Origin of the sequence: Streptantibioticus cattleyicolor NRRL 8057 = DSM 46488 (assembly GCF_000240165.1) — a bacterium.
GTDB classification, from domain to species: domain Bacteria; phylum Actinomycetota; class Actinomycetes; order Streptomycetales; family Streptomycetaceae; genus Streptantibioticus; species Streptantibioticus cattleyicolor.
In genome coordinates, this window is record NC_017586.1 from 6,048,874 (window position 1) to 6,106,544 (window position 57,671).

General features: G+C 73.2%; 45 protein-coding genes (2 of these 45 only partly in view). 22 read left to right on the forward strand and 23 right to left on the reverse strand.

Features of this window, described 5'->3' with window-relative positions; all coding sequences use genetic code 11:
* A protein-coding gene (locus SCATT_RS26660; protein ID WP_014146332.1) for a cytochrome P450 crosses the window boundary here: on the reverse strand, positions 1–805 show its 5' portion. The gene continues 410 nt to the left of window position 1, outside the view; the window shows 805 of its 1,215 coding nt (coding positions 1–805); its start codon is at positions 803–805; its stop codon lies beyond the left edge, outside the window.
* 116 nt (positions 806–921) lie between these two features.
* Here SCATT_RS26660 and SCATT_RS26665 point away from each other — a divergent pair, with 116 nt between their 5' ends.
* Positions 922–1,524 carry a TetR/AcrR family transcriptional regulator gene (locus SCATT_RS26665; protein ID WP_014146333.1) on the forward strand — a complete coding sequence of 201 codons (603 nt, stop codon included), beginning with the start codon at positions 922–924 and terminating at the stop codon, positions 1,522–1,524.
* A 12-nt stretch (positions 1,525–1,536) separates the two neighbouring features.
* Here SCATT_RS26665 and SCATT_RS26670 read toward each other — a convergent pair whose 3' ends face one another.
* Positions 1,537–2,256: a DUF2267 domain-containing protein gene (locus SCATT_RS26670; RefSeq protein WP_014146334.1), complete on the reverse strand. Its 720-nt coding sequence runs from the start codon at positions 2,254–2,256 to the stop codon at positions 1,537–1,539.
* Between the two features lie 500 nt (positions 2,257–2,756).
* On the opposite strand from SCATT_RS26670, the gene SCATT_RS26675 reads away from it, so the two are divergent.
* From SCATT_RS26675 to SCATT_RS26685, 3 genes are all read left to right on the forward strand, one after another.
* Positions 2,757–3,209 carry a YbhB/YbcL family Raf kinase inhibitor-like protein gene (locus SCATT_RS26675; protein ID WP_014146335.1) on the forward strand — a complete coding sequence of 151 codons (453 nt, stop codon included), beginning with the start codon at positions 2,757–2,759 and terminating at the stop codon, positions 3,207–3,209.
* Positions 3,210–3,306: 97 nt separating this feature from the next.
* Positions 3,307–3,966: a dienelactone hydrolase family protein gene (locus tag SCATT_RS26680; RefSeq protein ID WP_014146336.1), complete on the forward strand. Its 660-nt coding sequence runs from the start codon at positions 3,307–3,309 to the stop codon at positions 3,964–3,966.
* A gap of 59 nt (positions 3,967–4,025) precedes the next feature.
* Positions 4,026–4,676 (forward strand): phosphoribosyltransferase, encoded by a 651-nt coding sequence (locus SCATT_RS26685; RefSeq protein WP_014146337.1) that lies wholly within the window; start codon positions 4,026–4,028, stop codon positions 4,674–4,676.
* Between the two features lie 25 nt (positions 4,677–4,701).
* Here SCATT_RS26685 and SCATT_RS26690 read toward each other — a convergent pair whose 3' ends face one another.
* The 7 genes from SCATT_RS26690 to SCATT_RS26720 form a co-directional block, all read right to left on the reverse strand.
* Positions 4,702–6,348, reverse strand: coding sequence for a glycoside hydrolase family 27 protein (locus SCATT_RS26690; RefSeq protein WP_231905172.1), 1,647 nt, complete (start codon positions 6,346–6,348; stop codon positions 4,702–4,704).
* A gap of 124 nt (positions 6,349–6,472) precedes the next feature.
* Entirely contained in the window at positions 6,473–7,696 is a 1,224-nt protein-coding gene (locus SCATT_RS26695) for a serine hydrolase domain-containing protein (protein WP_014146339.1), read from the reverse strand.
* 175 nt (positions 7,697–7,871) lie between these two features.
* Entirely contained in the window at positions 7,872–9,980 is a 2,109-nt protein-coding gene (locus tag SCATT_RS26700) for a glycosyl hydrolase family 18 protein (RefSeq protein WP_014146341.1), read from the reverse strand.
* Positions 9,981–10,411: 431 nt separating this feature from the next.
* Positions 10,412–11,260, reverse strand: coding sequence for a class I SAM-dependent methyltransferase (locus tag SCATT_RS26705; protein ID WP_014146343.1), 849 nt, complete (start codon positions 11,258–11,260; stop codon positions 10,412–10,414).
* Positions 11,261–11,331: 71 nt separating this feature from the next.
* Entirely contained in the window at positions 11,332–12,810 is a 1,479-nt protein-coding gene (locus SCATT_RS26710; RefSeq protein ID WP_014146344.1) for an FAD-dependent monooxygenase, read from the reverse strand.
* A 95-nt stretch (positions 12,811–12,905) separates the two neighbouring features.
* On the reverse strand, positions 12,906–13,862 hold the full coding sequence (gene pip, locus SCATT_RS26715; RefSeq protein ID WP_014146345.1) for a prolyl aminopeptidase: 957 nt from the start codon (positions 13,860–13,862) through the stop codon (positions 12,906–12,908).
* Positions 13,863–13,958: 96 nt separating this feature from the next.
* Complete coding sequence (locus SCATT_RS26720) at positions 13,959–14,723, reverse strand: SDR family NAD(P)-dependent oxidoreductase (RefSeq protein ID WP_014146346.1); 765 nt, start codon at positions 14,721–14,723, stop codon at positions 13,959–13,961.
* Positions 14,724–14,871: 148 nt separating this feature from the next.
* Between SCATT_RS26720 and SCATT_RS26725 the strand changes: the two genes are divergently transcribed.
* The 4 genes from SCATT_RS26725 (at position 14,872) to SCATT_RS26740 (ending at position 19,228) form a co-directional block, all read left to right on the forward strand.
* Positions 14,872–15,510: a TetR family transcriptional regulator gene (locus SCATT_RS26725; protein WP_014146347.1), complete on the forward strand. Its 639-nt coding sequence runs from the start codon at positions 14,872–14,874 to the stop codon at positions 15,508–15,510.
* A gap of 213 nt (positions 15,511–15,723) precedes the next feature.
* Positions 15,724–16,257, forward strand: coding sequence for a DUF6542 domain-containing protein (locus tag SCATT_RS26730; protein WP_014628750.1), 534 nt, complete (start codon positions 15,724–15,726; stop codon positions 16,255–16,257).
* A gap of 57 nt (positions 16,258–16,314) precedes the next feature.
* Positions 16,315–17,889, forward strand: a complete 1,575-nt coding sequence (locus SCATT_RS26735; RefSeq protein ID WP_014146349.1) for an LCP family protein — start codon at positions 16,315–16,317, stop codon at positions 17,887–17,889.
* A gap of 400 nt (positions 17,890–18,289) precedes the next feature.
* Positions 18,290–19,228, forward strand: a complete 939-nt coding sequence (locus tag SCATT_RS26740) for a putative RNA methyltransferase (RefSeq protein ID WP_014146351.1) — start codon at positions 18,290–18,292, stop codon at positions 19,226–19,228.
* Positions 19,229–19,244: 16 nt separating this feature from the next.
* Here SCATT_RS26740 and SCATT_RS26745 read toward each other — a convergent pair whose 3' ends face one another.
* Positions 19,245–20,093, reverse strand: coding sequence for an alpha/beta fold hydrolase (locus tag SCATT_RS26745; RefSeq protein ID WP_014146352.1), 849 nt, complete (start codon positions 20,091–20,093; stop codon positions 19,245–19,247).
* A gap of 146 nt (positions 20,094–20,239) precedes the next feature.
* Between SCATT_RS26745 and SCATT_RS26750 the strand changes: the two genes are divergently transcribed.
* From SCATT_RS26750 to SCATT_RS26760, 3 genes are all read left to right on the forward strand, one after another.
* On the forward strand, positions 20,240–20,809 hold the full coding sequence (locus SCATT_RS26750; protein ID WP_014146353.1) for a TetR/AcrR family transcriptional regulator: 570 nt from the start codon (positions 20,240–20,242) through the stop codon (positions 20,807–20,809).
* 123 nt (positions 20,810–20,932) lie between these two features.
* On the forward strand, positions 20,933–21,904 hold the full coding sequence (locus tag SCATT_RS26755; RefSeq protein ID WP_014146354.1) for a GlxA family transcriptional regulator: 972 nt from the start codon (positions 20,933–20,935) through the stop codon (positions 21,902–21,904).
* On the forward strand, positions 21,901–22,542 hold the full coding sequence (locus SCATT_RS26760) for a DJ-1/PfpI family protein (protein WP_014146355.1): 642 nt from the start codon (positions 21,901–21,903) through the stop codon (positions 22,540–22,542). The genes SCATT_RS26755 and SCATT_RS26760 overlap by 4 nt, the downstream gene beginning before the upstream one ends.
* Positions 22,543–22,617: 75 nt before the next feature.
* On the opposite strand, the gene SCATT_RS26765 is transcribed toward SCATT_RS26760, so the two are convergent.
* Positions 22,618–24,588 carry an APC family permease gene (locus SCATT_RS26765; protein WP_014628752.1) on the reverse strand — a complete coding sequence of 657 codons (1,971 nt, stop codon included), beginning with the start codon at positions 24,586–24,588 and terminating at the stop codon, positions 22,618–22,620.
* Between the two features lie 1,055 nt (positions 24,589–25,643).
* Positions 25,644–26,633 (reverse strand): GlxA family transcriptional regulator, encoded by a 990-nt coding sequence (locus SCATT_RS26770; RefSeq protein ID WP_014628754.1) that lies wholly within the window; start codon positions 26,631–26,633, stop codon positions 25,644–25,646.
* A gap of 130 nt (positions 26,634–26,763) precedes the next feature.
* Here SCATT_RS26770 and SCATT_RS26775 point away from each other — a divergent pair, with 130 nt between their 5' ends.
* Positions 26,764–27,702 (forward strand): alpha/beta hydrolase, encoded by a 939-nt coding sequence (locus tag SCATT_RS26775; protein WP_014146359.1) that lies wholly within the window; start codon positions 26,764–26,766, stop codon positions 27,700–27,702.
* Positions 27,703–28,246: 544 nt separating this feature from the next.
* Here the strand turns inward: SCATT_RS26775 and SCATT_RS26780 are convergent.
* A complete protein-coding gene (locus SCATT_RS26780) occupies positions 28,247–28,900 on the reverse strand; it encodes a response regulator transcription factor (protein ID WP_014628756.1) in 654 nt (217 codons plus the stop codon).
* Positions 28,888–30,153: a sensor histidine kinase gene (locus tag SCATT_RS26785; RefSeq protein ID WP_014146361.1), complete on the reverse strand. Its 1,266-nt coding sequence runs from the start codon at positions 30,151–30,153 to the stop codon at positions 28,888–28,890. The genes SCATT_RS26780 and SCATT_RS26785 overlap by 13 nt, the downstream gene beginning before the upstream one ends.
* Positions 30,154–30,288: 135 nt before the next feature.
* On the opposite strand from SCATT_RS26785, the gene SCATT_RS39760 reads away from it, so the two are divergent.
* The 3 genes from SCATT_RS39760 (at position 30,289) to SCATT_RS26805 (ending at position 33,585) form a co-directional block, all read left to right on the forward strand.
* Complete coding sequence (locus tag SCATT_RS39760; RefSeq protein ID WP_014628757.1) at positions 30,289–31,104, forward strand: hypothetical protein; 816 nt, start codon at positions 30,289–30,291, stop codon at positions 31,102–31,104.
* Positions 31,105–31,529: 425 nt separating this feature from the next.
* Positions 31,530–32,201: a class I SAM-dependent methyltransferase gene (locus SCATT_RS26795; RefSeq protein ID WP_014146363.1), complete on the forward strand. Its 672-nt coding sequence runs from the start codon at positions 31,530–31,532 to the stop codon at positions 32,199–32,201.
* Positions 32,202–32,601: 400 nt separating this feature from the next.
* Positions 32,602–33,585, forward strand: coding sequence for a phospholipase D-like domain-containing protein (locus tag SCATT_RS26805; RefSeq protein WP_014146365.1), 984 nt, complete (start codon positions 32,602–32,604; stop codon positions 33,583–33,585).
* A 295-nt stretch (positions 33,586–33,880) separates the two neighbouring features.
* On the opposite strand, the gene SCATT_RS26810 is transcribed toward SCATT_RS26805, so the two are convergent.
* The 4 genes from SCATT_RS26810 to SCATT_RS26825 all read right to left on the reverse strand — a co-directional run bounded on the left by SCATT_RS26810 (position 33,881) and on the right by SCATT_RS26825 (position 37,239).
* Positions 33,881–34,744 carry a bifunctional 5,10-methylenetetrahydrofolate dehydrogenase/5,10-methenyltetrahydrofolate cyclohydrolase gene (locus SCATT_RS26810; protein ID WP_014146366.1) on the reverse strand — a complete coding sequence of 288 codons (864 nt, stop codon included), beginning with the start codon at positions 34,742–34,744 and terminating at the stop codon, positions 33,881–33,883.
* The gene (locus SCATT_RS26815; RefSeq protein WP_014146367.1) at positions 34,741–35,361 is read right to left on the reverse strand and encodes a cyclodeaminase/cyclohydrolase family protein; all 621 of its coding nucleotides are present in this window, start codon (positions 35,359–35,361) and stop codon (positions 34,741–34,743) included. The genes SCATT_RS26810 and SCATT_RS26815 overlap by 4 nt, the downstream gene beginning before the upstream one ends.
* Positions 35,362–35,432: 71 nt before the next feature.
* Positions 35,433–35,831 (reverse strand): ACT domain-containing protein, encoded by a 399-nt coding sequence (locus SCATT_RS26820; RefSeq protein WP_014146368.1) that lies wholly within the window; start codon positions 35,829–35,831, stop codon positions 35,433–35,435.
* Between the two features lie 10 nt (positions 35,832–35,841).
* Positions 35,842–37,239, reverse strand: coding sequence for an aminotransferase-like domain-containing protein (locus SCATT_RS26825; RefSeq protein ID WP_014146369.1), 1,398 nt, complete (start codon positions 37,237–37,239; stop codon positions 35,842–35,844).
* Between the two features lie 143 nt (positions 37,240–37,382).
* On the opposite strand from SCATT_RS26825, the gene SCATT_RS26830 reads away from it, so the two are divergent.
* On the forward strand, positions 37,383–38,777 hold the full coding sequence (locus tag SCATT_RS26830) for a pyridoxal phosphate-dependent decarboxylase family protein (RefSeq protein WP_014146370.1): 1,395 nt from the start codon (positions 37,383–37,385) through the stop codon (positions 38,775–38,777).
* Positions 38,778–38,940: 163 nt separating this feature from the next.
* Complete coding sequence (locus tag SCATT_RS26835) at positions 38,941–39,570, forward strand: VC0807 family protein (RefSeq protein WP_157894853.1); 630 nt, start codon at positions 38,941–38,943, stop codon at positions 39,568–39,570.
* 267 nt (positions 39,571–39,837) lie between these two features.
* On the opposite strand, the gene SCATT_RS26840 is transcribed toward SCATT_RS26835, so the two are convergent.
* Positions 39,838–42,339 (reverse strand): RICIN domain-containing protein, encoded by a 2,502-nt coding sequence (locus SCATT_RS26840; protein ID WP_014146372.1) that lies wholly within the window; start codon positions 42,337–42,339, stop codon positions 39,838–39,840.
* Positions 42,340–42,588: 249 nt separating this feature from the next.
* Between SCATT_RS26840 and SCATT_RS26845 the strand changes: the two genes are divergently transcribed.
* The gene (locus tag SCATT_RS26845; protein WP_014146373.1) at positions 42,589–43,368 is read left to right on the forward strand and encodes a 3-hydroxybutyrate dehydrogenase; all 780 of its coding nucleotides are present in this window, start codon (positions 42,589–42,591) and stop codon (positions 43,366–43,368) included.
* Positions 43,369–43,500: 132 nt separating this feature from the next.
* Here SCATT_RS26845 and SCATT_RS26850 read toward each other — a convergent pair whose 3' ends face one another.
* The 3 genes from SCATT_RS26850 to SCATT_RS26860 are packed head-to-tail and all read right to left on the reverse strand — an operon-like array spanning position 43,501 to position 51,285.
* Positions 43,501–45,081, reverse strand: a complete 1,581-nt coding sequence (locus SCATT_RS26850) for a PfaD family polyunsaturated fatty acid/polyketide biosynthesis protein (RefSeq protein WP_014146374.1) — start codon at positions 45,079–45,081, stop codon at positions 43,501–43,503.
* Complete coding sequence (locus SCATT_RS26855) at positions 45,078–45,344, reverse strand: hypothetical protein (protein WP_014146375.1); 267 nt, start codon at positions 45,342–45,344, stop codon at positions 45,078–45,080. Before SCATT_RS26855 ends, SCATT_RS26850 begins: the two co-directional genes overlap by 4 nt.
* Complete coding sequence (locus SCATT_RS26860; RefSeq protein WP_014146376.1) at positions 45,337–51,285, reverse strand: type I polyketide synthase; 5,949 nt, start codon at positions 51,283–51,285, stop codon at positions 45,337–45,339. The genes SCATT_RS26855 and SCATT_RS26860 overlap by 8 nt, the downstream gene beginning before the upstream one ends.
* 289 nt (positions 51,286–51,574) lie before the next feature.
* Here SCATT_RS26860 and SCATT_RS26865 point away from each other — a divergent pair, with 289 nt between their 5' ends.
* A complete protein-coding gene (locus tag SCATT_RS26865) occupies positions 51,575–52,630 on the forward strand; it encodes a polyprenyl synthetase family protein (protein ID WP_173405759.1) in 1,056 nt (351 codons plus the stop codon).
* A 10-nt stretch (positions 52,631–52,640) separates the two neighbouring features.
* Here SCATT_RS26865 and mrdA read toward each other — a convergent pair whose 3' ends face one another.
* Positions 52,641–54,728 carry a penicillin-binding protein 2 gene (gene mrdA, locus SCATT_RS26870; protein ID WP_014146378.1) on the reverse strand — a complete coding sequence of 696 codons (2,088 nt, stop codon included), beginning with the start codon at positions 54,726–54,728 and terminating at the stop codon, positions 52,641–52,643.
* A gap of 670 nt (positions 54,729–55,398) precedes the next feature.
* Here mrdA and SCATT_RS26875 point away from each other — a divergent pair.
* The 3 genes from SCATT_RS26875 to SCATT_RS26885 form a co-directional block, all read left to right on the forward strand.
* A complete protein-coding gene (locus SCATT_RS26875) occupies positions 55,399–56,187 on the forward strand; it encodes an AfsR/SARP family transcriptional regulator (protein ID WP_014146379.1) in 789 nt (262 codons plus the stop codon).
* A 310-nt stretch (positions 56,188–56,497) separates the two neighbouring features.
* Complete coding sequence (locus SCATT_RS26880; RefSeq protein WP_014146380.1) at positions 56,498–57,208, forward strand: CmcI family methyltransferase; 711 nt, start codon at positions 56,498–56,500, stop codon at positions 57,206–57,208.
* A gap of 25 nt (positions 57,209–57,233) precedes the next feature.
* Positions 57,234–57,671, forward strand: partial view of a CmcJ/NvfI family oxidoreductase gene (locus SCATT_RS26885; protein ID WP_014146381.1) — the 5' portion only. 435 nt of this gene lie beyond the right edge of the window; only the first 438 of its 873 coding nucleotides appear in the window; it begins with the start codon at positions 57,234–57,236; its stop codon lies off the right edge, out of view.

Here is a 57,671-nt window from a genome sequence, read left to right on the forward strand (position 1 = left end):
GGTTCCACTGCTCGGGCCGGTCCAGCAGCGTCACCACGAAGTTGGGGATCTGCGTGGCGGTGGTCTCGTGGCCGGCCACCAGGATGCCGACGCACAGGTCCACCAACTCCTGCTCGGTCAGCCGGTCGTCGCGGTCCCGGGCCTCGATCAGCCCGGTGATCAGGTCCTCACGCGGACGCGCCCGGTGATCCTCGATCAACCCCCGCATGTAGGCCCGCAGTTCCTCCTGGTTGGCGTCGAACTCCTCGGCCGTCAGGGAACTGGTGGACAGCGCCGCGTCGCTCCACGCCCGGAAGCGCGGACGGTCCTCGACCGGCACGCCGAGCAGCTGGCAGATCACCCCGACCGGCACCGGCAGCGCGAACTCCTCGACCAGGTCGACCGGGGCGCCGGTGGCGACCATCTTGTCGATCAGCTCGTCGGCCAGCTCCCGCACCGCCGGGCGCAACTTCTCCACCTGGTGCATGGTGAACGCCTTGGCCACCAGGGTGCGCAACCGGGTGTGGTCCGGCGGGTCCATGCTGAGGATCCCGCTGTCGCGGCGCCCCTCGGACTGGCGCGGCTCGTCGTGCCGGGCGCCCTCGGCCCGGCTGAAGCGCCGGTCGCCCAGGACCAGCCGGGCGTCGGCGTACCGGGTGGCGAGCCAGGCCGGCTCACCGTAGGCCATCCGGACCCGCAGCAGCCCGGGCTGCTCGCGGGCCTCCTCGTAGGCGTCGGCCAGGGAGATGCCGTCCGCCTCGTTGAACGGGTACGGAACGGGTTCGGCGTCGGCGGTCCCGGCCGGTTCTGCTGTGTGTAAGCGCATGCTTACAGACGCTATGCCCCTCGCTGGCGCGGGTCAACGGTGAGTACGCGAGCCGCTTGCGATCCGGGCCGCTATCCTGTCGCCTTCGCAGGCGGGCGCCGGGGGAGAGGGACGACATGGGCGAGGACGACCAGCGGCGCGGCGGGCGGCGCGGGGACGCCGACGCCACCCGGCAGGCCCTGCTGGACGCGGCCTCCGTGCTCTTCGCCGAACGCGGCTACGAACGCACCACGGTACGGGCGATCGCCGCCCGCGCCGGGGCCAACCAGGCGCTGCTCTTCCGCTACTTCGGCTCCAAACGCGCCCTGTTCGGCGAGGTGATGGCCCGCAACGGACGCCAGCGGCTGCTGGCCACCGAACCGGAACGCCTGCTGGAGGTGGCGCTGCGCGGGCTCCTCCCGGACGACGAGGACGGCCCCTGCGACCGTTCCCTGGAGGCGTTCTTGCGCTCGGCGGGCTCCACCGACGAGGTCGGCGCCGCCGGCCGCCTGCTCGGCGAGGAGTACGCCCGCGCCCTGGGCACCCTCAGCGACGCCGACGACGCCGCGCTCCGCGCCGACCTGGTCCTCGCCTGGCTGCTCGGCATCGGGCTGACCCGCGTGGTGGTGCGCAAGGAACCCCTGGCCGGCGCGGTCCCCGACGACATCTGCGCCCTGGTGCTGCCCGCCGCCCGCTCGCTGCTGGAAGGGCTCGCCCCGCCGGCCCGGCCGGAGCGCTGAGGCCCGCTCCGCTCAGCGCCCCGGACGCCCGCCGGAGGAGACGGCGGCCACCGCCTCGTCGATGCGGTCGGCCAGTCGGAGGTCGAGCGGCGTGACCCCGCCGACCGAGCGGGTGTGCAGCACGAAGGTGACCCCGTCGCCGGTGACCCGGTGCTCGGCCCGGTGGCCCAGCTCCTCCGCGGCCCGCCGCACCCCGCCCAGCAGCGGCGGCAGCCGGTCGGCCGGCAGCGCCACGGTACGGGTCAGCCGGTGGACGTCCCCGTTCCACCGCGGCCTGCGGCGCAGTTCCCGTTCCAGCTCCGCCGGGGTGAGCGGGGCCGGGGCGTCGGTGGCGGCGTGCATCCGCTCCGGGTACGGCTCGGGCGCGGTGAACAACTCGCCGAACTCCTCCGGCAGTCCGTCCCGCAGTTCCCGGCCCACCTCCGGGTCGGCGTCGCACACCGTGGAGAGCACCGCCTGCGTCAGATAGCGGGCCCGTTCCGGCGGCGTGCCCAGGTAGCGGCTGACCTCGCCGAGGAGTCCGGTCGCCCCGCCGCCCGCCGGCGGCCCGGTGGCCACCGTCGCGTCGCGTTCCGCGGCCGGGACCGCCTGCCGCAGCCGCCGCCGCAGCTCCGGCGCCAACTGGTGGGTCAGCGAGGCCAGCGTCACCTTGACGACCCGGCCGGCGTCGTCGGAACCGGCCAGCCGGGCCCGGGAGGAGACCTCCTGCACCAGGCGTTCATGGGTGATCATCGCGCCTCCTGCGGTCACGGGGGACGGGGCGGTCGGCGGCGCGTGGTACCGCGTCCGGGTGCCGGCGGCGCGGCGGGCGACGCCCGATCGCCGAGGCCACCCGGCGGCTACCCGCTGCCCGCCCCGCTACACCACGCGTGCCGTGCGCGGTTTGCGTGACGCCCGCCCGGGTAGCCGCGCCCACATGGTCAGCCCGCACCCCGATCCGACACCGCCGACCCCCGGCCCCGGTCCGGGGGCGCCCGGCCCGCAACCGGGACCCGCGCCGGGACCGGTGCCCGCGCCCGGCCCCGACCCCGTACCCCCCGCGCCGCCGCGGCCCGGCCCCGACCCGGTGCCGCCGCGACCGCAGCCGCCGACCCCGGGACCGGAACCCGGGCCCGCCCCCGATCCGCGGCCGGCCCCGCAGCCCATGCCGAGCACCGGGCCCGGTGCGCCGTCCGGTCGCCCTTCGCCGTCCTGACGTGGCCCCGGCGCCCGCACCGGGTACAGCGGGCGACATGTCAGGCATCGAGCTGAAGAGCGCCGCGTTCAACGACCAAGCGCTGATCCCGCGCCGTTACACCATGGACGGCGAGAACGTCTCCCCGCCGCTGAGCTGGTCCGGGATCCCGGACGGCACCGTCGAGCTGGTGCTGCTGTGCGAGGACCCCGACGCCCCGACCGGGACGTTCACGCACTGGCTGGTCACCGGGGTCAACCCGGACAGCGACGGCGTCGCGGCCGGTGGGGAGCCCCGGGGCGGCACCCCGCACACCAACGGCTTCGGCCGGCGCGGCTGGGGCGGCCCGCTGCCTCCCGTCGGCGACCCGGCCCACCGCTACTTCTTCCGCCTGTACGCCATGGCCGAGCCCGTCTCGCTGGCCGACGACGCCTCCGCCGCGGACGTCCACGCCGCCGTCGACGGGCCCTGCCTGGCGAGCGGCACCGTCGTCGGCACGTACCAGCGCTGACCGCCATGAACCTCCCGGCACCGGGTATGCGCCGACCACGACGAGGGGCGCGCTGACGCGTACCGCGCGCCCCCGGCCGGCCGAAGGAGGGTGGGCCATGCTCCGGCAGGTGAACCCGGCGGCGATGACGGTCCCGGTGACCGGCGGGGTGCTCGTCGGCGAGGTGGAGTCGCCCGACGCGCCCTCGGCGGTGGTCGTCCTCGCCCAGGACGGCGGTGGCGTCCGGCACAGTCCGCAGGAGCGGGTGACCGCGGCGGCGCTGCGCGGCGCGGGCCTCGCCACCCTCCTGCTCGACCTGGTCACCGGCCCCGAGGAGACCGACCCCGGCGCCGCCGAACTCGGCCACCGGCTGACCATCGCCGTCGACCTGCTGGAACGCGCCGAGGAAGCCGGAGCGCCGGTGCCGGACGGCCTGCCGGTGGGCCTCTTCGGCATCGGCAGCGGGGCCGCGCCGGCGCTGCTGGCCGCCGCCGAACGCCCCGGCCGGGTGGCCGCCGTCGTCTGCCGGGCCGGCTGCCCCGACGAGGCGGGCGACGCCCTCGACCGCATCCGCGTCCCGGTGCTGCTGCTCGCCGGCGGCCGGGACCACGCGGCGCTGAACTGTGACGAGGCCGCGGCGGACCGGCTGCGCGCCCCCTTCACCGTCCACGTGGTGCCCGGCGCCGACCGCGCCTTCACCACCCCGGGACCGCTCGCCGAGGCCACCTCGGCCGCCCTCGACTGGTTCGGCGCCATGGCCACCCGGGCACCCGGGTGAGACGAGATGCCGCGACCGTACCGGACACGGCCGCGGACGACGGGAAGGAGCGAGGCCCCGTGCTTTTCCACGACCGCCGACAGGCCGGACAGGAGCTCGGCGTCCGGCTCTTGGAGTGGGCCGCCGACGGCGACCTCAACGACACCATCGTGCTGGGCCTGCCCCGGGGCGGTGTCCCCGTCGCGGCCGAGATCGCCCGTGCCCTGCACGCCCCGCTGGACGTGCTCGTCGTCCGCAAGATCGGCGCCCCCGGCCGCCCGGAAGCCGGCATCGGGGCCATCGCCGACGACGACCCGCCGCTCTTCGACCACGAGGCGCTGGCCATCCTCGACCTGACCGAGGAGCAGCTCACCGCGGACGTCGCCCGCGAACGGGCCGAACTCCACCGCCGCGAACGGCTCTACCGGGGGCACCGCCCCGCGCCCCGGGTGGCCGGCCGCACCGTGATCGTGGTCGACGACGGCCTGGCCACCGGGGTCACCGCGGGCGCCGCCGTACGCCACCTGCGCCGCCAGGACCCCGCCCGGCTGATCCTGGCCATCCCGGTCTGCGGCGTCCACACCGCCTCCGACATGCGCCAGGAGACCCACGACCTGGTCTGCCTCCACCAGCCCCGCCGGTTCCGCGCGGTGGGGGAGTGGTACGAGAACTTCGACCAGGTCGACGACGACGAGGTGATCGAGATCCTGCGGGAGTTCGTCGCGGCGTAGCGCCGCCCGGGACGCGGAAGGCGGATCAGACCAGTCGCCACTGCTGGTTGGCGCCGCCGTTGCAGTCCCACAGTTCCACGCGGGTGCCGTTGACGTTGCCGGCCGGGGTGTTGCCGCCGGTGACGTCGAGGCACAGGCCGGACTGGACCCCGGTGACCGTGCCGTCCGGGTCGAGGTTCCACCGCTGGTTGGCGCCGCCGTTGCAGGGCCACAGCTTGACCGGGGTGCCCGGCGAGGTCCGGTTGTCGTAGGCGTCCAGGCACTGGGTGCCGCCGTAGACGCGCAGTTCGCCGGAGGCCGTCGGGGTCCACGCCTGCCAGGCGCCGCCGTCGCAGTCCCGGATGTCGACCGGGGTGCCGGGTGTGGTGGCGCCGCCGGCCACGTCGAGGCAGCGCGCCGAGGAGGCCCCGGCCAGCGGATGCGTGGTGCCGACGCTGCTGCCGCCGCCTACGGAGACCCGGTACATCACCGTGCCGTGCCCGGGGACCTGGGCGGAGACCGTCCCGCCGGTGCTGGTGACCTGGTGGCTCCACAGGTTGGTGAGCCGGTAGGAGGGCGCGGCCGGCAGGCCCGCGGTCGAGGCGCTGGTGGTGATGGTGGCCGGCGCGGCGTTCTCGTTGAAGAGCACCACCGCGACATCACCGCCCGCCAGCGGCTTGGCGAGGACGTGGAGGCCGCCGGAGGAGGAGACCTCGGTGCCCTGCCGGCCCAGCGGGTCCTGGTCCACCGCGATCACGTCGCGGTTGGTGTACAGCGACAAGGTGGCCGGGGTCGCGGTGCGCAGATCGGTGCCGGCGATCAGCGGGGCGGCCATCTCGGCCCACAGGGTGAACTCGGTGCGGTCCTCGGTGAACGACATGCCGTTGCCGACCTCCAGCATGTCGGGGTCGTTCCAGCCGCCGGGGCCCGCGTAACCGGCGAGCCGCACGTTGCTGCGGTAGATCGACAGCATGGAGCCGAAGGAGGCCGAGATGTCCCCGGTGGTCCGCCACAGATGGCCGGTGGCCGCGCCCCAGGTCCAGACCGAGTCCTCGCCCCACTCGCACAGGCTGTAGACGATCGGCCGGCCGGTGGCCTTCAGGGCGTCCCGCATGGCGTCGTACCGCTGCTGGTAGGGCACGCCCTGGTTGTTGCAGTTGTCGTACTTGAGGTAGTCGACACCCCAGGCGGCGAAGTCGGCCGCGTCCTGGCGCTCATGGCCGAGGCTGCCGGGGTAGCCGGCGCAGGTCGCGGTGCCGGCGCTTTCGTAGATGCCGAGTTTGAGCCCCTTGCGGTGGACGTAGTCGGCGGTGCCCTTGATGCCGTCGGGGAATTTCGCCGGGTCGGGCACCAGGTGGCCGGCGGCGTCCCGGGAGTGGGTCATCCAGCAGTCGTCGATGTTGACGTAGGTGTAGCCGGCGTCCTTCATGCCGGAGGCCACCATCGTGTCGGCGGTCTGCTCGACGAGTCGCTCGGTGACCGAACAGCCGAAGGCGTTCCAGTCGTTCCACCCCATCGGCGGGGTCCTGGCCAGTCCGTCGTCCAGGGCGTGGGCGCTCCCCGCGCCGCCGAGGACGGCGAGCGCGGGGAGCAGGGCCGCGAGCAGGGTCAGTACGACGCCGGTACGCAGGCTTCGCGGGCGGGCGCATACGTGCACGGTCTCCTCCGGTGTGGGTGAGGAACCATGGTGCATGGGTGTGCGTTAGTGTGCGCTTCTGTCTGACGAGGCGTCAATAGCACGTGCTTTTCGCCGAGTTGACCTTGTTGGGTGATTGCTCGTGTGTGATTTTGTGCTGCCCTGAGTGAAATGGCGGTCGTCACTTGGTGAAGACGGTGCTGACGAGTCGCAGCACGTAGGGGGTCTCGGCGCCGGTCAGGCCGGTGGGGTTGACGCAGTAGACCAGTCGGCGCGAGAGGTCGCGGGTGGCGAAGACACCGTCGGTGAAGCCGGGACGGGAGCCGGTCTTGCCCCAGACGACGGTGCCGTCCGGGAACGTGTGGCGCATCAGGCCCATGCTGAGGCAGGCGCGATGGGCGCCGCCGGTCTCGCAGTTGTGGTTGTCGAAGTTGGGCAGGTCGGGCACGGTGAACAGCAGCCGCTGCTGGGCCGGGCGCAGCAGACGGCCGCTGAACAGCGCGGTGACGAAGTGGTCCAGGTCGGGCGCGGAGGAGATCATCCCGCCCTCGGCCCACGGCCACGCCGACTGCTCGGTGACGTCGGTCAGGTGCGAGGTGCCTTCGGGCACGGTCAGGTAGCCGTGGGCGGCCGGACGCGGCAGCCGGGCGTCGGTGACCTCGGGCAGGTAGGTGTCGCGGAGGCCGAGCGGCCCGGTGATGCGGTCGTGGACCTCCCGGGCGAACGGCCTGCCGGTGACCCGCTCGGCGACGAGTCCGGCGATGAAGGTGTTGAGGCCGTTGTACTCCTGGGCGTGGCCGGGGGCGAAGTCCATCGGGGTGCCCTGGACCAGTTCGGCGACGACCTGCCGCGGCGTCCAGGAGTCGAGGCGGTGGTCGGCGAACCACCGCGTGGTGCCGTCACCCCACAGGCGCTCGCCGCCCCGGCCCGGCAGACCGCTGGTGTGGTTGAGCAACTGGCCCACCTCGATCGGCGGGTAGCCGGCCGGGAGCAGCCCGGGCAGGTAGTGCTGGACGGTGGCGTGCAGGTCGAGGCGGCCCTCACCGGCGAGTTGCAGCAGTACGGTGGCGGTGAAGATCTTGGAGACGCTGCCGATCCGGAACCGTCCCGACCGGTCCACCCGGGCGCCGGTGGCGATGTCGCCCTCACCGGCCGTCCCCGACCACTGGCCGGCCCGTCCGGTGATCCGTACCAGCGCCCCGGTGATGTCGTCGTTGGGCAGCCCCGAGAGCACGTGGCGCAAGGCGGCCGGGTCCAGCTCGGGCAGCGCGTGGGACGCGGTGGCCGCGGCCGGCCGGGCGGCGAGGGCGGCCGACGCGGGGACGATCGCGCCGGCGGTGACGGCCGCGGCCATCGTCACGACGGCCAGGGCCGTGCAACGCGGGGCGCGGGTGCGGGTGTTCATGGGCAAGGGACTCCTGTCGGACGGTCCTCGGGCCGGAGCTTCCGGTCCGCGAGCCATCCTGTCGGCGTCCCGTCGCGTTGTGATCGGGGACGATCCCTGAGCCGACCCTGGTTCGCGGCTCAGGGATGTCCCCGAGCCGCGAACCCTCCCGCAGCAGTGTTGAGTTGACGCTACGTCAGGAGGTGCTGATGTCGTCCGCGTAGTACGTGCCCTGGCCGTACCACCCGTGCACCCACACGGTCACCGACGTGGTGCTCGAACCGGTGGTGAACGAGGTGCTGAGCTTGGCGTAGGAGCCGCCGGTGCCAGGGGTCCAGGTGCTGGCGTCGGAGGTACCGGTGCCGGTCACGCCGAGGTAGACGTAACTGCCCTGCACCCAGCCGGAGAGGGTGTAGGTGTGTCCGGGCTGCACGGTGATCGTCTGCGAGCACTGCGCGTCGTCGGAGCTGGTGGCGTTGGCCTGGAGCGCGTGACCGCCGGAGTGCACCGGTGAGGAGACGACGGTGCCGGAGCCGTTGGTGCAGTTCCACGGGGACAGGCTGCCGGATTCGAAGTCTCCGTTGACCACGGCGCCGGTGCCGCCGTCACCCCCGCCGGTGGTGCCGCCGGTGGTGGTGCCGCCCGTCGTCGTGCCGCCGGTGGTGGTCCCGCCGGTGGTCGTTCCCCCGGTGGTGGTCCCGCCCGTCGTCGTGCCACCGGTCGTCGTGCCACCGGTCGTCGTGCCGCCCGTGGTGGTCCCGCCCGTTGACGTGCCGCCGGTGGTGGTCCCGCCGCCGGAGCAGTTGGCGGCGGTGCCGTTGACGTCGTCGACCACGTCGTTGAAGAGCTTGGTCTGCGGGTCGAGGTCGTAGAGGGAGAACATCATGGCGCCGGCCAGGCCGTTGCAGTGGATGTAGTCGGCGCGGGCCTGGATGGAACGGTCGGACTCGCCGCCGTAGAAGTTGGTGCCGTCGTAGAACCAGGCCGACTGGGTGGTCGGGTCCCAGAAGGTGTCGGAGGGGTTGTCGACGACGCCGGTCAGCTCCTTGTACATCGCCACGCCGGGTACGTTGCCGCTGAGCGCGTGGCCGGCCGACGGACCGGTGGCGCTCTGGTACAGGCCGTGGTTGGATCCGGCCGGGACGCCCGTCCAGCCGCGGTAGTAGAACGGGATCCCCAGGTTGACCTTGGACGCCGGGAAGCCGCCGGGGATGCCGTAGGCGCTGTCACCTTGGGTGTACGCCTTGACGACCGAGTCGATGACGTACTTCTCGCTGCCCGGTGGGATCGGGTTCGAGGGGTCGTTCGCCGAGGGGTAGAGCGGGTCCTGGAAGTTGGTGGGGCCGGTGGTGTCCCAGGCGCCGTGCATGTCGTAGGTCATCACGTCGCCGAAGTCGAGGTACTTGCCGATCTGGTCGGTCTGCACCTTGGCCACCTTGTCCTGGCCGCCGGGCAGCGCGGCGGCGAGGGCGTAGTGCTTGCCGTCGGTGGCACCCTGGGCGTCGAGTTCGGAGCGGAACTCGGCCAGCAGCGCGGTGAAGTTGGCGGTGTCGGCCGCGCTGTAGTGGTTGCCGGTGTGACCGCCGGAGGAGGCCGGGTACTCCCAGTCGATGTCGATGCCGTCGAAGATCCCGGCGGCCGTCCCCGGGCCGCCGTAGCCGCCGGAGGCCGGGATGTTGCCCTTGATGAACATGTCGACGCAGGAGGAGACGAACTTCTTGCGGGAGGCGTCGCTCGCCGCCGCGTCGGAGAAGTACTTGGAGTACGTCCAGCCGCCGATGGACAGCAGCACCTTGAGGTTGGGGTACTTCTTCTTCAGCTCCTGGAGCTGGTGGAAGTTGCCGGCGATCGGCTGGTTCCAGGTGTCGCTGGTGCCGTCCACGCTGATGCCGCCGTCGAAGGTCTTCTGGTAGTCGGCGAACTGGTCCTCGGCCCCGTCACCGGCGTTGGGGTCCGACTCGCCGCCCGGGTCGGGGTCGGTGGCCTTCGTCGTCTCGAAGCAGGTGAGGTTGGTGGGGTCGATGTTCTCGAAGTCGTAGACGAGGTAGTCGAGTTTGCCCGCGATCCCCTCGGTGTCCAGGGCCTTGGGGTAGAAGGCGTTCTGGTAGATGCTCCACTGGTCGTAGTAGGCGACCTTCTTGCCGCCCGTGGTGACGGTGGGGACCGTCGTGCGCTGGTCGTGTGCGGTGCTGGCATGGGCGCTGCCCATCCCGTTCAGCACGGCCGCCAGCGCGCCGAGGACCAGGGCGAGTACGGCGAGCGCGCTCAGCGCCGGCCGTCTGAACGGTGTGGGGGGTGGTTGCACGGCTGTCCTCCCGTGGTGCCTGCGGTGTCGAGGTGGTACGGAGGAGCGGTACGGGTGGTGCGGCGCGGCCCGCGGGCAGGTGCGGGCCGCGCCGCACCACCCCGGTCCGGGCGCGGTCAGGGGCGGACCCGGACGGGTGTGACGCGTAGTGACATATACGCGACAACTCTCAATCGTCAGGGGTACCCGCTGTCGATCCCCGGGTCAACACCTTGGACTAGACCAGCCGTACAATGGGACTGGACCAATCCCCACCCCCTGGACCCCGCCCCTTCCGGTCCCGCCGCCATGGTCTGCGGCTTCCCCGCACCCCCGGCGCGCCCCGCGCCGCCGACCACCCGGACGCGGTCGCACAGCCGCGTACGCGTGCGGACACGCGCGGGCCCGGCCGGCACACCGCACCGGTGCGCCGCCGGGCCCGTCCGTCCCGCTCAGGCGACCGCCGTCACCACGTGGTAGTCCAGCAGCCCGGAGGAGTACGCCCGCAGGAAGTTGCGCGGCCACGACTCGCGCGCCCCGGTGCCTTCCAGGTAGCGGTCGAGCCCGGTCCACACCGCGTCGCCGATGGAGTCGGTGGTGACGTCCCGGAACCCCGCGGCCGACAGCGCCGCCTCGAACCCGCCGATGGAATGGGCCACATCGAGCCCCTCGGCGTAACTGTCCAGCAGCCGGGCGAGCGAGGCAGCGGTGGCCGGGGCGTCGTCGGCGGCGAAGAAACTGGTCACCGTCAGCCGCCCGCCCGGCTCCAGCACCCGGTGCGCCTGGCGGGCGAAGGCCGCCAGATCCCGGAAGTGCTGCGCCGCCTCCACCGAGTAGACCCGGTCGAACGAGGCGTTCGGCAACGGGATGTCCTCCGCCGCGCCCCGCACCAGCGTCAGCCGCTCCGGCGTCACCCCCGGCGCCCCGGTGGTCGCCTGCCGGGCCCGCTCCAACTGCTGCGGATGGATGTCCACCCCGGTCACCTCGGCGAACCCGAACTCCCGCAGGGCCAGCGCGCACCCGAGGCCGAGCCCGCAGCCGACCTCCACCGCCCGGCGGCCCTCGGTGGGCTCCAGTGTGCGCAGCACCCGGCGGTAGAGGTTCTGCTGACTGCGGATCCGGTCGTCGCGGGTGAGCCGCTCGTCCAGCGGAATGCCGGTCCAGTCCCCGAAGTTGATGAAGCCACCGGCGAACGGCTCCGCGGCACTGAGGTTCTGCGGCCCGTACGTCTCCCGCACCGACGGCGGGATCGACCCCTGCGGCATCGACACCCTCGCTTTCTCGCGGTTGTCCACGAACATGAACGCGCGGGTCCACCGTACGGGCCGACGGCCGCGGCGGCGGCCCAACACCACGCCCCGACCCCCTCGGATCAGCGGTTTTCGGCCACCGGTCCACACCACCGGGTCAGCGCCCGGCGCAACTCCCCGGCCGCGAACGGCGCCGACGCCGCCCACGCCACGTATCCGTCCGGACGCACCAGCGCCACCGGGCCCGCCCCGCCCGCCGGTGTCACCCACCGCACCCGGTCCGCCCACGGCGCCGCCACGTCCGCCCGCGTCGCCGGACCGAGGAGGACGAACGTGCCCTCCCGCAGCGCCTCGTAGAGCCGCCCGGGGCCGCCCGACCCGGCGCCGTCCAGCGCCACGTCCACCGCCCGCGCGCCCGTCAGCGGATGGGCCCCGCGCGATCCGCGGCGCCGGTAGTCGATCCCGGCGCCGGAGACCGTGCCGAGCACCTTGCGTGCCGTCGGGCCGAACGCCAGGGCCGCCCGCACGGCCAGCGTGCGTGCCGCGCGCTGCGGGGCGGTGCGCAGCAGCACCATGCGTACCAGGGCGCCGCTGGACCGCAGCACCAGTTTGCCGACCGGATGGCGCTCGCCGTGGTAGGTGTCCAACAGGGCGTCGGGCGCCCGCCCGGCGAGCACGGCGGCCAGCTTCCAGCCGAGGTTGAAGGCGTCCTGGATGCCGGTGTTCATCCCCTGGCCGCCGGCGGGGGAGTGGGTGTGCGCGGCGTCCCCGGCGAGGAAGACCCGGCCGGTGCGGTAACGCGGCACCTGGCGTTCGTCGCTGTGGAACCGCGACAGCCAGCGCGGCTCGCCCATGCCGAGGTCGCTGCCGAGCGCCCGGCGCAGTACGTCGCGGACCTGCGCCGGGTCCACCGGGGCGTCGTCCGGCCGCTGGTCGTGCCGGTCCCAGGCGAAGACCCGGTACCACCCGTCGCCGAACGGGGCGGTGAAGGCGAAGCAGTCGCCGACCGCCCCGGCGGTCAGCACCTCGCCGGGCGGCTCGGCCAGCCGCACGTCGGCGAGCATCATCGAGCGCACCACCGAGACGCCCGGGAACGGCAGCCCGAGCGCCTGGCGCACCCGGCTGCGCACCCCGTCGGCGCCGACCGCGTACGACGCGCGCACCGTGCGGCCGTCGGCGAGACGTACCTCGACCCCCGAGGCGTCCTGGGCCACGTCGCACACCTCCGCCCCGGTCACCAGCCGGGCGCCGGCCTTCTCGGCCCGCTGCCGCAGCACCCGTTCCACGTTGTACTGCGGGGTGACCAGGACGTACGGGAAGCGGCTGGGCAGCCGGCCGAGGTCGAGGCGGGCGGCGTCGGCGAACCGGATGTGCCGCACCCGGGTGCCGGTGGCGATCAGCTCGTCGGCGAGCCCGCGCGCGTCGAGGAGTTCGAGGGTGCGGGCGTGCACCGCGAAGGCCCGCGTCAGATTGGACTCCTCGCCGCGGCGCTCCAGCACCGTGGTGCGCACCCCGGCCGCCGCCAGCTCTCCGGCGAGGGTCAGCCCGGTGGGCCCGGCGCCCACCACGATCACGTCCGTGTCCTCAAGGAAGGCAGCCATGCGGACTCCTCGTCAACGCTTGTTGGCCAACGCTTGTTGTCAACGGTAGGCGTCGGGCAAAGGTGTGTCAACGCGTGTTGGCACCGGCTCCCGGGTCAGCCGCGCGCGGCGTACCGGTCCGCCGCGGCCACCAGCAGGTCGGTCACCCCGGAGGCACCGGAGTCGTGTCCCGCGTCGTCGACCAGGCGCAGCTCGCTGCCGGGCCAGGCGGCGGTCAGCAGCCAGGGGGTGCCCAGCAGGTTGCCGAGGTCGAGGCCGCCCTGGACGACCGTGCCCGGGATCCCGGCCAGATCGGCCGCCCGGCTCAGCACGATCCCGTCCTCGCCGAACCAATGGCCGTTGGCCCAGTAGTGGGTCACCAGCCGCGCGAAGCCGAGCCGGAACCGCGGGTCGAGGTAGCGGGGGAGGGGCTGCGGCTGTGCGGGGACCATCGCCGACTCCCAGGCGCACCAGTCCCGGGCGGCTTTCTCCCGCACGTCCGGATCCGGGTCGGCCAGCAGCCGGGCGTACGCGGCGGCCAGGTCGCCGTCGCGCTCGGCCGGCGGGACCCCGTCCCGGAACGCGGCCCACGCCCGCGGGAAGAACGCGCCCGCCCCGCGCACCAGCAGATCCACCTCGGCCTGCCGCCCGGTGGCCAGCGCGGTGAGGAGCAGCTCCGTGACCCGCTCCGGGAACCGCTGCGCGTAACGCAACGCCAGCGCCGACCCCCACGACACCCCCCACACCAGCCACCGCTCGATCCCCAACAGCCGCCGCAGCGCCTCCAGATCGCCCATCAGGTGATCGGCGGTGTTGTCGCGCAGCGCCGCCGTCGTCTCCCCGGCGTGCGGGGTGCTGCGCCCGCAGCCGCGCTGGTCCATCAGTACGATCCGGTACACCGCCGGATCGAAGTAGCGCCGGTGCGCGGGCGTGCACCCGGAGCCCGGTCCGCCGTGCAGCACGACCGCGGGCCGTCCCGCCGGGTTGCCGCACACCTCCCAGTACACGTGGTGGCCGTCGCCGGTGTCGAGCATGCCGTGCTCGTACGGTTCGATCTCCGGATGGAGCCCCATGGCCGGTCGTCCCCTCCTGCCGTGTCCGGCGTGCCGCCGTGTGCGGCACGCCGGGTCGCGGGGGCGGAGACTACCGGCCGGGCGGTGGGGCTGGGGTCACATGTGGGTGCCGCCGTCGATGCGGATCTCGGTGCCGGTGATGAACGCGCCGTCCTCGGAGGCGAGCATGGCGATCACCCCGGCGACCGTCTCCGGCCCGGCGAACCCGGCGCCGATCGCCGGCGAGAGCTTGGCCAGGAGGCTGTGGTCGGTGTCGGCGGGGAGCCCCGGGTTGTGCGTCATACCGCTGGAGATGCTGCCGGGCGCCACGCACACCGCGCGCAGCCCCTGCTTGGCGTACTCCTGCGCTATCGCGTGCGTGAAGGACTGGATGCCGCCCTTGGTGGCCGCGTACGCCGCCATGTAGGGGTGGGCGAAGGAGGCCGACGTGGAGCTGAAGTTGACGATCACCCCACCGCCGCCGGCCAGCAGCGCGGGCAGCGCCTCCCGGGTCATCAGGAAGGTGCCGGTCAGGTTGACCGCCAGCACCGTGTTCCAGAAGTCCAGCGTCATCTCGTGGGTGTGCGCCGAGCGCAGGATGCCGGCCGCGTTGACCAGGACGTCCAGACCGCCGAGGTCCTCGACCGCGGCGGCCGTGCCGGCCCGGACGGCCGCCTCGTCGGCGATGTCGAGGACGGTGGTGGTCAGCCGCTCGGCGGTGCCGTCCGCGGTGGCGCGGTCGGCGGTGGCCGCCAGCCCCGAGGTGTTGACGTCCGCCGCGACGACCCGGCCGCCCTCGGCCAGGATCCGGTGGACGGTGGCCTGGCCGATGCCCGATCCGGCACCGGTGATCAGAACCTTGCGTCCGAGGAAGCGCTGCATGGTGGGACTCCGTTTCCGCTGGGGGTGAGGGGCGCGGACGCGGTGGTCCGCCACCTATGGCACGTTACGCCTCAATGGCACGTCGTGCCACTCTGCCTCGGGACGGCACCCCTAAGCTGGCCCCGTCGACAGTCAGGAGTTCCGCGCCATGACCCCAGTGCCGCCCGCGGGCGCCCAGCTCTCGCTCACCGAGCGCCGCCGGGCCGAGACGCAGATGGAGATCGCGCGCGCCGCCGCCGTCCTCTTCGCCGAGCAGGGCGCCGACGCGACCACGGCCGAGGACATCGCCCGCGCCTCCGGGGTCGCGCTGCGCACCTTCTACCGCTACTTCCGCACCAAGGAGGAGGCGGTGGCCCCGCTGCTGGCCACCGGCGGCCGGCGGTGGGTGGAGTCGCTGGCCCGCACCGCCCGGGAGCTGCCGATCGCCGAAGCGCTCGAACAGGCCGCCGTCGAGGCGCTGACCGTCCGCGACGAGCAGGCCCGCGAGGCGCTGGAGACCAGTCGCCGGCTGCTCACCGACCCCGGGCTGGCCGGCGTGTGGCAGCGCGTCCACCACGACTGCGAACGGGAGTTGGCCGCGCTGCTGACCGGGCGCGACGCCCCCGGCGCGGTCGCCGACCCGCTGCGGATACGCCTGCTCGCCGCCGCTGCCGCCACCGCCATCCGGGTCGCCCTGGAGAGCTGGGCCGCCACCGACGCACCCCCGGCGGGCCCCGGCTCACCGGCCGAACTCGTCGTCCGCTGCATGCGTGAGCTGACGGCCGGGGTGGCCGGGGCGACGGGCTGAGAGCGGTCCTCGGAGCCCTCTCGCCGACGGCGCCCGGCGCGCTCGAGCCGTCCTTTCCCGGCGTGCTCCGCCGGCATCTTTGATTGCTATATTGCGCAACTATGCAACCTGGTCCGGGTGGCGAACGTCTATCCGGACAGGGGGGAAACAACCGCCGACGGCACGTCGCCGCGGCGGGCCAGGGACGCGGCCGACAGTGGATGAGGGATGCGGATGACGGGCCAACGGGCCGACGCCACCGGCGAGGAGACCGAGTGGTGGCCGAAGGAGGCCGCACCCGCCGGTGTCACCGTGGGGGTGCCCGAACCCAGGGAGTCGGACCGCCCGGCACGGCCGTCGGCGCCCGCCGCCCGGCAAGGCGCCCGGACCCGTACCGCGCGCACGGCACCGCTCGTCCTGGCCCTGCCGCCGGCCGGAGCCGTGGCCGACCTGGTCCTCGGCCACCGGATCGGCTGGGGACTGGCCGGCGCCATGGCGCTGGCCGCGCTGCTCGCGGCCGTCGCGGCCCGGCGCCCGGCCACCTGGGTCCTGCTCGCCGCACCACCCCTGGTGGCGGCCGTCCTCACGGCGGTCGCCGAAGTGGCCGGCGGTGCCACCCCGCTGCACACCGGTGTCCGGCTGACGACCGCGGCGGTGCGCTGGGGGGTGGACGCCTTCCCGGCGATGGCGCTGGCCGAGATGGTCGTGGCCGCCGTCCTGGTGGCACGCGGGATCGGCCGTGCCGCGCGGCGCGGACGGCACCGATGAGCGATCCGGTGGACGGCACCGGGCGGTACGACGGGAACGAGGGGCGAGGGGCGACAGGTGACGCGTAACACCACGGACGACGGCCGGACGGAACGGGCCCGGTCCACCAGGACCGGCCGCAAGGGCGGGACCCGGCCCCGTTCCTCCCCGCTCGCGGTCACCGCCCGCGCCGCGGTCTGCGTGGCCTCCGCCGCCGTCCTCGTCGCCAGCGCCGTCTCCTGGACCGCGTACCACTGGGTGACCAGCGGCCTCAACACCTCCGACGCGCTCGACGCGATCGGCAAGGGCGCCCCGAGGCACCTGGACAACTCGGTGAACCTGCTGCTCATCGGGCTCGACTCGCGCAAGGACATGGACGGCAACGACCTGCCCAGGGAGTTCGTGCAGAGCCAACTGCACGCCGGGTCCAGCGAGATCGGCTACTACAACACCAACACCCTGATCCTGATGCACATCCCGGCCGGCGGCGGACGGGTCACCGCCTTCTCCATCCCCCGCGACGACTACGTCGAGACGCTCGACGGCGACGGCACCTCGCAGGGCGAACACAAGATCAAGGAGGCGTACGCCAACGCCTACACGGTCCGCCACGACAAGCTCTCCGCCCAGGGCGTCACCGGCCCCGACCTGGAACACCGCAGCCGGGAAGCGGGCCGGGAAGCCACCCTGGCCACCGTGCAGCACCTGCTCGGTGTGCCGATCGACCACTTCGCCGAGGTCAACCTGCTCGGCTTCTACGACATCGCCAAGGTGCTCCAACCCATCCGGGTGTGCCTCAAGCACGCGGTGCACGACACCTACTCCGGCGCCGACTTCCCGGCCGGGCCGCAGGACCTCGACCCCAGGCAGGCGCTGGCCTTCGTACGGCAGCGCCACGGCCTCGACGGCGGCGACCTGGACCGCACCCGCCGACAGCAGGCGTTCCTCTCCTCGGTGACCCAGAAGCTGAAGACCGAGGGCGTCTTCGGCGACCTCGGCAAGCTCCAGGGGCTCTTCGGGGTGGTCCAGAAGGACCTGGTGATCGACCACGGCTTCGACGTGCTCGACTTCGCCCAGCAGGCCACCAACCTCACCGGCGGCAACGTGGAGTTCCACACCCTGCCCATCACCGGCTTCGCGATGCGCAAGGGCGAGGACGTCAACCTGGTCGACCCGGCACGGATCAGGGAGATCGTGCAGGCCATGATCGGCCACGACCCGGCCGGCGCCGCGACCCCCGGAACCCCGGCGGCGTCCACCCCGGCCCAGCCCCCCGCCCCGGCCACCGTCGACGTGGCCAACGGCTCCTCCCGCACCGGCGCCGCCGCCGCGGAACTGAAGGCCCTCGGCGCGCTCGGCTACACCCCCGGCACCTACTCCAACGCGCCCGCGCAGAGCGCGACCACGGTCACCTACGGAACCGGCGCGGCAACCGCGGCCGGGCAGATCGCCGGCCGGCTGCACACCGCCGCGGCCCGCCCCGACCCCGCCGTTCCGGCCGGCCACGTACGCGTCGTGCTCGGCGCCGACTTCACCCCGCGGTCCACCACCCCGCCAACCACCCGACCCCCGGCCGCCCCGCCGACCACCGTCCCACCGAGCGCCTTCTCCGGCGACGCGGTACGGATGGGCGGCATCCCCTGCGTCGACTGACGCCACATCGCCGTCCGGCGAAACGATGCCTCACCCCACGCGCCCGCCCGACTCCCTTGCCGCCACCGCGCGTTGCGCCGAGTCGGCGGGCCGCGGCGGGCCTTGGGCCGGCCGGCACCGGCGAGATCGGCCCGGCCGGGAGACAGGCGGGCTGCCGGTGCTTGCGGGTTCCGAAGTCGGCCCGCACGTCGTCGAGTTGACCGCACGCCTGAGTCCGGTGGTCACCGCCGGATCCGTCCTCACCGCGACCGAACGGACCGTGCCCGCCGTGCCGTTGGTGCTCACCCTCGCCGCCTCTGGGCAAGCAGCGTGTTCCCGGATCGCTGCCTGGTGCACGTAGGGTGGCAGCGACCCCACCGCCCCCGTACCGCATTCGTACGCGCCTGCCGAGGAAGAACCGATGCCGCGATCCCGTACCGAGCCGCAGACCACCCCCGCCGGGGACGGCACGGGGAGCGTGGGGCCGACGGGTGATGTGCCGGGGCCGCCGCCGGCGTTCAGCCCCGCGCTGCTCGACGTGCTGTGGTGTCCGCTGTGCCACGGCGGCCTCGGGCCGGCCGGACGCTCGTTGCGCTGCGCCGGGCGCCACACCTTCGACATCGCGCGCCAGGGGTACGTCAGTCTGCTCACCGGCAAGCAGGCGCCGAGTGCGGACACCGCGGGGATGGTCGAGGCCCGCGCCGGGTTCCTCGCCGCCGGCCACTACACGCGGGCTGCCCGGTGGCTGGCCGGCGCGGTGGCCCCGCTGTGCCCGGCGGACGGTGTCGTCCTCGACGCCGGCACCGGCACCGGTCACTACCTCGCGGCCGTGCTGGACGCCGTCCCGGGCGCCGTGGGCCTTGGCGTCGACGCCTCCAAGTACGCGGTACGCCGCGCCGCCCGGGCCCATCCGCGTGCCGCGGCGGCCGTCGCCGACGTGTGGCAGCCGTTGCCGGTGCGCACCGGCTCGGTCGATCTGCTGCTCAACGTGTTCGCCCCGCGTCACCCCGCCGAGTTCCGCCGCGTGCTGCGCCCCGGCGGCGTGCTGGCCGTCGTCACCCCGACGCCCCGTCACCTCGCCGAGGCGCGCGAGGCGATGGGGTTGCTGGAGGTCGACCCGGCCAAGGAGGCACGGCTGGAGCGGGCGTTCTCGTCCGCCTTCCGACCCGACGGGCCGCACACCGCCGCCGAGTGCGAATACCCGGTGAGCCTGAGCGCGGCGCAGCTGGAACAACTCGTCCTGATGGGACCGACGGCCCACCACCGCTCGCCCGAGGAGGTACGGGACCGGGTCGCCCGGATGCGTACGCCGCTGACGGTGACGGTGTCGTTCCGGCTGTCGGTGCACCGGCCCCGTTGAGGAAGCCTGCGCGCGGTCAGGGCGCGTCGGCGGTGGCGGCGCGTGCGCCGGTGAACTCGGCGATGTGCCGGGCGAGTCGGACGGGCTGGTCCTCCGGGATCAGCATGTAGCTGTCGGGGATCTCGACGAGCCGGCCGCGCGGCAGCAGTTCCGCCAGCCTGCGGCCGTGCTCCCGGGGGTTCATCCGGTCCTCCGGGGCCCACACGACCAGGGCGGGGCGGTCGAACGACGGCAGGGCCTCGGCGGTCCGCAGCATGACGTCCGGGGTGACCGCGGCCATGAACGCACCCAGATCACGCCGGATCGCCGGATCCCGCAACGGCCGGACCCAGCCGTCGAAGACCTCGTCGGGCACCGGGCGTTTGGACATCCACCCGAAGGTGAACGGCAGCCGGCGGAACGCGCGGATCCGCAGCAGCCAGGACATCATCAGCAGACCACCCGGAAGCCTGCCGCTCAACTCCGCCACCTTGCCGGGCAGTCCCGGCGGATAGTTGTCGAACGCCTCCTGCGCTGTCAGCACCAACCGCCCGATGTGCCGCGGGTGGTACGCGGCGACCATCTGCGCCAGCCCGATGTCGTTGCCGACCAGCGTGACGTCCTCGGCCCCGAGCCGTTCGACGAACTCCGCGAGCAACTCCGCCACCCGGTGCGGAGACAGCCCGCAGTCCGGACGCATCGGCAGCCGGTGCGCACCCAACGGCAACGTCGGCACCACGCACCGGTGATCGCCGCGCAGCTCCGCGACCACCTTGCGCCACACCGTCCCGTTCATCACCAGCCCGTGGACCAGCACGACCACCGGACCACCGCCGCCGGTGTCCTCGTACTCGACCGTTCCCCCGGACAACCGCATCTCAGGCATGGCGCCTCACGCTCCTGGATCCACTCGCCGTTCCAACGGATTTACAGGCTGGACCGGAATTGATAGATCGCTCTACTGAGAGAGTAGCTATCATGGGAGAGGGGCGCAACGGACCACGACGACGGGATCGGACGGAGACAGGCCACGTGGGTGACACCAAGGAGCGGATCGTCAGCGCCGGTGCGACGCTCTTCCGCCGCCAGGGCTACACCGGCACCGGGGTCAAGCAGATCGTCGCCGAGGCCAAGGCGCCCTTCGGCTCCCTCTACCACTTCTTCCCCGGTGGCAAGGAACAACTGGGCGAGGAGGTCGTCCGCTGGTCGGGCGCGCTGTACGGGCGCCTGGTGGACGCCGTCTTCGACCCGGCGCCCGACGTGGTCACCGCGCTGGAGAACGCCTTCGCCGGCGCCGCCGAGACCCTCGTCGACACCGACTACGCCGACGCCTGCCCGATCGCCACCATCGCCCTGGAGGTGGCAAGCAGCAACGAGACGCTGCGGCAGGCCACCGCCGACGTCTTCGAAAGCTGGATCGCCGCGATCGCCGACCGCCTGGCCGCCGCCGGCATCCCCGCCGACCGCGCCCGCGACCTCGCCGTCGCCACCCTGTCCGCGCTGGAAGGCGCCTTCATCCTGTGCCGGGCCACCCGAAGCACCACCCCGCTCGCCCAGGCCGGCGCGATGGTGGTGGACGCGGTACGGAGGGCGTTGCCGTAGTCACGGTGCTGCCGTGACGGACAGGGGCGCCTGCGTCGAATCCCCGCTCTCCCGCCCGGACTTGGCGCGAAGCGTGGGACACGTGTCGTTGACGCCCTCCGGCGCCGGCTCCAGGGTGGAGGGGTGGAGCAGCGCCGCATCGTCTTCGTGATCTTCGAGGGCTTCCAGTCCCTCGACCTCTTCGGCCCGTACGAGGTGTTCCAGCACGCCCACAAGCTGGCCGGCGGGTACTCCTGCCGGATCACGGCACCACGGCCGGGCACGGTCCGGTCCGGCAGCGGCCTTTCGGTCCACGTCCCCCACGGCGTGGCCGACGTGGACCCCACGGGGATCGACACCGTGGTGGTGGCGGGCGGCGTCGGGGTCGACCAGGCCCGGCAGGACCCCGCGCTGACCCGCTGGATCGCCGACGCCGGGGCCGGCGCCCGCCGGATCACCTCCGTGTGCAGCGGGGTGTTCCTGCTCGCCGCCGCCGGTCTCCTCCAAGGACGCAGGGTGACCACCCACTGGGCGCGTGAACAGCAGCTCGTCCAGGACCACCCCGAACTGGTCGTCGACTGCGATCCGATCTTCCTCCGGGACGGGCCGGTGTGGACGTCGGCCGGTGTGACGGCCGGGATGGACCTCGCACTCGCCCTGGTCGAGGACGACTTGGGCCGGGAGGTCGCCCACACCGTCGCGCAGGAGATGGTGCTGTTTCTGCGCCGCCCCGGAAGCCAGTCGCAGTTCAGCGTGGCGTTGTGGTCCACGCAGCCGGCCACCGACCCCATCCGTGCCGTGGTCGCGGCCATCCACGCCGACCCCGGCGCCGGCCACGGCATCCCCGACCTCGCCTCCCGCGCCGGACTGAGCCCCCGTCACCTCCAGCGCAGGTTCACCGCCGAACTCGGCATCCCGCCCGCCACCTACGTCGAGCGGGTACGCGTCGAGGCCGCCAAGCGCGCGCTCGCCGACAGCGACCACCCCATGGACACCATCGCACGCCGGTACGGCTTCGGCACCGCCGAGACGCTGCGCCGCGCGTTCCACCGGCACGTCGGCGTCGCGCCCTCCGACTACCGCGAACGATTCCGATCCACCAGGGAGCACATATGACCACCTACGGACTGCTGGTCTTCGACGGAGCGGAGGAACTGGACTTCGCCGGGCCGTGGGAGGTGTTCACCGCCTCCGCCATGCTGCGCGACCACGCCGACACCGCGCTGCTCGTCGCCGAACACCCCGGCGCCGTCCGCTGCAACAAGGGCATGCGGGTCCTGCCGGACCACACCCTGGACGACCACCCTCCGCTGGACGTCCTGCTGGTTCCGGGGGGCAACGGAACCCGCCGTGAAGTGTCCAACCCCGTCGTCCTCGACTGGATCCGCACCACCGCCGCCACCGCCGCCTGGACCACCAGCGTGTGCACCGGGGCCCTGCTGCTCCACGAGGCGGGTCCGGCCCGCGGCCACCGGGTCGCGACCCACCATCTCTTCGAGGACACCCTGCGGGCCAGGGGCGACATCACCGTGGTCCGCGACGCCCGCTACGTCGTCGACGGCAACCTGGTCACCAGCCAGGGCGTCTCGGCCGGGATCGACATGGCCCTGTGGCTCGTCGGCCACCTCCACGGCCGCGACCACGCCCGCGCCGTCCGCCGGTACATCCAGTACGACCCCGCCCCGCCCTACCTCGCCGACGAACCCCTGGTGACGGTACGGGAGACCGGGGAGGCCGCCACGGCGGCGCCCTGAGGGCCGTGGCCCGGCACCGGCGGCGGACGGATGCCTTCCCGCCGCCACCGGTGCCTCCCCGTGTCGTGCCGCCGTTCAGCCCACGTGGACCCGCGGACGCCGGCCGCGGTCCGGCTCCGCCTCCCGCAGCACCTCACGGGTGACCGGAGCCACCTCACCCTGCCCGAACAGGAAGAACCGCAGGAACTGCGCGAACGGGTTCCCCTCCGTCCACTCGAAGTAGATGTGGGGCCGCTGTCCCGTCATGTCCCGCACGTGCAGCAGCAACGCGCCCAGCGCGTTCGGGATGCTGGAACTCTCCACCGACAACACCCGGTAACGGCCGTGCAGCACCTCGCCCCGCACCCGCAACTCCGCCTCGAAGTCCGACGGGTCCCGCACGGTCACCTCGACGAAGACCAGGTCGTCCTCGGCCGGTATGTCGTTGTCGGCGCGGATCTGCCGCAACTTGTCGCGGTACTCGGCGAAATCACGGCGATCCGGCTCGTTGGCGATGAACCGGATCGTCCGGTGCGCGCAGTCCCGCACGAACCGCTCCGCCATGTCGTCCAGCACCACGCTGGTCACCCGCAGTTCGAACGACCGGGCCAGCCGCGACGCCAGCGACACCAGGATGATCGCCGCGATGAAGCACGCGCCGATCTTCACACCGTCCGGCCGCTCCACCACGTTCACCGCCGTGGTGTACAGGAAGACCACCGCGATGACCCCGAACGCGATCGTCCACCCACGCTGCCGGGCCCGCCGCGCCGCGATCGTCACCGCGATCGCCGCAGAGGTGATCAACACCAGCACACCGGTCGCGTAGGCGCCGCCCTGCGCGTCCACGTCCGCGTTGAACAGCCACGTCACCAGGAACGCGACCGCCGTCAGCACCAGCACCATCGGGCGCACCGCCCGCGCCCAGTGCGGCGCCATCCCGTACCGGGGCAGATAGCGCGGCATGAGGTTGAGCAGCCCCGCCATGGCCGACGCGCCCGCGAACCACAGGATCAGGATCGTCGAAGCGTCGTACACACTCCCGAACCCGGACCCCAGATACTGGTGGGCCAGATACGCCAGCGCACGCCCGTTGGCCTGACCACCGGGCTTGAACTCCTTCGCCGGGATCAGCAGCGTCGTGATCACGCTACTGGTGACCAGGAAGACGGACATGATCAGCGCGGCGGTGGTGAGCAGCTTCTTGGTGCCGCGGATCCGCCCGACCGGACGCTCCTCGGTGTCACCCGGCTCGCCCTCGATGTGCGGCATGACCGCCACACCGGTCTCGAACCCCGACAGGCCCAGCGCCAGCTTCGGGAAGACCACCAGCGCCACGCCCACCATCACCAGCGGGTTGCCGTGCTGCACGGTGAGCGCGTGCGTCCAGTCGTTGAACAGACGCGGCGCCTGGAACACATGCCACAACCCCGTGACCACGACGACCGCGTTGAGGACCAGATAGGCCGCCACCAGCACCAACGCCAGCCCTATGGCCTCACTGAACCCCTTCAGGAAGACCGCGCCGAGCAACGCCACCAGCACCAGCGTGATCAGCACCTGATGACCATGGAGCGCGCCGGTCAGATGCGGGTTCTCCACCAGGTGGGCCGTCGCGTCCGCCGCCGACAGCGTGATCGTGATCAGGAAGTCGGTCGCCGCGAACCCCAGCAGGACCAGCACGAACAGCTTGCCCTGCCAGAACGACAGCAACCGCTCCAGCATGGCGATCGAGCCCTCGCCCCGCGGGCTCTCCTCGGCCACCCGCCGGTACACCGGCAGCGCCCCGATCAGGGTCACCACCACCAGCACCACCGTCGCCACCGGCGAGAGCAGCCCGGCCGCCAGCGCGGCGATGCCCGGCTGATACCCCAGCGTCGAGAAGTAGTCCAGACCGGTCAGGCACATGACCTTCCACCAGCGCTGCCCCCGATGCGCGGGGGCCTGCGCGTGTGGTCCTGGATGCTGCTTGGCCATGTCGGCCAGGCCATCCAGCAGCCACGCGCGTAGGCGATGTCGTGCCGTGTCCGCGGAACCCGAATCCGCAGAGGCGGAGGTGGCCACCATTCACTCCCGTCATACCGCAATCGAACTTGCCGTCGACGAGACGGCCAGGTCAGAGTATGCGACCCGATCGCTCCCTACACCCTGCCTCCGTCCTGTGTTCGACGTGCCGTCCCCGCCCGGCCCGCGGTGCCCCCGGCGGCGGCTCACCTCCCCCTCGCACCCCCACGGCACCGGACGAACGCCTTCCACCCGCGCCTACCCGCCCGACCGGCCGGTTTCACCACCCCGGACACCCCACCCGCCTACCCGGCCCGCGCCGGAACCACCCCTCCGCCTTCCCCCGACCCCATCCCCTTTCTTTGTCCTCTCTTTGTCACCGCTTTGGGCGCCGCTTCCGCGAGCCTCGCGGGGCGGCCTTGCGTTGCGGGTCGCCGACGGAGCGACGTCCGCCCCGTCGACGCCTTTGTCCGCTGCGGCCCGCCAGGCTGTGGACGGAGCCGGCCCCGGGGCCATGCCGTGACCGACGCCGTCCCGGAGGCGGAGGAGCGCCGATGGCGCCGGGGCCCGCGGCGGCTTGGACGCGGGCGACGGACTTCCCGATCTGGCCTGCGGGACAGGCGGAGTTGACACCGTCGCGTGGATGTGGCGCCAGGGATGGCGGGTGCCGTCGTCGGGTGTCCGCTGCGGGACCACCGGGGGGCCGTGGGTGCGGCGCTCTTGGACGCGGTGCGGGAAGACGCCGGGCAGCCGGGCCCCGGAGTCGGCGTCGCATCTCGCCCAGCCCCCTCCGTCGGGGGTGGTCCCGACCGCGACGGTCGCGCCCTCCGGGGAGGACACCAGCGCCCGCCCCGGGAACCGGGGCGTGGGCTTGACCAGCCGGTTGGCGAGCCGGTGCCGTGGGCGACGCAGTGGCTGACCAATTCCCGCAACTGTGCGAAGTGCCGTCGTTGGAGCAGAGGTTGGCGCGTCTCCGATGCTTCCGGGCGGACGTCGACGGTTGCGGCCCGCCGGCGGCTGCTGTGCGAGTTTTGCGACGGGCCACCGTCCGGACTCGTCGAGACGCCTCGCCCACGCGCTGTCGCATGCCGCGCAGCCCGGCTCGTACGGCCCCGGACCTACCGCGTATGCGCGGTGGGGGAGGACCGGAACGCCCTGCGGTAGGCGGAGGGGGTGGTGTCCAGGGTGTCGCGCATGTGTTGCCGTAGGTTCGTCCCGCTGCCCAGGCCGGCCCTGGCGGCGATGTCGTCCACGGGCAGTTCGGTCGATTCCAGCAGGTGGCGTGCGTGCTTCAGGCGGGCGGAGGTGAGCCAGGCGGCGGGGGAGAGCCCGGTCTCCTGCCGGAACCGCCTGGTGAAGGTCCGCACGCTCATGTGGCACTGCGCCGCGAGGTCCTTGAGGGAGAGCCGCCGGTCCAGGTGCTCCGTCATCAGTGCTCGCGCCCCGGCCGTCGAGGTCCCCGCGTCCTCCCGGACCGGGTGCTCGATGTACTGAGCCTGGCCGCCGTCCCGCATCGGCGCGACGACGTTGTACCGGGCCACGCGGTTCGCCACGGAACTGCCATGATCCTCCCGGACCAGGTGCAGGCACAGATCGATGGCCGCCGCACCGCCCGCCGAGGTCAGGATCCCGCGATCGGCGACGTACAACGGGTTGGTGTCGAGGTCGACCGTGGGGAAGAGCCGTCTGAACTGCTGGGCATAACGCCAGTGGGTCGCGGCCCGGCCGCCGTCCAGCAGACCGGCCGCCGCGAGGACGAACGAGCCGGTGCACAAGGACACCAGCCGGGCGCGCTGCCGGGCCGCACGCAACGCCTCCGCGACACCGGCGTCCACCGCTCCCTTCTCCACCACGTCCGGGCAGCGGGTCCCCGCGACGATCACGGTGTCGGCGTGCTCCAGCAGGGACAGGTCGCCCTGGGGCGTGACGCCGTACCCGTTCACCGTCGGCACCGGCGAGCCGTCCGGGGACAGGGTGCGCACCTCGTAGGCCGCCTGTCCCGCCCGGGTCTCGACCCCGGTCAGCATCTGGGCCGGGATGCTGAGGTCGAAGGCCACCACCGGCGCGAGGGCGAGAACGGCCACATGATGAGGTGTCGCAACGGTCATGGCCCAATAGTTGCAGATGGTGGCCCCATGGCCACTTCTGCGCCGCTGGAGATCGGCAGAGACTGAGGTCAGTTCCGCACACCAGCACCGGGCACGACCCGGTCCGCACCCGGAAGGTGGCCATCCAGCCATGCCCGTCCCCGCAGTCGACCCCGAGATCCAGACCCTGCTGGAGACCGCCGACACCGGCATCTTCCCCGTCTACGGCCTCGACGCGGTCCTTGCCGACCCCCAGCGCTACGCACTCCTGCGCGCCCGCCCCGACACCCCCGCCGACGACCAGGTCACGGTGCGGGACCTGCACATCCCCGGCCCCGCCGGAGACCTGCGGCTGCGCGTCTACCGGCCCGACACCACCGAAGCCCTGCCGATGATCCTCTACATCCACGGCGGCGCCTTCACCTACGGATCTCCCGAGGCCGAGGAGGGACGCTCCCTGCGCTACGCCCGCGACGCCCGGGCCGTCGTCGTCTCCGTCGACTACCGCCTCGCCCCCGAACACCCCTACCCCGCCGCGGCCGACGACGCCTACGCCGCCCTGCTCTGGATCGCCGCCAACCCGGCCGAACTCGGCGGCGACCGGGCACGCATCGCCGTGGCCGGCGGCAGCGCCGGCGGCAATATCGCCGCCTCCACCGTGCTGCGCGCCCGCGACCAGGCAGGCCCGCACATCCTCTTCCAGCTGCTGACCTACCCGGGCGTGGACGGCAGCCTGACCTCCGCCTCGGTGCGCGAGTTCACCGACACCCCCGTCCTCAACCGGGGCGCGATGGAACTGGCCTGGCAGTACTACGCCAAGGACACCCACCCCGACCCCTACGCCTCCCCGATCCGCACCACCGACCTGGGCGCACTGCCGCCCACCTACATCGCCGTGGCGGAGATCGACCCGCTGCGCGACGAGGGCCGCGACTACGCCGCACGCCTGTCCGCCGCCGGTGTCACCACCGAACTCGTCCAAGTACCCGGCGCCGTCCACGGCTTCGACCTCCTCTTCCCCTCCGCCCGCATCAGCGAACGCAGCCTGGCCGACCAAGTACGCGCCCTACACGACGCCCTCCACTCCTGACATCCCCGCACCCGCGACGTCGCCTCAACGCACCCGGCCACTCCCCTCACTCACCGGCCTCGCGACTGCGCCGACTCCGTCGAGCACGGTGACCGGGGCGTCCGGCTCCAGGAGCGCTTCCCCACGGTGAGGGAGACCCGTGCCGCACGTTCACCGAGTCCCGGGGACACTCTCCCGATCGGGACGCCGTGCCGGTGAACTCTCCCGGGATCGTGCCCGAGGACACCGCCAAGTGCCTCGGGCCCATCCCGGGGCGGCAAGGGGAAGCCGCTCGGCGACATCCGCGGACAGCAGCTGCGCTACGTGCACCCGAACCGCACCGCCGCGATCTCCAGGCCGACCCGGTCGCGAAGACCGCCCAGGCTTCCCCTGAGACCTTCACTGCTGGGCGACGCACCCCACCGCAGCGGCCGGGACCTCCTTCGCCGACATCAGGACCGGGCCTCGACCTCGAAGAACTTCAGCAGCAGCGCGAACCCCGGCCGGGTCGCGCCCTGGACTTGTTCCGCACTCTCTTCATCGGATCGGGGACGCTTCCGCCGCGTCACTCCGGCCGCGCAACACCCAGGAAGCGAAGCACGGCGAGCACACGGCGATGGTCGGCGTCGGTCTTCGGCAGATCCAGCTTGGTCATGATGCTGTTGATGTGCTTCGCCACCGCACTCTCGCTGATCACCAACTCCCTTGCGATACCGGCGTTGGACCGGCCACTCGCCATCAGCTCCAAAACCTCCCGTTCGCGCGCAGTCAACCGGTCCAGCGGATCACTGTGCCGACGAACCAGAAGCTGTGAGACCACCTGGGGGTCGAGTACCGTCCCGCCCTCCGCCACCTGCCGCAACGCTTCGACGAACTCCTCCACATCAGCCACTCGCTGCTTGAGCAGATACCCGACGCCCGCGGTGTCGGCCGACAGCAGATCCGCCGCGTACCGTTCCTCCACGTACTGCGAGAGCAACAGCACCGAGGTCTTGGGCCACTGCCGGCGGATGACCAGTGCCGCCCGTACCCCCTCGTCCCGGAAGTCGGGTGGCATCCGCACATCGACCACGGCGATGTCCGGCTGATGCTCCTCCACGGCTGCCAGCAACGCCTCGGGGTCGGCGACCTCGGCGGCCACCTCGAAGCCGGCCATCTGAAGCACTTTGACGACCCCGATCCGAAGCAGAAGGGAATCCTCGGCGATCACGGCGCGCACGGCAACTCCACGGTGAGGACGGTCGGGCCCCCGACGGGGCTGCTGACGGAGAACGTGCCGTCGACCGAGGCCACCCGCTTGGCGAGCCCCGACAACCCGGTGCCGGCGGTTGCATCGGCACCCCCGACACCGTCGTCCGCGACGACGACCAGCAGTGTGTCACCTATGCGCTCGACCGTGACATCGGCCCCGGACGCCGAGGCGTGCTTGACCGCATTGGTCAGAGCCTCCGAGACCACGAAATAGGCCACGGCCTCCACCGTTGGCGACGGCCGGGACGGCAGATCCACCGATAGCCGTACCGGTATCGGAACCCGTGCGGCCACCGCGGAGAGCGCCGCGTCGAGGCCCCGGTCCTCGAGGACGGCCGGATGGAGCCCCCGCACCAGGTCGCTCAGCTCGGCGATGGCCTCCTTCGCTTCCCGGTGGGCCTCGTCGATCACCGCGCGTGCCTGGTCCGGCAGATCCGTGAGAGTGGCCTTGGCCATGCCCAGGTTGACGGCGAGGGACACCAGGCGTTGCTGCGCGCCGTCGTGCAGATCCCGTTCTATACGGCGCCGTTCGGTGTCCGCCGCGTCCAGGACCCCGGCACGGCTTTGCGTGAGGTCTTCCACGCGACGGGCCAATTGCTGGGCGGGGCTCGGGCCGAGCAGGCTCGTGGCGGCCTGGACGTCGAGCCGCACCAGCTTCCGTGACAGCGTGGGCAGCAGGCACAGCACCACGATCCCGCCGGCCGTGACGTACCCGACCTGCGTCGAGTAACCGTGGTGGGCCAGGCGCCAGTCCACCGGCACGGCCCATACCCATGCACAGGAGGTCGCGGCGACGGCGGCTGGGAGCCACAGCAGCAAGGTCAACACCCCGCCGAGCGCGATGAGCGGGCCGATCAACAAGTGGTAGCCGAGCTGCCGCCATTCCGCCGAGGGATCCAGGGACATCGGTATGCCGGCCAACCCCGCCGGGCGGGTGGACTCGGTGGCCGGGACGGGGATGTCGACGCCGAGCTGGAGCCTGAATCGCAGGCGCTGCGCCTTGCTCAGCACAGGAGCGGCCACTACCAGGAACGCCAGCGGTATGACCACGGCGACCGTTATGGCGGCCATCGACGCCGGAACGAAGTAGAGCCAGGGTGAAGCCATGATGGCCAGCGCGGTGAACTGGATCAGCAGACCCGTCACAAGGAACTTGGTGTCCCGTGCCAGGCCCTCGACGGTCTGCGGAGCAAGGCGCCGCAGTCGGGCGGTGTATCGCATGGTGAGAACGGTAGGGCGGTTGGTCAGGAACAAGCCATGGTGACAGTATCCGACTTGAGGGTGTACCTGGTGCCACCCCGAAGACGGATACCTGAGCTACCGACATGGCGGCGTCAGCGGCGGAACCTGGAGAACGTGCAGGAGAACCCGGCCGACAAGGACAACCGACCCATGAACGCGCTTCAGCTCCCCCTCTCGACCCCGCCCACGCAATCGCCCGCCTCCGCCGGTGCCGGCCGCTCCCGCCTCGGCGCTGACGGCTCCGGAGCCGACTCCGTTGCCGGATCCGCTTCCGTCTCCGGCCCCCGCTCCGGCGCCATCGCGGAGACCGTCCCCGGAATGGGCCCGGCCATGGATACGGTCTCCGTCGCGGAAGCGGCCACACATACCGTGTCCTATTCCGGCAAGGATGTTGGTCCCGACGAGGGTTCGGACGGTTCCGGCACCCGCGCCGAGATCATCGATCTGTTCGGCACCGATTCCTCCATGGACGCGCCCGGAAGGACCGGAGGCCGGGACGAGAGATCCGGCGACCGAAGCCATCGTTCCCGGCGCACCGCTGCGCGCCGGCTGGCACCTGGCCTCATCGGATACGGACTGATCGGGTGCGGAGTGCTTCTGCTGCCCTGGCTCGTCGTGCTGGCGACGGGTCTGCCGTCCACGGCAACGGCCTCGCACTGGGCCACGGCCTGGGTCGGGCTCGACGCCTTCGAAGCGTTGGGCTTGATCAGCACAGGCGTACTGGCCGTCCGCGGAGATCACCGACGCACACCGGTCGCCGTGGCGACGGCGACGCTGCTGTTGGTCGACGCGTGGTTCGACACCACGACCGCGTCCGTCGGAAGCGACATACATTCGGCTCTGGTGATGGCCGTCGGAGCGGAAGTCCCGTTGGCTGTCCTCTGCATAGTCCTGGCCTTCCGAGGCCACCCCGGGCGGGACGCGTCCTGACCGCGACGCACTCGCCAGATCCCCGGCCTACTCGTCCGCGGCGTAGTCGCCACCGAGGGGGCGCCCGACCCCCAGAACGCCTGGGTCTTCCGCGAACGCGAGCAGGCCAAAGCGCCAACGCCATCGTCCTGTTGGACAGGGCGTGCCAGCCTGACGGCACTCGGGCGGAACCGCCGGCCAGCCGACTCACGGCCCGGACGACAGGGGTTCCATTTGCCCTTCCGTATCGGACTCCACTTCCGTTCCCACCCCGATCGGCGGGTCAGCCAACCTCAAGCGCGGAAGTGAAATCTCCGGTCGGACGGAGCCTTCCATACCGCTTTTTTCTCTGCCCATGGCCGACTACGGCCGAATATCACCCCGTCGTTCGAACGTTTGACGCGTCCTACTGCCTGATCGATTGCACAACCGATGGGAGAAGAACCATGAGCACCACCAGCGTCCTCACCGGAGCCCGGATGCGATGGGCCCTCGCGGCGGGCGCCGCAGCCGCCGCCGGCTACTGGTGGTTCGGAGACAAAGCGCCTTATCCCTACGCTCAGTGCCGTCTGCTGGACCTGCCTTTGCCCTTCCTGACCTCGGACCGGCTCGACACCGTCCTGGAGCCCCGTCGCGGTGAGCGCATCCTGGAGGTCGGTCCTGGCACCGGGCTCCAGTCGCTGCACATCGCGCCCCAACTCGGGCCGCAGGGGCGGCTCGACGTGCTGGACGTTCAGTCGGAGATGTTGGATCACGTGATGCGACGCGCCGCGGAGCAGGAGTTGGACAACGTCTTCCCGACCCGATCGGATGCGCGGGAACTTCCCTTTGAGGACGGCACGTTCGATGCGATGTATCTGGTGACCGCGCTTGGCGAGATCCCCGAGCCCGAGCGGGTGCTCTCCGAAGCGGCACGCGTGCTTGCGCCGGGAGGCAGGCTGGTGGTGGGGGAGTTCTTCGACCGGCACTGGATACCGTTCGGCAGGCTGCACCGGCTGGCCGACAGTTCCGGGCTCCATCTCCAGACACGCTCGGGGTCAACTCTGGCTTACCTGGCCCGGTTCAGTCCCTGCGCGGCAGGTCCGGGTAGCGCGGAGCCGTCACTGGTCGGGGTATAGGGGCCGGAGGCGCGGCGACAACCGGTAGGAGCACGGGGTAGCGTCGCCCGGCAGGCCCGGCAGGCCCGGCAGGCCCGGCAGGCCCGGCAGGCCCGGCAGGCCCGGCAGGCCCGGCAGGCCCGGCAGGCCCGGCAGGCCCGGCAGGCCCGGCAGGCCCGGCAGGCCCGGCAGGCCCGGCAGGCCCGGCAGGCCCGGCAGGCCCGGCGACACCGGGGCTCAGGGGGAGCAGCGGACGATGGCGCGCTGGGCACAACAGGTAGGCACGGATTCCCACCGATCGCTCGCTTTGTGTCCATGACAATTTCACTGTGAAGAGCCTTCCGGCGTATCTACGCGCGTGGTGCCCTGGTCGGGCGCCGGTCAGCTCAGGCCGGCGTCCAACCAGCCAGGGGAGGCCAGCATGGCCCGCAGTGTCCTTCGCCACGTCGCGGTCGCCGCCACCGCGTGCACCGCGGTGCTCGCCACCGCCGTCACCGCGCACGCCACCGGCACGTACTCCGCGTTCGCCTTCTCGCTCAGCAGCAGCGAGCAGACGATCTACAGCTTCATCAACTCGGCGACTCGCAGCCTCGACATGACGATGTACGAGCTCAGCGACTCGACCGCCGTCTCCGACCTGGTCAACCTGGAGAAGCGGGGGGTGAAAGTGAGAGTCATCCTGGACGGTACGAAGACCACGGTGAACGGGTCCGCGTACAACACGCTCGAGAGTGCGGGGGTAGGGGTGGTGTGGTCCTCGTCCCAGTACGTGTACACCCACCAGAAGACCATCACCGTGGACGGAACGAAGTCACTGGTCCTCACCGGCAACCTCACCGCCAAGTACTACCCGACCAGCCGTGACTACGGTGTCTTCGACAACGACCCCAATGACGTGGCGGCGATAGAGAACGTCTTCGCCGCGGACTACACCGGGGCGTCGGTGACGCCGGACGACGGTGACAACCTGCTGTGGTCGCCCACGGATTCGCGGGCGCGGCTGCTCTCGGTGATCGACTCGGCCACCCAGACCCTGGACGTCGAGGAGGAGGAGTTCAGCGACAGCGCGGTGGTGGACGCGATAGCGGCTCGGGCGCAGGCCGGGGTGACGGTGCGCGTGGTGGTGGAGCACCCCTCGTCGTACAGCACCCAGATAGCGGAGGTGGAGAACGCCGGAGCCACGGTCGTCGGCTACTCGTCCAGCACCGGGTTCTACATACACGCCAAGGCCATAGTCGCCGACTACGGGCTGTCGACCGCGCAGGTGGAGGCCGGTTCGATGAACATCACGTCCAACTCCCTCGACAACAACCGGGAACTGGGGATCATCCTCAAGGACACGGGGGTCGAGTCGGCGATAGAGAACTCGTTCAACAGCGATTACGCCGGAGGCACCCCCGCCTGAGACCTGACCGCTGGGGCGACGCGCCTGGGTGCGGATGCCTGGGTCAAGGGGCAGGGCCGTCCGGGCACCACGAACGGGGGTGAGTGTCCGGACGGTTGGCCCAGGGGGTCCCGGGCCGGGGCGGCGGCCCCTCGGCCATGGTGACGACCTGGGGCACGGCTGGCTCGTCGGGGTCGGCGCGGACAGCGCGTGGTGATCGTCGCGGGAGCGGCCCGCGGTGCGTGGCCGGTGGTGGACGCCGGGCGGCCCAGCCCAGTCTGGACCGATCCGATCCGTCCCGACCGGCGGCCGGGCGTCAACTCGGCGTCGTGGCCTCCTCGGACGCGGCGCGCACGGTGTGGTCGAGGAGCAGCGCGGTGGTGACCGGGCCGACGCCACCGGGGACGGGGGTGAGCGCGGCGGCGAGAGGCGTGACGGACGCGGCGTCCACGTCGCCGGTGAGGCCGCCGTCCTCGGTGGGGTTGGTGCCGACGTCGATCACCACGGCACCGGGACGGACGTGTTCGGCGGTGACCAGGCCGGCGCGGCCGACCGCGGCGACCACGATGTCGGCACGGGAGGTGATGGCCGAAAGGTCCGCGGTGCGGGAGTGGCAGACGGTGACGGTCGCGTTCCGGGCCAGGAGCAGATGGGCGGCGGGCTTGCCGACGACGTTCGAGCGGCCGATCACGGTGACGTGGCGGCCGGCGAGTTCGACACCGTGGTGGTCGAGCAGGGCGACGACGGCTTGCGCGGTCGCCGGGGCGAAGGCGGGCAGTCCGGCGGCGAGCCGGCCGAGGGAAAGGGGGTTGGCACCGTCGACGTCCTTGGCGAACGCGATGGCGGACGCGAGGTCTTCCAGGGCGGCGCCGGCGGGCAGCGGGGTCTGCAGGATGATGCCGTGGACGCCATCGTCGGCGCTCAGCTTCTCCAGCGTCGCGCGGATGGCGTCGGGGGTGGAGTCCGGGCGGAGGTCGGCGATGTCGCAGACGATGCCGGCCTTGGTGGCGGCCTTGGCGATCGAGCGGACGTACCAGGCGCTGGACGGGTCGTCGGTGGCGGTCACGACGGTGAGCTTGGGCGTCCGGCCAGCGGCGGTGAGGTGTGCGGCACGGTCCGCGGCGGAGGTGCGGATGGCGGCGGCGAGTTCCTTGCCGGACAGGGGAGTGGCGGTGCTCATCGGTTGATCTCCTTGCGGACCGCGGTGGTCACCTGGTCGGCCCGGGTGACGATGCCGTCGGTGACGGCGGCGCGGGCGGTGAGATCGGCGCGGACGGCGGGGTCCTTGATGCCGGTGAGGTTGATCTCGACGTTGATCCGTGCGGTGGTCGCCGCGGCGCGGGCGGCTTCGGTGGCGGCGGCCACATCCGTGATCACGTTGCGGTTGGCGATGGGCAGCAGTTCCTCGGCGTACTCGACGGCGGCCAGGGAGGCGGCGAGGACCTGGGCCGGGGGCTCGGCCGCGGCGGCGAGCGCGGCGGCGATGGCGGCGGAACGGGCCGTCTTCTCCTCGGCGGTGGACCTGGGCAGCCGGTAGGCGTCGGTGACCGCGGTGAACGCCGCCGCGTCCTGTTCGGCGAGGCGCAGGGCGGTCTCCCGCAGCCGGTCGGTGCCCTCGATCACGCGTTGCACCGTGGCGGCGTGTTCGGCGTACTTGTCGCCGGTGCTGTACCGCGCGACCATGCCCAGCAGCGCGGCTGCCTGGGCGGCGTGGAGCGCTGCCGACGCGCCGCCGCCGGGGGCCGGGATGCGGTCGGCGAGGGTGTCCAGGAAGTCACCGATGGTCTGGTCGCGCATCAGCGCCTGCCTCCGCATGGTGTGTCGTCCGGGTGCCCGCGCATTGTGTCACGTCGCCGGGGCCGGTCAGGTCACGCGGAGCGTCGTGCCAGTCGAAGCAGGACCTCGACGGCCTCCGCCGCGCGTTCGACGGGGACGAACAGGTGGTCGTGGTGGAAGCCGGCGACCACGTTGCAGCTCAGGCCGACGGCGGTCAGCTCGCGGGCGACGGCGGCGGTCAGCCCGACCGCGTCGAGGGCGGAGTGCACGCGCAGCGTGATCCAGCCGGCCACGTACTCGTACGGCAGGCCGGCCGCGTCGGCCTCCTCCTGGCGGACCACCAGGGTCAGCCCTTCGGGTTCGCGGACGGTCGCCACGGGGTCCACGCCGGAGGGGATGGCGGAGCGGATGGTGGTGAAGACGTAGCGGCCCGGGTTGAGTTGGGGGCGCAGGCCGGTCAGCAGGGCGCGCAGATCGGTTTCACCGTTCATGGGCACCAGGCTATGCGTCGGGCCGGGCGCGACCGGGGCGGGCGCCGGCGGGAACGGCCGCGCCGAGAACGGCGGCGACGCGGTCGAGGGTCTCGGGGGGAGGGGTGTAGGGGACGCGCAGGTAGTGGGCGAGGGTGGCGTCGGCGGCGAAGACCGGTCCGGGGGACAGGTGCAGCCCCTCGGCGGCGGCGCGGGCGGTGACGGCGTCGGCCCGTTCCCGGGTGAGCCGCAGCCACAGCGTCAGGCCGCCCGCCGGCAGGGCGAACCGCCAGCGGTCGTCCCCGTCGAGCAGCGCGGCGAGGTGATCGCGTTGTCGCCGCAGCGTGTTCCGGCGCCGGGCGAGGAGTCCGTCGTCGTCGGCGAGCAGTTCCACGGCGGTCAGTTGCTGCATGGGCGAGGGGGCGAGCGGCCCGTGCAGCGGGTGGCGGGCGAGGTCGTCCACCATGGCGGCCGGGGCGCGCAGCCAGCCGATCCGCAGCCCGCCCCAGACCGTCTTGCTGGTCGAACCGATCAGCAGGGCGCGGGCGATGCGGGGCAACGGCACCGGTTCGTCGCGCAGATCCAGGTCGCGCAGGGTCTCGTCGGCGATGACGGTGACCTGGTGGCGGGCGGCCAGTTCGGCGACGGTGCGCCGGGTGCCGGGGGACATCAGGGCGCCGGTGGGGTTGTGGAAGTCCGGGGTCAGATAGGCGATGTGGCCGGCCGCGGCCCGGAAGGCGTCGTGCAGTTGCTCCGGATCCCAGCCGGAGCCGGTCACCCGGCAGCCGACCGGCCGGGTGCCGCCGGTGCGCAGTGTGGTCAGCGCGTCGACGTAGGTGGGGACCTCCACCGCCGCGACCCGGGGCCGCAGCCGGGCGCAGAGCAGGGTGAGGGCGGCCCGCGCCCCCGAGGTGACGAGGATCTGGCCGGGCAGGGTCGGCAGTCCCTCGGCGGTGTAACGGGCGGCGAGCAGTTCGCGCAACTCCGGTAGTCCTGGCCCCGGTTCGCCGTCCAGCGCCAGCAACGGACCGGACCGCTGCGCCGCGCGGGCCATCGCCGCCTGGTACGCGGCCTGCGGCGCGGCCGGCACGGCACGCCGCAGATCGATGGTGCCCGCTTCGCCGGTGGCGGTCAGCGGGGCGATCCGGCCGGCCGCGACCGGTGGCAGCCGCAGGACGCTGGCGCTGCCGTGCCGGGTGCGCACCCAGCCGTCCTCGCGCAGTGCGGCCAGCGCGGCGGTCAGCGTGCCACGGCTGACGCCGAGCGCCACGGCCAGCCGGCGTTCGGCGGGCAACGCGCTGCCCGGACGCAGCCGTCCGTCGAGCACGGCGGCGCGGACCGCGTCCGCGAGCGCCGCCGCCAACGGCGCACCGGGCCGTCGCCACTCGCCGAGCGCCCCGACGACCTGGCCCTCCATCACCGCACGCACTGGTCCACTCTTTCACGATTGGACCAGGCCCGGTCGCGCGGCCCACGGCTACCGTCGCTCTCCGGCGCGCCGGACGCGCCGCGCATGCCGACTCCGACCGGTCTCCGGGGCGGACGGCCGGAACGAGGATGGGAGATTCGCCGATGGACGCCACGCTCGCCGCCGATCTGGAGGGGCTGCCCGGTCTGCTGGAACGGGTCCGCGCCCAGGCCGTCGACTTCCTCGACGGTCTGCCGGAGCGTCCGGTCGTCGTGCCGTCGCAGCCGCCCGGGGCGGTGCCGCTGCCGGAACGCGGGATGGGGCTGGGCCGCGCGCTGGAGGTCTACGCCGAGCGGTGGGAACCGCTGTTCTCGGCCAGCGCCGGGCCGCGCTACCTCGGGTTCGTCACCGGCGGGGCGACCCCGGCGGCGCTCGCGGGCGACTGGCTGACCTCGGTGGCGGACCAGAACTCGACCTCCGCCCTGGACGCCGCCGGTCACCACCTGGAACAGGCGACGCTGGAGTGGCTGCGCGAGCTGTTCGGGCTGTCACCGGCCCAACAGGGAACGTTCGTCACCGGCGCCACGATGTCGAACACGGTGGGGCTGGCCATCGCCCGCGAGTGGCTCGGCGCATCGCGAGGCGTCTCGGTGGCCGAGTCCGGCGCCGGGGCGCTGGGCCGGGTGCGGGTGCTGTCGGGCAGCGCGCATTCGAGCGTGGCCAAGGCGCTGTCGATGCTGGGCCTCGGGCGGTCCGCGCTGGTCCCGGTCGCCACCCTGCCCGACCGGGAGGCGGTGGATCCGGCGGCGCTGGAAGCGGCGTTGCTGGAGGCCCGGGAGGCGGGCGAGGCATGCGTGGTGGTGGCCAACGCGGGGACCGTCAACACCGTTGACTTCGACGACCTGTCGGCGCTGGCCGCACTGCGCGACCGGTACGGCTGCTGGCTCCACGTGGACGCCGCCTTCGGTGCCTTCGGGGCGCTCTCGCCCGACCACGAGCACTTGCTGCGCGGACTGGACGCGGCCGACTCGATCTGCGTCGACCTGCACAAGTGGCTCAACGTGCCGTACGACGCGGCCGTGCAGTTCACCCGCCACCGGGAGTTGCAGGTGAGGGTCTTCCGGAACGCCGCCGCCTACCTCGGCCCGCTCGGCGAGTCGCCCGACCCGGTCCACCTGACCCCGGAGAACTCCCGCCGGCTGCGGGCGCTGCCGGCCTGGTTCACGCTGCTCGCCTACGGGCGCGAGGGCTACCGCGAGATCGTCACCCGCTGCGCCGCCAACGCCCGCGCCCTCGGCGACGCCGTCGAAAGCACCCCGGAACTACGGCTGTTGGCGCCGGTGCGGTTCAACGTGGTCTGCTTCACCCTCGCCACGGATCCGACCCCGGAAGCGCTGGCCCGGCTCGCCGCCGACGTGGGTCGCGAGGTCTTCGTCACGCCGACGGTGTACGCGGGGGTGCCGGCGCTGCGGGCCGCGTTCAGCAACTGGCGGACGACCTCGCGCGACGTGGAGCGCGTCGCCCGGGCGTTGCGGGAGCGCGTGGCCCACGACGGATGACCGGGGACCACCGGGGGCACGCACCGCGCACCGGGGCGGGCCGTCTCCGTCCGGCGCACGGGACTCTCCAACCGCGGGTGGAGGCCCGGGCGCCGCCATCTCCACCCGGCGCTCCGCCCGCGGGTCGATCCCCGTGAGCGCCGTGTTCCGTAGCGTCACGGACATGAGAACACACGAAGCCGTGCCCACGCGGACGGACGGCAAGGCCACCACCGGTACGCGCCGGGCCAAGGCGATCTCGCTCGCCTGCGACGCGGGTCTGTCTCCGGCCACCTTCTACGCGGGCCAGGCCGCCGGCCTCTCCGTGACCGCCTCCCTGCTGGCCGCGACGGGTGTGGCCGGGGCGTGGCTGTTGTGGACGGCGTACCGCAAGCGCCGGATCGACGCCTTGGCCGGGCTCATGCTCGCCACCTACGCCCTCATGCTCGTCATCGCGCTGCTCGCCCGGGACGAACGCATGCTGCTGCTGCGGGACCCGGCCACCAGCGCCCTGGCCGGTCTGGTCTTCCTGGCCAGCTGCGCCACCCCGACCCCGGCGCTGGCGTACCTGGGCCGGCGGCTGCACGGCCGGCCGCTGCCGGACGACCCGGGTATGCGTCGGTCCGTGCGGATGCAGACCGCGGTGTGGGGCGGCGGACTCGTCGCGGAGGCCGCGGTACGCGCCGCGATGCTGTTCCTGTTGCCGGTCACGGTGACCGCCGGCCTGTCGACCGTGATCGAACTGTCCGTCATCGGCGCCCTGTTGGTCTGGTCGGCGTGGTGCCGCCGACGCGCCAGGCTCGCCCTCGCCTGAGCGTCGCACCACGGACGACCGGACCGATCCGGCCGCCGTCCGCCGCCTCGTACGAACTCGTGGGCTGCGACGATCGCCCCCTCTCCACCCTGCTCTCCTCCCACCGGTTCGGGCGGCGGGGCGCCGGACGGTCGTCGTGGCCGTCGGCGTCCCCGTCGCGCCCCAACCCCGGATCCGTGTCCGATGTCGTCATACCCGGCACAACTCATCGGTGTCGCACGGTTGTTCCTCACCTCCCAAGAGATCACCTCTACGGGTGAACGCGATTCAGCTCACCTTGACGAGTTGCCACTGCTGGTTGGTGCCGCCGTCGGCGGGCCACTGGATGACCGAGGCGCCCTGCGTGGTGGCGGCGCCGTCGACGTCGGCGAGTTCGGCGGTGTCGCGGCTCTCGACGGTGTAGTAGCCGTCGCGGGCGGGGACGACGAGCCATTGCTGCGCCGTTGTGCCGTCGGGGGTGCGCAGGTCGAGCTGGGTGCCGGCGACGGTGGTGTGGTCGGGGACGTCCAGGGCCTTGCCGCTGCCGACGCCGGTGAGGGTGTAGTAGCCGTCACCGGTGGCCGTCAGCCGCCATTCCTGGTTGGCGCCGCCGTTGTCCGGCCACTGGATGACCGGCGTGCCGTCGGCCGTCCCGGCACCCTTGGCGTCCAGCACCTGACCGCTGTTGCGGCTGACCAGACGGTAGGTCCCGGACAGATCGGCCGCCGCCCCGGGCGTCACGCCCAGGTTGTCGAACTGGGCGCCCACGTAACCGGAGGTGCCGATGCCGACCTGCCCCGAGCCGTACGCGGTGTCGGTGACCGAGGCGAGCCGCACCCCGTCCACGGCGGCCGTGACGGATCCGCCGGCGAAGGTGAGCGCGAGGGTGTGCCAGGTACCGGTTCCGGGCGCCTTGACCGAGCCGTTCGCCAGCGTGGTCACCGTTCCCGAGGCGCTGCCGCGCAGCAGGGACCAGCCGCCGTCGGCACCGAGCACGAGGCGGTAGGCGTCGATGTCGGCGGGGTCGAAGCCGTGCTGGAGGCCGACCCGGCCCAGCAGTTCGGCCGAACCCGCCTGTTCCAGCATGGTGTCGACGGAGACGGTGTAGTCGCTCCACGACAGGTCGCCCGCCGTGGCGTAGGGGTCGCTGGGGCTGTCCCAGGCGATCGGCGCCGTGGGCGCCATCTGCCGGACGCAGGTCCCGTGCCGTCCGCCGCCGCAGGGCACCGCCTCGAACGAGCCGTTCATGTCGGCGAGGTACCGGGCCTCGCCGCCGACCGGTGTGGTGTCGAAGGAGTCGCGGTACGGCAGGGCCAGCCGGCTGCGCGCGGGGGAGACGGCGGTGCCGGCGCCCTGCCCGGTCGTGGTGGTGACGGTGTAGACGTGACCGGGCTGGAGCGTCAGCGCGTACACCCCGCCGCCGGGCGTCAGGTCGGCGCTGTGCACCAGGTAGTCGCGCTGGGACGGCGAGGAGAGGTCACTGGACCACACGTGCAGCGTGCCTCCGGGCAGCCCGCCGGTGACCTTGAAGGTGACCGGCTGCGCCGCCGTGGCGTCGAGGGTCTCCAGCACCGTGCTCCAGGCCCGGCGGTCCGGCGAACGGTACGTCACGTAGCTGCCGTTGGCCCGCGAACCGCCGAGGTAGCCGCCGGCCGGGTCCACGTAGCTCCAGCCCGGCCGGGTGAACTGGGTGGTGTGGGCGACCGCCCAGGTGCTCCTGCCGACCCGGTACGCGCCCGACCACGGCTGCGAGGCGGTGACCAGGCCCATCGTGTTGTACGGCAGGTTCTGGTAAACGGCGGCCACCAGCGGCCAGTTGATGAACGCGGTGAACTTGGCGTCGAGGTAACCGCGGTTGAGGGCACGGGCGATCGGGGCGCCGCCGGTGTCGAAGTCCTCCGAGCCGTTCTCGCTGGCCCACAGCGGTTTGCCGGAGGCCAGCGCGGCCGGGGTGGTCGAGCAGGACGTCATCGCCGACATGTAGCCGCACGGGTAGTGCGCCCCGACCACGTCCACCGAGCCGGCGAAGGCGGGGTCGGCGGCCATCGCGTCCGCCACGCCCCAGTCGCTGTCGGCCCCGACGACCTTGGTGGGGTAGCCGTCGGCGGCCATCGTGGCGTGGAGCTTCTCGTACCACGCCTTGTCGTAGCCGCGTTCGTTCCAGCCGCCGAGGTAGTCGACGGTGAGCCCGTGGGACTTGGCGCAGCCCAGCCAGGAGACCAGGTAGTCGATCATGTCCTGGGACCAGAAGTGGCCGCCGCCGATCCAGCCGGGGGCGCCCCAGGCGAGCCCGTACAGCTTGATGCCGGGGTTGCGGGCCTTGGCCTGGGCCATCAGCCACCACTCGTAGCCGCGGTCGCAGTCGACGGCGCCGCGGGTGTGTTCGTGGCTGGGCTCGGCGCCGTCGGTGGAGTTGGTGTCGCCGCCGATCTCGACCTTGAGGATCTGGAGCGCCGCGCCGTAGCCGGGCTTGAACAAGTAGTCCAGGATCCGGGAGCGTTGGGGCTCGGGGTAGTCCGCCAGCAGCCGGGAGTTGCCGCCGCCACCGCTGATCGCGCCGACGCCGTCGAAGACGCGCCCGTCGGCGTCGCCGTCGACGGTGATCGCGGTCGGGATGGCGGCCCGGGCGGCCGTGGGCTTCGCCACCAGCGGCGCCGCCGCGACCAGCAGCAGCGCCACGGCCGCCGCGGCCCACCGCGAACCCCGGACGGACCAGGGCGGTCGGGCCGGGGGCGCGTGCCCGGCGGACGTGGGGACGGGGAGCGGGCGTGACACGGGCGGTCTCGGCATGGGGACTCCCTCCGCGGCAGTGCGGCCGACGCCGGTGATGTTCGCATCTGCTGATCATTGAGCGCTCGATTCAACAGAAACGAACAAATCGCATCGGTCGGCGACCGTAGGCCGTAGGTGACGGCCCGTCAAGAGGGCGGGCGCCGGACGGGACGACGGCACCGATGGCGACCGCCACCACACCCGCGGGCCCGACTGTGTGCGCCGCCGACGTGCACTCGGGGCCGCAAGCTACCTACCGTGACGGTCATGGAAAGCAGCACACGAAACCGGGAGGGCACCCCCGCGCCCCTCGCCGGCCGCACCGCCCTGGTGACCGGTGCGGCCAGCGGCATCGGCAGGGCCTGCGCCGTGGCGCTCGCCGAGGCCGGCGCCCACGTCCACGTGGTCGACATCGCCGCCGACGGCGCCGAGGAGGTCGCCGCACGCGTCGGCGGCCGGGCCCACGTCGCCGACCTCGCCGATCCGGACGCGGTGGACGCCCTGCCCGCCGATGTCGACATCGTGGTGAACAACGCCGGGTTGCAGCACGTGGCCCCGGTGCACGAGTTCCCGCCGGAGCGGTTCGCCCTCATCCAGCGGGTGATGGTGGAGGCCCCGTTCCGCATCCTGCGCCGCACCCTGCCCGGGATGTACCGGCGCGGCTGGGGGCGGGTGGTCAACATCTCCTCGGTGCACGGACTGCGCGCCAGCCCGTACAAGTCGGCCTACGTGGCGGCCAAGCACGCGCTGGAGGGGCTGAGCAAGGTGGTCGCGCTGGAAGCCGCCCCGCACGGGGTGACCAGCAACTGCGTCAACCCCGGCTACGTCCGCACCCCGCTGGTCGAGCGGCAGATCGCCGCCCAGGCCGAGGCGCACGGCATCGGCGAGGACGAGGTGGTGCGCGAGGTGATGCTGGAACGCACCGCGATCAAACGGCTCATCGAGCCCGAGGAGGTCGCCGCGGTCGTGCTGTGGCTGTGCGGCCCCCACAGCGGCTACCTGACCGGCGCCTCGGTCCCGGTGGACGGCGGCTGGACGGCGCACTGAACACCCGCCACGCGCGTGCCCGTCCGGTCGCCGTGACCGGACGGGCACCACGGGTGGCGGGCCGGCGGACGTCGGGCGGCCCCTCCCGCGTCCGGCCCCGCGCGCCCCGGCGTACGGACACCCGCGCCGCGCTCAGCGGGGTGGCGCCGGGGTCGGGAGGGCGTCCGCTACTCGTGGCCGGGACGGCGGTGGCAGGCGGTACGTGGTGCAGGAGGCGGGCAACGCCAGTCCGGCGGCGCGGAGTTGGTGAACGCGAGTGTGGTAGGCGGCGCCACGCAGAAGGTGGGCGGCGACGGTGGCGGCGTGGCGGCGGGCGGGGTCGGCCAGCAGGGTGCCGGCGGTCCACGCGTTGAAGGCGCCCATGGCGGGGCCGCACCAGATCTGCCAGTCGGCGCGGCGCGCGGCCTCACCGGCGCAGGCCCAGCGTGAGGCGTGGGCCAGGTACCAGCGGAAGACGCAGGCCATCCGGAACTTGGGGTCGGCCTCGGCGCGCCGCAGCCGTTCCGGGTCGTGGGCGCGCAGGTGGTCGCGGGTCTGCCGCCATACCTCGGCGACCGGCAGCCCCAGCACCGCCTCCAGGCGCCCGCGGTCGTCCGCGCCGAGGGAGTCCAGGCTGTCGTGGTCGCGGTAGAGCCGGTACAGCCGGGAGGCGCGCCCGGCGAAGAGCGTGCCGCGCGACAACACCTGGACGGTGACGCCCTGTTCGAACATGTCGGCCGCCGGAGCCGTCGCGCAGTCGGTGAAGTCGGCGGTGGCCAGCAGTTCCTTGACGGAACGGTGCGTTCCGGCCTCCACGCAGGACTGGTTGACCGACCCGGTGACGACGTAGTCCGCGCCGAGCGCGAAGGCAGCGGCGGCGGCCGAGGGGGTGCCGATGCCGCCGGCCGCGCCGACGCGCACCGCGGGGAGCCCCGTGTCGCGCGCCACCCGGTCCCGCAGCGCGAGGACCACCGGGAGCAGCACGGTGAGCTGACGGCCGTCGGTGTGGCCGCCGGAGTCGGCCTCGACGGTGACGTCGTCCGCCACCGGCACCCGGCGGGCGAGCCCGGCCTGCTCCGCGGTGATGGCACCGCTGGTCAGGAGCCCGGCGAGCAGCGGCTCCGGGGCGGGCCGCAGGAACATCTCCGCGGTGCGCGGATGGGAGACCTTGGCGATCACCCGGTGCCCGACGCGCACCCCGCCGTCCCCGGCCGGGCCGAGCCCGGTCACCCGGTAGCGCACCAGGTCCGGGGTGAGCTGGAGGAACGCCGACGCCTCCAGGCACCGCACCCGGTGACGCAGGCACAGGTCCACGCAGACCCGTTCGTGGCGCGGACTGCCCGGGGTGTGGATGAGGTTGCACGCGTAGGGCGCCTCGCCGAGCTGGTCCGCGAGGTGGCACAGGGCGGCGTCGAGGCGGGCCTCGGGCAGCCCGGCCGCGCCGAACGACGCCAGGTAACCCGCCCGGGCCAGCGCGGTGACCAGCTCGGTGCCCGCGATCCCGCCGGCCATGGCACCGGCCAGGTAGGCGGCGCGCACACCGTGCCCGGTTAGGAACGCGGCCGAACCGAGCCGTTCGGGCGGCAGAGGCGGCGCGGCGGCCAGCAGCGTGTCACCGGGGCCGGGCGGCCTCGCGGTGAGCCGGACGCCACCGCCGTCGGCGAGGACGAACACCGGCCGTTCGAGGTCGGCCAGCGTCGGGTACGGGTCGGTGCCGGGCGCGTCGGCGGTCACGCCGGGCCCCCCTCTCCGGTGCCGGGCAGCGCGGGGCCGGTGGCCGGGCCGCGGGCGTGGCCGGTCTGCCACCGCAGGACGGCCCGGTGCGCGTCGAGCACCGCGGTGTGGGCGCGGTTCAGATGGCGGGCCATCCGCCCGGTGAGGTCCGCCGTGGTGTCCGGGTCGACGCAGCGGGCGGGCTCTCCGGCGGACGGCAGGACGAGCAGCGGGGGGCCGCTGAACGTCAGCGGCGCGGCGGCGTCCGGGGAGGGCTCAGGCACGGCTGCCCGCCTTGGCCGCGGTGAGCATCCGGACCGCCTGCGCTTCGCCGACGTGCAGCATCCGCAGCCGGTGCCACCGTTGCAGCACCCGCCCGGACGGGTCGCAGGCGGTGACGGTGCAGTATCCGTCGAGGGCGTTGACCTCGGTGCTCTCGGCGATGATGACGAACGGCCGGTCGTCGGGGAGCGGGGCGAACAACTCGAGGCGTGCCACGCTCACCGGGGCGCTGAAGCCGTCGGCCGGCGCCTCCCGCCACATCAGCCCGGCCGCCTGGAGCAGGAGATCCGCCAGGCCCGGGGTGAACAGGGCGCTGTGGAACGCCCCGTCGGCCAGGGCCGGTTCGGGCATCCGGGCCATGACCACCAGCCGGCCCTCCTCGTGGCTCACGGTCGCGCGCAGCCCGGACAGCGACGGACCGTGGAACAAGTGCCCGGCGGCGTAGGCGGGGTGGAGGCCGCCGGCCTCCGGCAGCGCGGGCAGCGGCACCACCGGGGCGGCGCCCTCCCGTGGCGCGCAGCACACCGTGCCGGTGAACCCCGGCCACCCGTCCGCGCCGTCGGGCGGGGGAGCGGTGGACACCTCGACGCGGTCCTCGTCGGCGCCGGGACGCAGCACGAGGTCGAGGTGGGAGGGGTGGCCGCCGTCGAAGTACAGGCCGCGGGTGATGCGGAAGTCCCGGCACCCGGTGGCGTACACCGCACCGCCCCGGGCGCCCTCCACGGCGTGCAGGAACCATCCGACGGCGGCCGTCATCGGCAGCAACGGCCGTCCCCCCACGCGGTGGTCGCGCAGCACCGGCTCGTCCTCCAGGCCCGCGAGGTGACGCCGGACCGTCAGACCGGCGGCGGGCACCCGCGCCACCACCTGGAGCAGCGGCCGGGTCGGGCCGACCAGCGTGACGGAGCCGTCCCCGTCCTCCCGAGGCGCCCGGAGCAGGTCGAGGAAGGCGGAGCAGCCCTGTTCGCGGGTGAGCACCGGCACCCCGGCCTCCTTGAACACGTGGCTCACCTTGTCGGCCATGCCGCCTTCCCAGGGGCCCCAGGCGATCGGGGTGACCCGGCAGTCCGGATGGGCCGCGGCGAAGGCACGGGCGTAGCGGTTGAGCGCCTCGTTGGCCGTGGCGTAGTCGCTCTGCCGGACGTTGCCGCGCAGCCCGCTGACCGAGGAGAAGACCACCAGGTGCCGCAGGCGTGCGGCATCCAGCGCGGAGAGCACGTGGTGCAGGCCGGACACCTTGGTAGTGAGCACCGGGGTGATGGTCGCCTCGCCGGTCTGGGACAGCGGGCGGTCGCCGAGCACCCCGGCGCCGTGCACCACCCCGGTGATCCGCCGCGCGTACGGTGCCAGGGCGGCGGAGACCTGGGCCGGGTCGAGCAGGTCGGCGCCGAGGTAGGTCACCTCGACCCCGCGTCGGCGCAGGGCGCGCACGGTGGCCCGTACCGTGCGTCCGGCCAGCACCCGCCGGACCTCGCGGGCCGGATCCGCCGGGGCGTCCGGGTGGGCCGTGGCGGCGGCCAGCAGCGCCTCGGCGGTCTCGTGCCCGGCCGCCCACCCGGGCTCCTCGTCGGTCGACGGGGTGCGGCCCAGCAGCAGATACCCGCACCGGTGGTCCTCGGCCAGGGCCCGCACGCACCACGCGGTGATGCCGCGCGCCCCGCCCGTCACCAGCAGCAGGTCGTCGCCGGTGAACGGGGGCGGGGCGGCCGGGGCGGGCGGTACCGGGGGCGGGCACGGTGCCAACTCGGGGGCGACGCGTCGGTGGCCGGCGGTGATGCCCACCTCACGGTGACCGGTCGCGGCGTCGCCCAGCTCGGCCAGGAAGGCGTCGGCGGCCTGCCGCGGGGGGAGCTGGGGGGCGAGGTCCACCGCGCGGCAGAACACCGAGGAGGTCTCCAGGGCGAAGGACTTGATCAGGCCGCCCACCCCGGCGGCCGACGCGGCGGCCGGGTCCCCGCCGGAACCGGCGTAACCGCAGACGCCGTCCAGCCGGGTCACCGCGACGAAGGCCGCCCGGTGCCCATCCCCCGCCGCCTCACGCAGCGGATCGCGGACGTGCTTGGCCAACAGCACGGCGTGGCCCAGCCGCTCGACGACCCCGGGGACGTCCCGGCACGCGGAACGGCTGAACGGCACGGCGCACAGCCCCAGTCGGGCCACGCCGTCCAGCGCCTCGGCGAGCCCCCGGGCCAGCGCCTCCTCCGACCAGTCCGCCAGCACGGCTCCGGGGCCGGCGAGGGGGACGCCCGGCAGGGCGAGCACGCGCACCGTCCACCCCCGGGCGCGCAGCCCGTCGGCGAGCGGTCCCGGCAGGTCACCGCCGTCGTCCACCAGCAGGGCGTGCGGCCGTTCCCCGAACGCGTCGGGCACCTGGTCGGGCTCGGGCAGCGAGGCCGGTACGACGTGCGAGCGGCCCAGGGTGTTGCCCTCGACCCGGCGCAGCGCGGAGCGTTCGGCCGCCAGCTTCTCGGCGAACATCGCGGCGAGTTCGCCCAGCGTCCTCGCCTCGGTGAAGCCGAACAGCTCTTCCCGGGTCAACGACGGGTAGTGGCGCCACAGTTCCGATCCGAGCTCCACCATCTTCAGCGAGTCGACGCCCAGGTCCTCCTGGAGCAGCAACTCGGGCTGGAGCATGTCGGGTTCGTAGCCGGTCTTCTCGGCCAGGACCGCCCGGCAGCGCTCCAGGATCTCCGCCACGGAGCGCCCGGCCATCTCGTCGGGGACGGGGTCGCCGGGGGCGTCGCCGTGCAGCAGTGCCGTGAGTGCCGGGCGGGGGGTCTCGTCGTGCCGCGGGTTCAGGGGCGCGGGCAGGGTGACGGAGGACTCGGGCCGGGGCGGACGGGGTCCGGCGGGGGCGTCGGGGCCGGGGTCGCGCAGCAGCCCGGTGACCGCCTCGGCGGCCCGGGTGTGCGCCTCGGTGAGCGCCAGCGCGTGGTCGGCGACGGCCCGCACGGCGGCCGTGAACCCCTCGTCCACGGTGCCCTCGGCCCCCGCGCGCAGCCATCCGGCCAGCTCCCGGGTGGTGGCCGACTGGACCTCCAGGAACCGGGTGTGCGCCCGCAGATGACCGGTGGCCGCCTCCGCCAGCGGATCGTGGCCGCCTGCCGTCACCGGCGCGAACGCGCCCGGAGCCGCCTCGGCGACATAACGCGCGTACGGCTCACGGCACGCCTCCTCCGCGAACCTCGGCCCCCGCAGCACCCGGGCCACCCCCGACGGCTCCCGTGCCGGGGCCGCCTCCGCCGCGTCGTACCGGTTGACGTCGGCCAGCGGCAGCCCGAGCACGGCGAGCCGCACCGCCGCGCTCTTCAACGCCACCGCGCCGTCCACGCCGGGACCGCCGTCGCAGGAGACCACCTCCACGTCCCCGTGGCCGGCCAGGGTCCGCCGGACCAGACCGGCCAGGGTCCGCCGGGGCCCGAACTCCACGAAGACCCGCACCCCGTCGTCGTACATCTCCCGTACCCGCGCGTGGAAGTCGACCCTGCCGCGCACCTGCGCCGCCAGCGTCCGCCGGTCGGCCGCCGCGTCACCGGCGTAGCGGGCCCCGGGCGCGTCGGCGTAGACGGCGACGGCAGGCGGGGCGAAGGCCACCTCGGCGCAGGCGGCGGCGAACGTCTCACCGGCGTGGCCGACGAGCCGGGTGTGGAAGGCGGCCTCGACCGGCAGGCGCCGGGCGGCCACACCGTCGCCCCGGCAGGCGTCGAGGAACCGTTCCACGGCCTCAGTGGGGCCGCCGACGACCTGCTCGTCGGGTGCGTTGCGATTGCACAGCTCCAACTCGCCATGTTGTACGAGGAGTTGAGCGAGATCCCGCTCGGTGAGGCGGACGGCGGCCAGCGCGCCCGGATCCGGCAGGTCCGGCGGCGGGGTGAGCGCCCGGCCGCGCGCCCACGCCAGATCGGCGAAGGCGTCGTCGTCGAGCACCCCGGCGGCCCACAGCGCGGTCAGCTCGCCGAAGCTGTGCCCCAGCACCCCGTCGACGGGCAGCCCCAGCTCGGTCAGGAAGCGGTACTGCCCGCAGGCGAGGGCGCCGACCGCCGGCTGGGCGTACCGGGTGCGCCGCAGCGCCCGTTCGGCCTCCGCCTCACCGCCGGGCGGCGGGAAGACCACGTCGGCCAGGCTCAGGCCGGCCCCGGACCCTACGTTGAAGTGGTCGAAGGCGGCCCGCAGCGGCGGCACGGCCAGCACCGCCGTCAGCCCCATGCCGGGATACTGGCCGCCCTGACCGGCGAAGAGCGCGCCGACCTTGCCCGGGTCCGCCGACCGCGCCCGGTAGTACAGCCCCGGCCCGCCGCACGGGTCCCGCCCGTCGCACACCGCCGTCAGCTCCGCCACCGCGCGGGAGAGCAGCTCGCCGTGGTGGCGTTGATCCACCGCAACGAAACCGATCCGGGCATGCTCGGCCGGCACCGGGCCCGGGTCGCAGGGCTCACCGCGCTCCAGCCGGTCGCGCAGGCGGCGCGGGTCCGGGGCGTGCCACAGGCAGGCCCTCGGCGTCCGGTGCAGCACCCGCAGCGGGGCGCGGTCGGCCGCCGGATGCTCCTCCAGCACCGCGTGGTAGTTCACCCCGCCGAACCCGAACGCCGACACCCCGGCCCGCCGCACCGGCCGCGCCGGGTCCCGCAGCCACGGACGGGTACGGGTGTTGACGTACACGGGGCTCTCCGCCGCGCCGGCCGGGGGCCGGGGACGCTCGACGCCGAGGGTCGCGGGGAGCACGCGCTGGTGCAGGGCGAGCGCGGTCTTGATCAGCCCGGCCGCGCCCGCCGCGGCCTTGGTGTGACCGATCTGCGACTTCACACTGCCGACCGCCACGCCCCGGCGCACCCCGCCGGCCAGCAGCGTCTCCAGCGTGGCCAGTTCGGTGGCGTCCCCGGCCGCCGTGCCGGTGCCGTGCGCCTCGACCAACTGCACCGAGCGCGGATCGCAGCCGGCGTCGGCGTAGGCCCGGCGCAGCGCGGACAACTGCCCCTCGCCGCTGGGCGCGTAGACGCTGCGGGCGCGCCCGTCGCTGGAGCCGCCCAGCCCCTTGAGCACCGCGTAGATCCGGTCCCCGGCGCGTTCGGCGTCGGCCAGCCGCTTCAGCGCGAGCATGCCGATGCCCTCACCCAGCAGCGTCCCGTCGGCGTCCGCGTCGAACGGGCGGATGCGTCCGCTGGGGGAGAGCGCCGGGGTCTTGCTGAAGCACAGGAACGAGACGATGGAGTTGTCGGCGTCGCAGCCACCGGTGACCATCAAGTCGGCGCGGCGGCACAGCAGTTCGTCCACGGCCGCGCGCACCGCCGCCAGTGAGCTGGCACACGCCGCGTCCACCGTGTGGTTGGCGCCGCGCAGGCCGAACCGGTTGGCGATCCGCCCGGCCACCACGTTGTCCAGGGTCCCGGGGAAGCTGTCCTCCGTCCACTCCGGCAGCGACCGCAGCAGCGCCCGGGTGAACCGCCGCACCCCCTCCTCCGGCGCCCCCAGGTCCCGCAGCACCCGCGCCGTCACCGGCACGAACGACCGCGCCGCCAGCGGCATCAGCGTGGTGGCCACCCCCGCCACCCCCAGCACCACACCCGCCCGCTCCGGGTCGAACCATCCCTCCCGCGCCATCCCCGCGTCCGCCAGCGTGTCCCGCGCCACCAGCAGGCTCAGCAACTGCACCAGCGAGACGGAGTCCACCGACTTCGGCGGCATCCCGAACTCGCGCGGATCGAACAGCTGCGGGGTGAGGAAGCCGCCGCGCCTGGCGTACGTCTTGTCCGGGGCCAGCGGATCCGGGTCGAAGTACACCTCCGGGTCCCACCACTGCCCGGGGACCTCCCGCAGGCAGTCGCGCCCCGCCACGATGTTGTCCCAGAAGGCGCCCAGCCCCGCGGCTTCCGGGAAGAGCCCCGCCATGCCGACGATGGCGACGGGATCACGGGCCAGCCGGTGGTCACGCTCTCCGGGTTCCATCTCAATCCCCTTCCCTGGCGGGCCGCTCGCGGGCACGGGAGAAAGACCGTGCACGAGTACAACCGAGCGCCACCGTGGGCGACACCCGCCGATGCGGAATTCCCCCGGCCGGCGCAACACCCGGTACTACTGGATGCCCGCCGCCCGGCTCCCCGGCCACCGGGGCGAGCCCCCGGGCTCCGGCACCGGGGGCCATGTGCGAGGGTGGTGAACCCCGCGTCCGCGCGGGGCACGCACGTGACAGGAGAGGCAGTCCTTGACCGACATCACCGAGCTGACCAAGCAGATCATGGGACGTCTGGCCGGATACGAAGAACGCTTCGCGGGGCTCTTCGCGGCGTACTTCGACCGGCTCGGGGAGACCCTGGAGACCCCCGCGTTCAGCAGGTTCGCGCCCGAATGCGTGGACCTGGTGCGGGACCTGTCGCTGCGGGGCGGCAAGCGGCTGCGGGTGGCCCTGCTGTACGAGGCCGCCCGGCTGGTGACCACCGGCACCCCGGCCGGGCTGGACGACGCGGCGCTCAGCGTCGAACTGCTCCAGACGCACGGCCTCATCCACGACGACATCATCGACAACAGCCCCACCCGCCGCTCCGGCCCGTCGACGTACTACGCCTACCGCGCCCGCCACCCCGAGCACCCGCAGGCCGCGCTGGGCCTGGCCATCCTCGCCGGCGACCTCGCCGCCTTCCTCTCCCTGCGGGTCCTGATCGACTCGCCGGCCCCGCTGCCGGTGCGCCACGCCATGCTGGAGGTCCAGACCGGCGCGGCGACCACCACCTTCCTCGGCCAGATCGCCGACCTGGAACGGGACTTCACCCCCGTCCCCGACGAGGAGACGCTGCACACCGTCGCCGACTTCAAGAGCGCCCGCTACTCCATCCTCGCCCCGCTCCAGCTCGGCCTGATCGCCGCGGGCGAGGACCCGCGCCGCCACGAGGACACGCTGCGCCGCTACGCCCGGCTGGTCGGGATCTCCCAGCAGATGCGCGACGACTACCTCGACCTGTTCGGCGACGCCGCGGTGATGGGCAAGTCGACCGGTGGCGACCTGCGCGAAGGCCGGCGCAGCTACGCGGTCAGCGCCGTCCTCGCCGCCGCCGACGACGCCGAACGCGCGCTGGTGGAATCGGCGCTCGGCGACCCCGCCTGCACCGAGGAGACCGTCGCCACCGTCCGGGAGATCGGCGACCGCCACGGCGTCCGCGACACACTGCGCGCCGCGATGCGCCGCCACGCCGAACTCGCCTCCGCCGAGGCGGCCGGCTGGCGGCCCCGCTGGCGCGAGGAAGCGGTCACGCTCTTCCAGTACCTGCCGCTGTGGGGGCTCGAACGCGCGCTGTGACCCGGCGCCGTCACGGGGCCTGGACCGAGCCGTCCGGGCGGATCGTCGGCAGGCCCCGCTGCGGTGCGGGCAGCAGCCCCTTGCCCGGGTCGACGACGCCGTCCTCGGAGATCCCGTACAGCGCGTTGTAGATCCTGCGCACCGCGGGCGCCGAGGCGCCGGAGCCGGTACCGCCCTGCGCGATCGTCATCACGATCGCGTAGTCCTTGGTGTACGTGGCGAACCACGAGGTGGTCTGCTTGCCGTACACCTCGGCGGTGCTGGTCTTGGCGTGCATCGGGATCCGGTCCTGCGGCCAGCCGTCGAACCGCCAGTCGGCCGTACCGCGGGTGGCGACGCCCGCCAGCGCCTCGTCGATCTGGTCACGGGTCCGCTTCGTCATGGGCAGCCTGCCGCGCACCCTGGGCGTGATCTCCTGGACGTGCCTGCCGTCGGCGCTGACGACCGCCTTGCCGATGGTGGGCGCGTACAGCGTGCCGCCGTTGGCGATCGCCGCGTAGATGGAGGCCATCTGGACCGGGGTGACCAGCGTGTCGCCCTGCCCGATGGAGTAGTTGACCAGGTCACCGGCGCGGATCCGGTCGCCGTCGCGGCAGTTCTCGTACGCGATCCGCTCGACGTAGTCGCCGTCCTGCCTGCCCTGCCGGCACCAGGTGTCCTTGTTGGCCTGCCAGAACTGCCGCTTCCATCGGCGGTCCGGGACGCGGCCGGGCAGTTCGCCGGGCAGGTCGACGCCGGTCAGCTCGCCGAGGCCGAACTGGTGGGCGGTCCGGTAGAACCAGTCGGCCGGATTCTTCCTCGGGGTCAGCCCGCCGTCCTTGCGCCACTCCTCGTCCGCCAGCCGGTAGTAGACCGTGTCGCAGGAGACCTCCAGGGCGCGGCCCAGGGTGATCGGCCCGTACCCCCTGGACTCGTAGTTGCCGAAGACCTGGCTGCCGATCGCGTACGAACTGGTGCAGTCGTAGCGCCCGTCGAAGGGGTAGCCGGCGTTGACCGCGGCCGTGGTCGGGACGACCTTGAAGATGGAGCCGGGTGCCGACAGGCCCTGGATCGCGCGGTTGAGCAGCGGCTGGTCGGAGCCGGGGCCGGTGAGCCGCCGGTAGTCGGCGGGGGAGACGCCGCCCACCCAGACGTTGGGGTCGTAGGAGGGCGCGGAGGCCATCGCGATCACCCGGCCGGTCCTGGCCTCCATCACCACCACGGCGCCGGAGTCCGCCTTGTAGTTGGTGCCGGTGTTGTGGTCCCACTCCTTGCGGGCGTCCTTCAGCGCCTGGTCGAGCTGGGTCTCGGCGATGTGCTGGACGCGGGCGTCGATGCTGGTCACCAGGTCGGAGCCGGGCCGGGGCCCGACGTCACCGGCCCGGCCGACGACCCGGCCGAGGTTGTCCACTTGGTAGCGGGTGACGCCGTCCCGCCCGCGCAGCTGCTGGTCGTACTCGCGCTCCAGACCGCTGCGCCCGACCTGGTCGGAGCGCAGGAACGGGGAGCCGCCGTGCCGCGCCCGCTGGAACTCCTCGTCGGTGACGGGCGACAGGTAGCCGAGCACCTGCGCGGTGCCGGCCCCGTACGGCCCGGGGTAACGGCGTACCGCCTCCGGCTCGGCGGTGATGCCGGGGAAGTCCTCGGCGCGCTCGCGGATCTGCAACGCCTGCCGGGGCGTGGCCCGGTCGGTGATCGGGATCGGCTGGTACGGCGAGCCGTTCCAGCACGGCTGCGGCGTTCGCGCGTCGCACAGCCGCACCTTGTCGCGTACGGTCTCGGGCCGCATACCCAGGACCGAGGCGAGCCGGGTGAGGACGGCCTTGCCGCCGTCGCGCATCGACAGCAGCTCGCCGCGGGAGGCGGTGACGACGAGCCGGGTCTCGTTCTCCGCCAGCGGCACCCCGCGCGCGTCCAGGATCATGCCCCGCACCGCGGGCTGGACGACCTGCTGCACATGGTTGCCGGACGCCTCCCTGGCGTAGACGGCGCCCTGCCGGATCTGGAGGTACCACAGACGGCCGCCGAGGGGCAGCAGCAACGAGACGACGAGGATCTGGATGGCGACGAGCCGGGTGCGTATCCGCGGACTCCGGCCGGAACGCGGGACGTTGGTCACGTGTGCCCTCCCTGCCGTGCGGTCGTCGGCCGGTGCCGTGCCGTACCGGGAACGCCGCCTTGGACCGGGGCTCGATGCCGCCCCGCCCCGCGCACCGGGACACCGGTCGCACGCTCGCATTGTGCCGGGCCCCGCCCGAAGCGGCCCGCCCGGTCGACGGGATCCGGTCAAATCAGCCCGGAGGCCGGGGCCGCACGGCGACCGATTCTTCAGAGGTCCAGGCCAATCCCCGGTTGGACAGCGACCGATTCTCACTGACCTTTCGTCATATGTTCGGCCGGGGGACGATGTCCCATTGGTGGGTCTTTACCTGCTGCTCCGGCCGCTGATCGCGACTGCCGCCCGGCCGTTTGTTTCATCATCCAGCTGTCCTGAACGCCGCCTGCCGGAAGAAACCACCGAGCCGCCACCCCTAGCCTGGGGCCATGACGCGCTCCGACGGCTGTGGTGACCACCTGCCGTGCCGCAGGCGTCGCCCCCGTGGCCCGACGGCCGTCCCGGTCCCGTCCGTGTCCCGGTCCGGCGGGAACACCGGCGTGGAGCCGCCGCGCCCCGGCCCCGGCCTCGTCCCCTGACCGGCGACAGCGCCGTGACCGCCGGCCCGGAACACGCCGATGCCAACTCCACCCCTCACGGGCGAGGGCGTGGTTGCCGCAAAGGGGGAACCGCCATGCACATCCCGTACGACGTGACGATCCGGCTGCTCGGTCCGGTGACTCTCGTGAAGGACGACGTTCCGATACCGGTCAAAGGGCAGCGGCAGCGGCGGTTCCTCGCCTCCCTGGCGCTCCGCCCCGGGCAGGTCGTCGCCAAGGAGGCCATCATCGAGGACTCCTGGGACGGCGAGCCGCCGCAGACCGTCTCCGGCCAGCTCCAGACCTCCGCCTGGATGATCCGCACCGCCCTGGCCGAGGCGGGGCTCCCGCGCGACGCCCTCGGCTCGTACGACCACGGCTACGCGTTGCGCGTACCGCCGCACGCCGTCGACCTGTTCGTCTTCCGCGAGGCGGTGCGCGGCGCCCGCGAACTGCACACGGCGGGCAAGGACGAGGCGGCCGGCGAACAACTCGACGCCGGACTCGGCCTGTGGACCGGACCGGCCTTCGCCGACGCCACCTCCGGCCGGCTGCGCCTGCGGGGCCAGGCACTCCAGGAGGAGTGGACCGCGGCGGTCGGACTGCGCGCCCTGATCGACGTCACCCTCGGCCACTACGACGACGCCATCACCAGACTGTCCGAACTGGTCGACCGCGACCCCTTCCGCGAGGACCTGTACGTCAGCCTCATGAAGGCGTACTACGCCGAGGGCCGCCAGGCCGACGCCATCCAGGTCTATCACCGGGCCAAGGACATCCTGCGCGAACAGATCGGGATCAGCCCGGGGGAGCGGATGACCACGGTGATGCAGGCCATACTGCGCCAGGACGAACAGGCGCTGCGCGCCGGCACCCCCGCCTGACCCCGGCGACCGGGGCCGGGAACACAAACCCGGCCCCGCTCCCGGGAAATTCGGAAAATCACCGGACCCACCCGGATATCCCGTACGCCGCACCGTCCGGCAACCACCGCACACACCCCGGCACAGGTACTTTCCGCCGCCACCGAAAAACCGCGAAGAGAACTCGAAGAGAGCCGCAAGAGCACCCCAAGAGCGGTACCGGGCACGATGGCCGTGCCGAATACGCAGCTCACCGCCGTGACAGCCGAACGCATCGGCCGAACGGCAATCGAGCGTCACCGGCCGCCGGACGCGAACTCAAGGGAGCGCGATGAACGACTGGTCCCGTGCGAACTTCCTCGATTTGAACACGTTCCGCGGGCTGGGCGAGGACCCGGTCTATCATCCCCCGGTACTGACCGACCGACCGCGTGAATGGCCACTCGACCAGTGGGCCGACGCACCCCGCGACCTCGGATATCCGGATTTCGCCCGCTATCAATGGCGGGGACTGCGGATGCTCAAGGACCCGGACACCCAGGCCGCCTACCACGACCTGCTGTGGGAACTGCGCCCGCGCACCGTCGTCGAACTCGGGGTGTACAGCGGCGGCTCCCTGGTCTGGTTCCGCGACCTGGCCCGGCTCATGGGACTCGACTGCCAGGTCATCGGCATCGACAAGGACCTGTCCCGCTGCCAGATCCCCGACACCGAGCGCACCGGGATCACCCTGCGGGAAGCCGACTGCTCCCAGCTGGAGACGTTCGAACCGCTGCGGGGCGCCGCCCATCCGCTGATCTTCATCGACGACGCGCACAGCAACACGTTCGCCATCATGAAATGGGCCGTCGGCCACCTGCTGGAGGAGGGCGACTACTTCATCGTCGAGGACATGATCCCCTACTGGCACCGCTACAGCCCCGCGCTCCTCACCCAGTACCTCGCCTCCTTCCGCGACGTGCTGGCCATGGACATGGTGTACGCCAACGCCAGCTCCCAACTGGACCGCGGCGTCTTCCGCCGTTCGACGACGAAGGAGTAGACGCACGAGCGGCGAAGGGACGGCCATGCCGACGGTAACCAGCCTCCTGTACTACAGCGCACCGCTCACGCCGCCCGGCCGGGACGACGACTGGTGCATCGACGCCCTCTCCCGGCCCCCCGAGGTGCTCTTCAACTTCCGCAAGGTCGGCGTGGAAACGCCCATCACCGACCTGCGCCACAGCACCCTCACACCACGACTGGACGACATGGGGTTCCACATGACCGTCCACCCCACCGCCGTGGACCAGCGCGACCTGCTGGCCGACTCCCCGTCCGCGTACCGGCGTTACCGCCAGGAGACCGCGGAACTGCTGACCGCGCTCACCGGCGCCGACGAGGTGCGGTTCTTCGACGCCACCGTGCGCCACCAGGACGCCGGCGACCAGGGTGACCCGTCGTACCAGTCACCCCATCTGCGCGTCCACGTCGACCAGAGCCCGAGGAGCGCCTGGGCCCGGGTC

Bases quoted from the DNA above. Each gene is read 5' to 3' on its own strand.
- SCATT_RS26770 (WP_014628754.1), bottom strand. From the start codon at position 26,633: ATGACCGTTGCGACACCTCATCATGTGGCCGTTCTCGCCCTCGCGCCG.
- SCATT_RS26705 (WP_014146343.1), bottom strand. From the start codon at position 11,260: ATGTTCGTGGACAACCGCGAGAAAGCGAGGGTGTCGATGCCGCAGGGG.
- SCATT_RS26835 (WP_157894853.1), top strand. From the start codon at position 38,941: ATGAGAACACACGAAGCCGTGCCCACGCGGACGGACGGCAAGGCCACC.
- SCATT_RS26680 (WP_014146336.1), top strand. From the start codon at position 3,307: ATGCTCCGGCAGGTGAACCCGGCGGCGATGACGGTCCCGGTGACCGGC.
- SCATT_RS26820 (WP_014146368.1), bottom strand. From the start codon at position 35,831: ATGAACGGTGAAACCGATCTGCGCGCCCTGCTGACCGGCCTGCGCCCC.
- SCATT_RS26795 (WP_014146363.1), top strand. From the start codon at position 31,530: ATGAGCACCACCAGCGTCCTCACCGGAGCCCGGATGCGATGGGCCCTC.
- SCATT_RS26775 (WP_014146359.1), top strand. From the start codon at position 26,764: ATGCCCGTCCCCGCAGTCGACCCCGAGATCCAGACCCTGCTGGAGACC.
- SCATT_RS26875 (WP_014146379.1), top strand. From the start codon at position 55,399: ATGCACATCCCGTACGACGTGACGATCCGGCTGCTCGGTCCGGTGACT.
- SCATT_RS26760 (WP_014146355.1), top strand. From the start codon at position 21,901: ATGACCACCTACGGACTGCTGGTCTTCGACGGAGCGGAGGAACTGGAC.
- SCATT_RS26880 (WP_014146380.1), top strand. From the start codon at position 56,498: ATGAACGACTGGTCCCGTGCGAACTTCCTCGATTTGAACACGTTCCGC.
- SCATT_RS26720 (WP_014146346.1), bottom strand. From the start codon at position 14,723: ATGCAGCGCTTCCTCGGACGCAAGGTTCTGATCACCGGTGCCGGATCG.
- SCATT_RS26865 (WP_173405759.1), top strand. From the start codon at position 51,575: ATGGGACGTCTGGCCGGATACGAAGAACGCTTCGCGGGGCTCTTCGCG.
- SCATT_RS26730 (WP_014628750.1), top strand. From the start codon at position 15,724: ATGACGGGCCAACGGGCCGACGCCACCGGCGAGGAGACCGAGTGGTGG.
- pip (WP_014146345.1), bottom strand. From the start codon at position 13,862: ATGGGGCTCCATCCGGAGATCGAACCGTACGAGCACGGCATGCTCGAC.
- SCATT_RS26805 (WP_014146365.1), top strand. From the start codon at position 32,602: ATGGCCCGCAGTGTCCTTCGCCACGTCGCGGTCGCCGCCACCGCGTGC.
- SCATT_RS26845 (WP_014146373.1), top strand. From the start codon at position 42,589: ATGGAAAGCAGCACACGAAACCGGGAGGGCACCCCCGCGCCCCTCGCC.
- SCATT_RS26765 (WP_014628752.1), bottom strand. From the start codon at position 24,588: ATGGTGGCCACCTCCGCCTCTGCGGATTCGGGTTCCGCGGACACGGCA.
- SCATT_RS26690 (WP_231905172.1), bottom strand. From the start codon at position 6,348: ATGCACCATGGTTCCTCACCCACACCGGAGGAGACCGTGCACGTATGC.
- SCATT_RS26745 (WP_014146352.1), bottom strand. From the start codon at position 20,093: ATGCCTGAGATGCGGTTGTCCGGGGGAACGGTCGAGTACGAGGACACC.
- SCATT_RS26725 (WP_014146347.1), top strand. From the start codon at position 14,872: ATGACCCCAGTGCCGCCCGCGGGCGCCCAGCTCTCGCTCACCGAGCGC.
- SCATT_RS26675 (WP_014146335.1), top strand. From the start codon at position 2,757: ATGTCAGGCATCGAGCTGAAGAGCGCCGCGTTCAACGACCAAGCGCTG.
- SCATT_RS26670 (WP_014146334.1), bottom strand. From the start codon at position 2,256: ATGATCACCCATGAACGCCTGGTGCAGGAGGTCTCCTCCCGGGCCCGG.
- SCATT_RS26665 (WP_014146333.1), top strand. From the start codon at position 922: ATGGGCGAGGACGACCAGCGGCGCGGCGGGCGGCGCGGGGACGCCGAC.
- SCATT_RS26830 (WP_014146370.1), top strand. From the start codon at position 37,383: ATGGACGCCACGCTCGCCGCCGATCTGGAGGGGCTGCCCGGTCTGCTG.
- SCATT_RS26785 (WP_014146361.1), bottom strand. From the start codon at position 30,153: ATGCGATACACCGCCCGACTGCGGCGCCTTGCTCCGCAGACCGTCGAG.
- SCATT_RS26860 (WP_014146376.1), bottom strand. From the start codon at position 51,285: ATGGAACCCGGAGAGCGTGACCACCGGCTGGCCCGTGATCCCGTCGCC.
- SCATT_RS26810 (WP_014146366.1), bottom strand. From the start codon at position 34,744: ATGAGCACCGCCACTCCCCTGTCCGGCAAGGAACTCGCCGCCGCCATC.
- SCATT_RS26840 (WP_014146372.1), bottom strand. From the start codon at position 42,339: ATGCCGAGACCGCCCGTGTCACGCCCGCTCCCCGTCCCCACGTCCGCC.
- SCATT_RS26815 (WP_014146367.1), bottom strand. From the start codon at position 35,361: ATGCGCGACCAGACCATCGGTGACTTCCTGGACACCCTCGCCGACCGC.
- SCATT_RS26740 (WP_014146351.1), top strand. From the start codon at position 18,290: ATGCCGCGATCCCGTACCGAGCCGCAGACCACCCCCGCCGGGGACGGC.
- SCATT_RS26710 (WP_014146344.1), bottom strand. From the start codon at position 12,810: ATGGCTGCCTTCCTTGAGGACACGGACGTGATCGTGGTGGGCGCCGGG.
- SCATT_RS26695 (WP_014146339.1), bottom strand. From the start codon at position 7,696: ATGAACACCCGCACCCGCGCCCCGCGTTGCACGGCCCTGGCCGTCGTG.